Source organism: Fodinibius salsisoli (assembly GCF_026229185.1).
Classification (GTDB): Bacteria; Bacteroidota; Rhodothermia; order Balneolales; family Balneolaceae; genus Fodinibius; species Fodinibius salsisoli.
In genome coordinates, this window is record NZ_JAGGJA010000001.1 from 570,871 (window position 1) to 628,541 (window position 57,671).

At 43.2% G+C, this 57,671-nt stretch carries 53 protein-coding genes and 2 riboswitches (2 of these 55 only partly in view); of the genes, 22 read left to right on the forward strand and 31 right to left on the reverse strand.

The features are described from left to right. Positions 1-201, reverse strand: partial view of an AtuA-related protein gene (locus tag J6I44_RS02350; RefSeq protein WP_265764340.1) — the 5' portion only. The gene continues 150 nt to the left of window position 1, outside the view; 201 of the gene's 351 nt are visible here — the first part of the coding sequence; its start codon is at positions 199-201; its stop codon lies beyond the left edge, outside the window. 255 nt (positions 202-456) lie between these two features. On the opposite strand from J6I44_RS02350, the gene J6I44_RS02355 reads away from it, so the two are divergent. The 3 genes from J6I44_RS02355 to J6I44_RS02365 all read left to right on the forward strand — a co-directional run bounded on the left by J6I44_RS02355 (position 457) and on the right by J6I44_RS02365 (position 2,776). After that, positions 457-726, forward strand: a complete 270-nt coding sequence (locus tag J6I44_RS02355) for a SnoaL-like domain-containing protein (protein WP_265764341.1) — start codon at positions 457-459, stop codon at positions 724-726. A 266-nt stretch (positions 727-992) separates the two neighbouring features. Beyond that, entirely contained in the window at positions 993-2,243 is a 1,251-nt protein-coding gene (gene fabF / locus J6I44_RS02360; RefSeq protein ID WP_265764342.1) for a beta-ketoacyl-ACP synthase II, read from the forward strand. A 260-nt stretch (positions 2,244-2,503) separates the two neighbouring features. Next, positions 2,504-2,776 (forward strand): Rdx family protein, encoded by a 273-nt coding sequence (locus J6I44_RS02365; RefSeq protein WP_265764343.1) that lies wholly within the window; start codon positions 2,504-2,506, stop codon positions 2,774-2,776. An 18-nt stretch (positions 2,777-2,794) separates the two neighbouring features. Here the strand turns inward: J6I44_RS02365 and J6I44_RS02370 are convergent, their stop codons facing one another. From J6I44_RS02370 to J6I44_RS02380, 3 genes are all read right to left on the reverse strand, one after another. Continuing rightward, complete coding sequence (locus J6I44_RS02370) at positions 2,795-4,918, reverse strand: S41 family peptidase (RefSeq protein WP_265764344.1); 2,124 nt, start codon at positions 4,916-4,918, stop codon at positions 2,795-2,797. Positions 4,919-5,112: 194 nt separating this feature from the next. Beyond that, the gene (gene purM / locus J6I44_RS02375; RefSeq protein ID WP_265764345.1) at positions 5,113-6,117 is read right to left on the reverse strand and encodes a phosphoribosylformylglycinamidine cyclo-ligase; all 1,005 of its coding nucleotides are present in this window, start codon (positions 6,115-6,117) and stop codon (positions 5,113-5,115) included. After that, positions 6,117-6,641, reverse strand: coding sequence for a YfiT family bacillithiol transferase (locus J6I44_RS02380; RefSeq protein WP_265764346.1), 525 nt, complete (start codon positions 6,639-6,641; stop codon positions 6,117-6,119). The genes purM and J6I44_RS02380 overlap by 1 nt, the downstream gene beginning before the upstream one ends. 458 nt (positions 6,642-7,099) lie before the next feature. Here J6I44_RS02380 and dtd point away from each other — a divergent pair, with 458 nt between their 5' ends. Both dtd and J6I44_RS02390 read left to right on the forward strand, forming a co-directional pair. Then, entirely contained in the window at positions 7,100-7,540 is a 441-nt protein-coding gene (dtd, locus tag J6I44_RS02385) for a D-aminoacyl-tRNA deacylase (protein ID WP_265764347.1), read from the forward strand. A gap of 70 nt (positions 7,541-7,610) precedes the next feature. Next, positions 7,611-8,510, forward strand: a complete 900-nt coding sequence (locus J6I44_RS02390; protein WP_265764348.1) for an alkaline phosphatase family protein — start codon at positions 7,611-7,613, stop codon at positions 8,508-8,510. A 48-nt stretch (positions 8,511-8,558) separates the two neighbouring features. Here J6I44_RS02390 and J6I44_RS02395 read toward each other — a convergent pair whose 3' ends face one another. After that, entirely contained in the window at positions 8,559-9,116 is a 558-nt protein-coding gene (locus tag J6I44_RS02395) for an adenylate kinase (protein WP_265764349.1), read from the reverse strand. 174 nt (positions 9,117-9,290) lie between these two features. On the opposite strand from J6I44_RS02395, the gene J6I44_RS02400 reads away from it, so the two are divergent. Further along, complete coding sequence (locus J6I44_RS02400; protein WP_265764350.1) at positions 9,291-10,184, forward strand: mechanosensitive ion channel family protein; 894 nt, start codon at positions 9,291-9,293, stop codon at positions 10,182-10,184. 132 nt (positions 10,185-10,316) lie between these two features. Further along, complete coding sequence (locus tag J6I44_RS02405; protein WP_265764351.1) at positions 10,317-10,577, forward strand: hypothetical protein; 261 nt, start codon at positions 10,317-10,319, stop codon at positions 10,575-10,577. Between the two features lie 63 nt (positions 10,578-10,640). Here J6I44_RS02405 and J6I44_RS02410 read toward each other — a convergent pair whose 3' ends face one another. The 3 genes from J6I44_RS02410 to J6I44_RS02420 form a co-directional block, all read right to left on the reverse strand. Then, positions 10,641-13,862, reverse strand: a complete 3,222-nt coding sequence (locus J6I44_RS02410) for a VPS10 domain-containing protein (RefSeq protein WP_265764352.1) — start codon at positions 13,860-13,862, stop codon at positions 10,641-10,643. Positions 13,863-13,950: 88 nt separating this feature from the next. After that, entirely contained in the window at positions 13,951-15,348 is a 1,398-nt protein-coding gene (locus J6I44_RS02415) for a RagB/SusD family nutrient uptake outer membrane protein (RefSeq protein WP_265764353.1), read from the reverse strand. 17 nt (positions 15,349-15,365) lie between these two features. After that, positions 15,366-18,278, reverse strand: coding sequence for a SusC/RagA family TonB-linked outer membrane protein (locus tag J6I44_RS02420; protein ID WP_265764354.1), 2,913 nt, complete (start codon positions 18,276-18,278; stop codon positions 15,366-15,368). Positions 18,279-18,659: 381 nt separating this feature from the next. On the opposite strand from J6I44_RS02420, the gene J6I44_RS02425 reads away from it, so the two are divergent. Further along, positions 18,660-19,886: an ABC transporter permease gene (locus J6I44_RS02425; RefSeq protein ID WP_265764355.1), complete on the forward strand. Its 1,227-nt coding sequence runs from the start codon at positions 18,660-18,662 to the stop codon at positions 19,884-19,886. Positions 19,887-20,008: 122 nt separating this feature from the next. On the opposite strand, the gene J6I44_RS02430 is transcribed toward J6I44_RS02425, so the two are convergent. The 8 genes from J6I44_RS02430 to rpmB form a co-directional block, all read right to left on the reverse strand. Beyond that, positions 20,009-20,464 (reverse strand): MarR family winged helix-turn-helix transcriptional regulator, encoded by a 456-nt coding sequence (locus J6I44_RS02430; protein ID WP_350356658.1) that lies wholly within the window; start codon positions 20,462-20,464, stop codon positions 20,009-20,011. A 63-nt stretch (positions 20,465-20,527) separates the two neighbouring features. Next, positions 20,528-21,295, reverse strand: a complete 768-nt coding sequence (locus J6I44_RS02435; protein WP_265764357.1) for an exodeoxyribonuclease III — start codon at positions 21,293-21,295, stop codon at positions 20,528-20,530. Between the two features lie 80 nt (positions 21,296-21,375). After that, positions 21,376-22,590 carry a tyrosine--tRNA ligase gene (gene tyrS, locus J6I44_RS02440; protein ID WP_265764358.1) on the reverse strand — a complete coding sequence of 405 codons (1,215 nt, stop codon included), beginning with the start codon at positions 22,588-22,590 and terminating at the stop codon, positions 21,376-21,378. A gap of 12 nt (positions 22,591-22,602) precedes the next feature. Beyond that, on the reverse strand, positions 22,603-23,160 hold the full coding sequence (locus J6I44_RS02445; protein WP_265764359.1) for a CvpA family protein: 558 nt from the start codon (positions 23,158-23,160) through the stop codon (positions 22,603-22,605). A 12-nt stretch (positions 23,161-23,172) separates the two neighbouring features. After that, complete coding sequence (locus tag J6I44_RS02450; RefSeq protein WP_265764360.1) at positions 23,173-23,628, reverse strand: GatB/YqeY domain-containing protein; 456 nt, start codon at positions 23,626-23,628, stop codon at positions 23,173-23,175. Positions 23,629-23,738: 110 nt separating this feature from the next. Continuing rightward, on the reverse strand, positions 23,739-23,906 hold the full coding sequence (locus J6I44_RS02455; RefSeq protein WP_265764361.1) for a DUF4295 domain-containing protein: 168 nt from the start codon (positions 23,904-23,906) through the stop codon (positions 23,739-23,741). Positions 23,907-23,918: 12 nt separating this feature from the next. Next, positions 23,919-24,086: a 50S ribosomal protein L33 gene (gene rpmG, locus J6I44_RS02460; protein WP_265764362.1), complete on the reverse strand. Its 168-nt coding sequence runs from the start codon at positions 24,084-24,086 to the stop codon at positions 23,919-23,921. 4 nt (positions 24,087-24,090) lie between these two features. Further along, positions 24,091-24,336 (reverse strand): 50S ribosomal protein L28, encoded by a 246-nt coding sequence (gene rpmB, locus J6I44_RS02465; protein WP_265764363.1) that lies wholly within the window; start codon positions 24,334-24,336, stop codon positions 24,091-24,093. A gap of 287 nt (positions 24,337-24,623) precedes the next feature. Between rpmB and gyrB the strand changes: the two genes are divergently transcribed. Both gyrB and gyrA read left to right on the forward strand, forming a co-directional pair. Further along, complete coding sequence (gyrB, locus tag J6I44_RS02470) at positions 24,624-26,558, forward strand: DNA topoisomerase (ATP-hydrolyzing) subunit B (protein WP_265764364.1); 1,935 nt, start codon at positions 24,624-24,626, stop codon at positions 26,556-26,558. 60 nt (positions 26,559-26,618) lie between these two features. Beyond that, positions 26,619-29,075, forward strand: a complete 2,457-nt coding sequence (gene gyrA, locus J6I44_RS02475) for a DNA gyrase subunit A (protein WP_265764365.1) — start codon at positions 26,619-26,621, stop codon at positions 29,073-29,075. A gap of 104 nt (positions 29,076-29,179) precedes the next feature. Here the strand turns inward: gyrA and J6I44_RS02480 are convergent, their stop codons facing one another. From J6I44_RS02480 to J6I44_RS02505, 6 genes are all read right to left on the reverse strand, one after another. After that, on the reverse strand, positions 29,180-30,130 hold the full coding sequence (locus tag J6I44_RS02480) for an L-lactate dehydrogenase (protein WP_265764366.1): 951 nt from the start codon (positions 30,128-30,130) through the stop codon (positions 29,180-29,182). 2 nt (positions 30,131-30,132) lie between these two features. Next, positions 30,133-31,080: a helix-turn-helix transcriptional regulator gene (locus tag J6I44_RS02485; protein WP_265764367.1), complete on the reverse strand. Its 948-nt coding sequence runs from the start codon at positions 31,078-31,080 to the stop codon at positions 30,133-30,135. A gap of 210 nt (positions 31,081-31,290) precedes the next feature. Next, positions 31,291-31,926 carry an RsmG family class I SAM-dependent methyltransferase gene (locus tag J6I44_RS02490; RefSeq protein ID WP_265764368.1) on the reverse strand — a complete coding sequence of 212 codons (636 nt, stop codon included), beginning with the start codon at positions 31,924-31,926 and terminating at the stop codon, positions 31,291-31,293. Positions 31,927-31,938: 12 nt separating this feature from the next. Next, positions 31,939-33,828 carry a tRNA uridine-5-carboxymethylaminomethyl(34) synthesis enzyme MnmG gene (gene mnmG, locus J6I44_RS02495; RefSeq protein ID WP_265764369.1) on the reverse strand — a complete coding sequence of 630 codons (1,890 nt, stop codon included), beginning with the start codon at positions 33,826-33,828 and terminating at the stop codon, positions 31,939-31,941. 260 nt (positions 33,829-34,088) lie between these two features. After that, positions 34,089-34,403: a hypothetical protein gene (locus J6I44_RS02500; protein ID WP_265764370.1), complete on the reverse strand. Its 315-nt coding sequence runs from the start codon at positions 34,401-34,403 to the stop codon at positions 34,089-34,091. 446 nt (positions 34,404-34,849) lie between these two features. Beyond that, a complete protein-coding gene (locus tag J6I44_RS02505) occupies positions 34,850-35,494 on the reverse strand; it encodes a phosphoribosyltransferase (RefSeq protein WP_265764371.1) in 645 nt (214 codons plus the stop codon). A 210-nt stretch (positions 35,495-35,704) separates the two neighbouring features. Then, positions 35,705-35,800: riboswitch (TPP riboswitch) on the reverse strand. A 397-nt stretch (positions 35,801-36,197) separates the two neighbouring features. Between J6I44_RS02505 and J6I44_RS02510 the strand changes: the two genes are divergently transcribed. From J6I44_RS02510 to J6I44_RS02555, 10 genes are all read left to right on the forward strand, one after another. Further along, entirely contained in the window at positions 36,198-37,358 is a 1,161-nt protein-coding gene (locus J6I44_RS02510) for a c-type cytochrome (RefSeq protein ID WP_265764372.1), read from the forward strand. Positions 37,359-37,382: 24 nt separating this feature from the next. Further along, positions 37,383-39,038 (forward strand): hypothetical protein, encoded by a 1,656-nt coding sequence (locus tag J6I44_RS02515; protein ID WP_265764373.1) that lies wholly within the window; start codon positions 37,383-37,385, stop codon positions 39,036-39,038. A 146-nt stretch (positions 39,039-39,184) separates the two neighbouring features. Then, positions 39,185-39,982: a L,D-transpeptidase gene (locus J6I44_RS02520; RefSeq protein ID WP_265764374.1), complete on the forward strand. Its 798-nt coding sequence runs from the start codon at positions 39,185-39,187 to the stop codon at positions 39,980-39,982. 246 nt (positions 39,983-40,228) lie between these two features. After that, positions 40,229-40,699, forward strand: a complete 471-nt coding sequence (locus tag J6I44_RS02525) for a hypothetical protein (RefSeq protein WP_265764375.1) — start codon at positions 40,229-40,231, stop codon at positions 40,697-40,699. Positions 40,700-40,721: 22 nt separating this feature from the next. Then, positions 40,722-41,582, forward strand: coding sequence for a transporter (locus J6I44_RS02530; RefSeq protein WP_265764376.1), 861 nt, complete (start codon positions 40,722-40,724; stop codon positions 41,580-41,582). Positions 41,583-41,613: 31 nt separating this feature from the next. After that, on the forward strand, positions 41,614-42,081 hold the full coding sequence (locus J6I44_RS02535) for a MamS/MamX family magnetosome protein (RefSeq protein ID WP_265764377.1): 468 nt from the start codon (positions 41,614-41,616) through the stop codon (positions 42,079-42,081). 85 nt (positions 42,082-42,166) lie between these two features. Continuing rightward, complete coding sequence (locus tag J6I44_RS02540; RefSeq protein ID WP_265764378.1) at positions 42,167-42,658, forward strand: hypothetical protein; 492 nt, start codon at positions 42,167-42,169, stop codon at positions 42,656-42,658. 179 nt (positions 42,659-42,837) lie between these two features. Continuing rightward, positions 42,838-43,572, forward strand: coding sequence for an ABC transporter ATP-binding protein (locus J6I44_RS02545; protein ID WP_350356659.1), 735 nt, complete (start codon positions 42,838-42,840; stop codon positions 43,570-43,572). A gap of 4 nt (positions 43,573-43,576) precedes the next feature. After that, positions 43,577-45,940 carry an ABC transporter permease gene (locus J6I44_RS02550; protein ID WP_265764380.1) on the forward strand — a complete coding sequence of 788 codons (2,364 nt, stop codon included), beginning with the start codon at positions 43,577-43,579 and terminating at the stop codon, positions 45,938-45,940. Positions 45,941-45,944: 4 nt separating this feature from the next. Further along, positions 45,945-47,132, forward strand: coding sequence for an efflux RND transporter periplasmic adaptor subunit (locus J6I44_RS02555; protein WP_265764381.1), 1,188 nt, complete (start codon positions 45,945-45,947; stop codon positions 47,130-47,132). A gap of 88 nt (positions 47,133-47,220) precedes the next feature. On the opposite strand, the gene J6I44_RS02560 is transcribed toward J6I44_RS02555, so the two are convergent. From J6I44_RS02560 to J6I44_RS02575, 4 genes are all read right to left on the reverse strand, one after another. Beyond that, complete coding sequence (locus J6I44_RS02560; protein WP_265764382.1) at positions 47,221-47,538, reverse strand: hypothetical protein; 318 nt, start codon at positions 47,536-47,538, stop codon at positions 47,221-47,223. A 557-nt stretch (positions 47,539-48,095) separates the two neighbouring features. Beyond that, positions 48,096-48,329: a hypothetical protein gene (locus J6I44_RS02565; RefSeq protein ID WP_265764383.1), complete on the reverse strand. Its 234-nt coding sequence runs from the start codon at positions 48,327-48,329 to the stop codon at positions 48,096-48,098. Positions 48,330-48,333: 4 nt separating this feature from the next. Further along, positions 48,334-48,732 carry a TraR/DksA family transcriptional regulator gene (locus J6I44_RS02570; protein ID WP_265764384.1) on the reverse strand — a complete coding sequence of 133 codons (399 nt, stop codon included), beginning with the start codon at positions 48,730-48,732 and terminating at the stop codon, positions 48,334-48,336. A gap of 335 nt (positions 48,733-49,067) precedes the next feature. Further along, positions 49,068-49,161: riboswitch (TPP riboswitch) on the reverse strand. Positions 49,162-49,642: 481 nt separating this feature from the next. After that, positions 49,643-52,846 carry a chemotaxis protein CheB gene (locus J6I44_RS02575; protein ID WP_265764385.1) on the reverse strand — a complete coding sequence of 1,068 codons (3,204 nt, stop codon included), beginning with the start codon at positions 52,844-52,846 and terminating at the stop codon, positions 49,643-49,645. A gap of 278 nt (positions 52,847-53,124) precedes the next feature. Between J6I44_RS02575 and J6I44_RS02580 the strand changes: the two genes are divergently transcribed. Next, positions 53,125-53,472 carry a hypothetical protein gene (locus J6I44_RS02580; RefSeq protein WP_265764386.1) on the forward strand — a complete coding sequence of 116 codons (348 nt, stop codon included), beginning with the start codon at positions 53,125-53,127 and terminating at the stop codon, positions 53,470-53,472. Positions 53,473-53,785: 313 nt separating this feature from the next. Here the strand turns inward: J6I44_RS02580 and J6I44_RS02585 are convergent, their stop codons facing one another. Continuing rightward, positions 53,786-54,121 carry a TIM-barrel domain-containing protein gene (locus J6I44_RS02585; protein WP_265764422.1) on the reverse strand — a complete coding sequence of 112 codons (336 nt, stop codon included), beginning with the start codon at positions 54,119-54,121 and terminating at the stop codon, positions 53,786-53,788. After that, positions 54,034-54,504 carry a TIM-barrel domain-containing protein gene (locus tag J6I44_RS02590; RefSeq protein WP_265764387.1) on the reverse strand — a complete coding sequence of 157 codons (471 nt, stop codon included), beginning with the start codon at positions 54,502-54,504 and terminating at the stop codon, positions 54,034-54,036. Before J6I44_RS02590 ends, J6I44_RS02585 begins: the two co-directional genes overlap by 88 nt. Between J6I44_RS02590 and J6I44_RS02595 the strand changes: the two genes are divergently transcribed. Further along, entirely contained in the window at positions 54,503-54,967 is a 465-nt protein-coding gene (locus tag J6I44_RS02595; protein ID WP_265764388.1) for a c-type cytochrome, read from the forward strand. The two genes, J6I44_RS02590 and J6I44_RS02595, sit on opposite strands and share 2 nt — an antisense overlap. A gap of 444 nt (positions 54,968-55,411) precedes the next feature. Here J6I44_RS02595 and J6I44_RS02600 read toward each other — a convergent pair whose 3' ends face one another. The 3 genes from J6I44_RS02600 to J6I44_RS02610 form a co-directional block, all read right to left on the reverse strand. Then, on the reverse strand, positions 55,412-55,747 hold the full coding sequence (locus J6I44_RS02600) for a hypothetical protein (protein WP_265764389.1): 336 nt from the start codon (positions 55,745-55,747) through the stop codon (positions 55,412-55,414). A 548-nt stretch (positions 55,748-56,295) separates the two neighbouring features. Beyond that, the gene (locus J6I44_RS02605) at positions 56,296-57,360 is read right to left on the reverse strand and encodes a saccharopine dehydrogenase family protein (RefSeq protein WP_265764390.1); all 1,065 of its coding nucleotides are present in this window, start codon (positions 57,358-57,360) and stop codon (positions 56,296-56,298) included. A gap of 103 nt (positions 57,361-57,463) precedes the next feature. Beyond that, on the reverse strand, positions 57,464-57,671 hold the 3' portion of the coding sequence (locus J6I44_RS02610; RefSeq protein ID WP_265764391.1) for an FAD-dependent oxidoreductase. 944 nt of this gene lie beyond the right edge of the window; 208 of the gene's 1,152 nt are visible here — the last part of the coding sequence; its start codon lies off the right edge, out of view; the stop codon is at positions 57,464-57,466.

Here is a 57,671-nt window from a genome sequence, read left to right on the forward strand (position 1 = left end):
AGCTCCTAAATTAGGTAATTCATAGCGCTCTACTTTTCCGTCGCAGATATGCTTCATATGCTCTTTTACCACCTCAGCTGTCAACTTTTCTTGTAAGAAGGGATATACGTCCGGGTGACGCGCAATAATACCCACATTACTGTTGTTTCCCTTATCACCGCTACGTCCGTGGGCTATCTCTATGAGTCTTACCTTTGCCATATCAAAATTGTTTTGAGACAGAGCTATTTTATTTATTGCTAAGATAGAAGGAACCTTTTTCTACCGCAAACCCAAAAATATCTTCAATCCATAAACGATTTCTTATTGAGATTATTTTTATTTCATCATTGATTAATTTAATATAAAGCTAAACTAGTATATTATGAGTTATTTGGACAAAATTACGGACATTTATAATGATATTGCCCAGGGTGAAGTACTCGATGCTTTGAAAAGTACTATGCCAAAGACGTTGTGATAATTCTTGAAGATGGAACGGAATTGGAGGGCAAGGATACCAACAGAGACCGTGAAAATGAATTCTTTGATAGTGTTGAGGCTTTTAACGGTATGGAAATCACTTCCATAACTGCTAACGAAGATAATGCAACCATCGCTGTAGAATGTGTGATGGATGTAACCTTTGAAGGAGGAAACAGAATGGAACTGGAACAGGTTGCCGTACAGCACTGGCAAGGTGATCTCATTAAAAAAGAACGCTTCTATGCCACACAAAATGGCTAAGCGCTTCCCATTTATTATTTAAATAAAGCCCTTCTTTGCCAGAGGGGCTTTATTTTTAGCTCAACATATAATTGCATGCTTAGGTATATAATTCCTATTTTCAGCCTGCAGTAACTATACTTCGTACATCATAGTATTTCATTTTCTGTTTCCTAAGAAGTTTAGTTATTTGTAATCGGTCGAATTTTTCGACAAATAACGCAATATATCGTCCGTCGGGTGCAACAAGCATTTGTAGAATTTTACCTATTAACTAATTATTGAGCATGAATACGCCGAATAGAGTAGTTATCACTGGATTAGGAGCCCTTTCCCCCATCGGTAACAACGTAGATGACTTTTGGGATAACTTGACTAATGGAGTCAGTGGAGGGCGACGGATTTCGCATTTTGATCCCTCCGAGTTCCGTACTCATGTTGCCTGTGAGCTCAAAGATTATGATGCAAAAGATCATCTGGATCATAATACTATCCGACGCACCGACCCTTACAGTCAATATGCACTGGTCTCTACTCAGGAAGCGGTTGAAGATTCCGGATTAGATTTCGACGAAATGGATCCCTACGACACCGGCGTTATCTGGGGCAGTGGTCAGGGCGGTATGGAGACGTTCGAGCAGGAGGTAAGAAACTACGCAGAAAATGATTACTCTCCCCGCTTTAATCCATTTTTCGTGCCCAAGCTTATTATCAATATGGCACCGGGACTTATTTCCATGAAATATGGACTGATGGGCATCAACTATGCTACCGTTTCAGCCTGTGCTACATCCAATACGGCGATTATGGATGCCCTTAATTACATTCGCTGGGGCAAAGCCAAAGTAATGATTACCGGCGGTTCTGAAGCCGGAATTACGGAAGCTTCTTTTGGTGGATTTTCCTCCATGCGGGCGATGTCTCAACGCAATGACGATCCCGAGCATGCTTCTCGTCCGTTTGATAAAGAGCGAGATGGCTTTGTAATGGGCGAAGGAGCTGCAACCCTCATCCTGGAGGAATACGAACATGCCAAAGCCCGCGGAGCTCATATCTATGGAGAAGTTACCGGCGCGGCTATGACGGCTGATGCCTATCACATGACGGCCACCCATCCGGAAGGCAAAGGAGCTTCTGTTGCTATGACCCAGGCTTTGGATGATAGTGAGCTGAATACCGAAGACGTTGACTATATTAATACCCACGCCACTTCTACGCCGATGGGAGACATCAGTGAAACCAAAGCCATTGCCAGCGTGTTTGGCGATCATCTGGATACCCTTTCAGTCAGTGCCACCAAATCAATGACGGGTCACCTCTTGGGGGCGGCCGGCGCTATCGAAGCTATTGCCAGCATTAAGGCGATTAACAATAATGTTATTCCACCGACTATTAATACGGAAAATATTGATGAAGAAATTCCCGCCGAACTCGATATTGTGTTGAATGAGGCCCGCGAGCAGGAGGTAAATGTAGCAATGAGCGATACTTTTGGCTTCGGTGGTCATAACGCCATTGTGGTATTTAAAGGTGTTTAAAGTTTAGTTATTTGTTACCAGTCATTAGACATCTCTTATCATTATTCTAAACTTAAGCGGGAGCTTTAGTTTTTCTACCACAAGTCATAAAATATCTGTATTCAATTTTGTCATGACCCTCTTTTTTTCTCCCTACTTCGCAGGGAGAAAAACTTATTGATATAGAATAGGACACTTTATCTGATAAGGAGTTTCCCTCCCTAATTTTAGGGAGGAACCGAGGGTGGGTCATAAAAATATCATCCTAATAACCAATAACCATGAATAATCGACTCACCATTACCTACTGCACGCAGTGCCGGTGGCTGTTCCGTGCCAGCTGGATGGCCCAGGAGCTGCTCACCACTTTTCAGGAGGAGCTGGATGAGGTAGCGCTGCGTCCCGGCACGGGCGGTACTTTTGATGTGCATCTTAATGGAGAGCTGATCTTTTCCCGGGCCGAGCAGGGACGCTTTCCCGAGTCCAAGGAACTTAAACAGCTGGTCCGTGATACGGTAAATCCTGATCGCGATCTGGGCCACAGCGATCGGTAATGATTTATGCCTTGCCTTTTAATTGTTTATTATGTCGATTGCCTTATTAAGCAATTCATCTTTTCCTTTTCTAATACCTTCGATCGTTGGGTTGACCTTAATATTTGGCTCAATACCAATTCTTTGTGTTGGAGTATCGTCAGGATAATAGACTCCAACCCCAGAAATTACTGTTTTTAAACCACCTGGAAGCATAATTGTAGAAATATTTCCATCGGCTCCGGCCGTGGTATTTCCAATGATAGTGGTTCTTTTACCCACTTTAAACGCCATAGCAGTATATTCAGCCTGACTTTGAGTAAATTCATTGACAATGACTACAACTTTTCCATGGTATGCTTGTGAGGATGGGGAGAGGCTAATGTCTTTTGTAAAAGCAAATTCTCCAGGTGTTTGTACAGATCCGTATGTAAATTTAGCAAAGGGAGTAGAGGATGATACAAAAAAGGAGCCCAAGGAAAATGGTACAAAAGCAGAAGGATAATTACGGATGTCTATGATAATTCCTTTTGTATCCTTGAAAGTTTTCTTGATTGTTTTTACATCGCTTTGTTTTATCGATTCAAGGTTGATATAACCGATATTGTCATCTAACATTTTGTGGCTTTTTTGATCTCCTTTTCTATATCGGCTGTAATAGTTCAGGCTATCTTTTTTATATAATACCAACTCCTTCTTTCTGTTTTTATCCGACGATTTATATTGGATACTGATTTCATCTTTGTCAGATCGCAATAAATCTTGGGACATATTTCTCAATCTTGCCGCATTATTTGAGGCCGGATAATAGGGTTTAAGGCTGTCAACAATAGCTTCAACCGGCCGGTTATTGATTTGCGTAATGATATCGCCAATCTTAAGTCTAGCGACTTCTTTCAATTCGGGATTGTAGTAATCGGTCACTACCAGTTTCTCTTCAATAAATCGTACATGAAAAGGAGGGTAAAAATGACCTCTTAAATCATTAATTTTATCTGCGCCTCCCCATAAATTGGCGTGTGTATCCTGTACATCACCAATAATTTGAAGGGCAGCTAATTCGTATTTCAACTCACTTTTAGCATTAATGAATTTGGGTATATACTCTTTTAAAACCTGATCCCAGTTTTTATCCATTACATTTCTGTAGGGATAAAAATATTCGATCATATTCCAGTATCGATACAACGCCAACAATCTAAAGCCTTCATCTGGGTAAGGCATATCGGCGTAAGGGTTCTCATGCAGAAACTTCGGCTTACCAGCACTCTGGCCCATTTTTATGTAAAAATGTTTGCCTTGGTATCTATTATTGAAAATAAAAATTAGTTTTTTCTTTAATCTAGCCCCCATGTTGCTATTCTTAATCCATGATAAGTCTGGACTTAAGAACGCATCAGACTTCATTTCAGGACATTGCCTACACTTTTTAACAGTTCCTAATTTGTCTATCCAATTGATTAAAAGCTGATCTCTTTCCGTGACATTTTGAGTTTCCAGGTATTTGGGTAAAACCCTGAGAAGTTCATAGTCCCAATGATATTTTCCTTTTTGAATAGCTGGATGAGTATACTTTAAAAGACCCCAAATTTTCCCCAACAAATTTAAATCATTGACTAATTTTTTATCTATTACTGGGAAATCAACCTTCGAACCATTATCAAACTCATTATCTTTGTTTGCTGGATATACATTTTTTAGCTCTTCTATATTCTTCTCATCTATAATCAATTCAAAATCATCAAACCATGCCTTTCCTTTCCCTGTTAAAATTCCTCCGAGATATATAGTTTCAGCATTGGCCGGATACTTCAGTGTGATGCTGTACTCTGTCCAAGCCTTTGTGCCCTTGACCCCCTTGTTTTGCATATTATTAAAGGCTAACGAAGTACCTCCACCATCAATTCGTAATAGTAAACCAGCGAAGCCATCTTTAACGTCTTCGATCTTCATAAAACCTTTGAGCGTAATTGATTTGCCGTCAAGGTTCGCTGGAATATTATAGGCTACGCTACCAAAAGAATCACCCGATGAATGAGATATAATTTGGGCTGCGTATTTGCCGGAATGGCTAATGGAAGAATCTAACTCCGATGTATAATTCCCCCACTTCAACCATCCTTTCGCTAAATTTCCTTTTCTCCCTTCTTGCTCAAAACTCAAATTGTACTTTTGACCAGATTGGGCAGTACAATTAACACTTATAAAAGTTAAGAGTAGGACTAAGAATGTTAATACTCTCATTATTTTAAGTTCTATGTAAGAAGTAGATGGCCTTGGGCATTTATATCGAAAGAAATAAGAAAGCGTGTCAATGCATAATATTTCTACTCAACCCCTTTAGCCATAGATTTGTTTTATGCTATCTCCCCAATCTCAATGACCTCTTCCTCCATCTCTGCAGCGGCGTTTTTGATGTCATCTACGGCATCGGCAGCCACAACGGTAATGAGTCCAATGCCGAGGTTAAAAGTAGCGCGCATATCGTCTTCGGGCACATTTCCCAGATCCTGAATGAGCTGAAAGATGGGAGGGAGCTCCCACGCATCCCAATCTAACTGAATAGTTAGTCCGTCCGGAACGATTCGCTTGGTGTTTCCGATGATACCGCCTCCCGTAACATGGGAAAATCCGTGTACGCCGGTGTTGTCTCGCAATTTTTTGATGATGGGCAGGTATGATTTATGCACGGCCAGCATCGCTTCGCCGACGGTGCTTCCAAGCTCGTCTACATGATCGTCGACCTCATATTCCGAAAATAGGACTTTGCGTGCCAACGAATAGCCATTCGTATGCAGTCCGGTACTTTTGAAACCAAGCAATACATCGCCTTTCTCTATATTTTCGCCGTTTATGACGTTCTGCCGATCTACCATACCAACGATCGTGCCAGCCAGATCAAACTCGCCTTCGCTGTAGATATCGGGCATCTCGGCGGTTTCTCCACCAATAAGCGCTACACCATTTTCTTTACAGGCAGTGGCAAAGCCTTTTACTACCTGGGTACCGACGTGCTGCTCCAGCTTGCCGGTGGAAAAGTAATCCAAAAAGAAGAGGGGATCGGCTCCACAGACGGCAATATCATTGACGCAGTGGTTCACCAAGTCTTGGCCTACTGTATCGTATCGGCCGGACTTAAAAGCCACAATCAGCTTGGTACCGACGCCATCCACGCTGCTTACGAAAACCGGATCCTCATAGCCCTGCAAGTCGGGACGAAAGAATCCACCAAATCCACCGATGTTGCTTAGAACCGCATCGCTGTGGGTTTCTTTAACCATTCCTTTGATCGATTCAACCATTTCTTCTCCGGCTTCGATATCAACGCCGGCGTCTTTGTAGGTAAATTTCTTTTTAGACATCAGTTCCAGTCTTTTTTCTCTTTGAGATTAACAATTTGAGCCAAATGGTGCTTCCCATGCCAGGCATAATGGCCAATCATGCTTTTTAGAACCACGCGACCTGATTCCGGATGTATAAGCTCACGATTGAGCTGTTTGCCATCCAGCGATTTTAACAAACAACACCAGCGTTGATGCAGTGCTTCGATCAGTTGAAGCGAAACTTCTGCTGGCATAGAAGAATCTGGTAACTCAGCCCATTCATCCTGCAAGTAAGGTTTAATTGTGGGACGATCTTCCGTTAGGGTCAGCTTAAATCGGGTATAAGAGTTAATATGGCTGTCGGCTATGTGATGCACCAGCTGACGTAGAGTCCAACCGTTTTTACGATAAGGGGTATCCAGCTGCTCATCAGAAAGATCCGCAAGTTCTGATTGCAGTTTTGCTGGAAGCACCTGGATTTCATCAATCCACTTAGTAACATCCTGTGGCTTGATATCTTTTTTTTCCTGGTATGGACCGATAGGATATTTGTTGTTATCCATTTAGTTCTCTGCGAAGACTAAGCGTTTTCGATTTGACTGATATGAATATAGAAAGTTTGACCCTGCTTGTGAAGATTTTTTTCTCCACATTATCCACCGGAAAACATAAAGAGTATAAGATATTAAATATTTGTAGTACATAGTAGATGCTGTGGATAAGTGGATAACTTTTTAATACACACAAATTAAGTTGCCCTATTCTAATTGTGGATTACTTTGTGGATAATTAGACTAATAAAAACAAGGACTTACAGGAAGTTAATTTTAGTTATCCACAATCCACATAAAAGTGGGTGTCAAGAATTTTTTGTTATCATCATGAATTTTGAACTGTATAACCTGTGGAAAAGAAAATAATTTTGTTGATAGCTGTGGAGAAATTTTGTTGGTTTTGGGGAGATCATTTTGAGAAGAAGTTTTCCACATAGTAATCCACAATCTTATCAACAGACTTAAATATGAAAATAGTTCTACAGCGCGTCTCTGAAGCCTCGGTTTGGGTCGATAATGAGCAGATTGGTGCGATTAGTCACGGGCTTATGTTATTAGTAGGTATCCATGAAAATGATAGCCGGGAAGAATTAGAGTGGCTTTGTGATAAAGTGTTGCACCTCCGCATCTTTGATGACGAGCAAGGAAAGATGAACTTATCGGTGCAGGATGTGGAAGGGCAACTGCTGGTAGTACCACAGTTTACTTTGTATGGAGATTATGAGCAGGGAAACCGGCCCAGCTATATGTCGGCTGCGAAACCTCAAAAGGCCGAGCCGCTTTATGAGGAGGCTGTAGCGTATTTTAAAGAATACTCAGATTTAACCGTAGAAATGGGGCAGTTTGGAGCTTATATGGATGTACGGCTGCGCAATGACGGTCCGGTAACGCTGGTATTAGAACGGTAGATCAGAACTATATGTCTGGTATATCGGTTATTTGTGTCAAATGAATGTGAAATTTGAGGTTTTAAAACCTATGGCGGTTATTTTCTTATTTATAGATGGCGTTGGCTTAGGTGATCCAGCTGAAGAAAATCCTTTCCTTAAGGCCGATTATCATGGATTTAAGTCCATGGCCAATAGCCAGCCATTTACTAATGCGGTAAATGAAATTACAGAAAAAAATCACGTTTTTAAATCTATTGATGCAACACTGGGTGTGGAGGGACTGCCCCAAAGTGGGACCGGACAGGCCGCTTTATTTTCCGGTAAAAATGCTCCGGAAATAATAGGTAGGCACTTTGGTCCTTTTCCGCATTCCGGTACAAAGCATCTGCTCAGAGAGCAGAGTTTATTTATCAAGGCGCAGGAGCAGGGTAAAAGGTGTCAGTTTATGAATGCTTATCCGGATATCTTCTTTAGGAAAGCCCAAAAAAGAAATCGATGGAGTTGCACTACGTTGATGACTAAGAGTGCGGGAATAGCACTAAATACAACTGAGGAAGTAAAAAAGGAAAAAGCCCTAACTGCTGAGTTAACACAAGAAGCCTGGAGAAATAGGCTGGATATAGATGTGCCTCACATAACACCGGAGGTAGCGGCACAACGCCTGATTGACCAATCGGTTAGCTATGACTTGTTGCTTCATGAATATTATTTAACCGACAAAGCAGGTCACAGCCAGGATATGGGAAAAGCACATAGCTATCTTGCCACTTATGATCGTTTCCTTACACACCTAATAGAAAATAAGCCAGACAAATGCACCTTGGTGTTATCCAGCGATCATGGAAATGTAGAAGATTTATCTATAAAGACGCATACGTATAATAAGGTACCGTTTTATGCAAAAGGACCGGGAGCACATCACTTGTTGGATGCAGAAAGCATTATGGATGTAACACCCGGTATTTTAGAAATACTGGAAGATAACTAACTAGTTAATTGTAACTTAGTATCGATTTACGACACCAAGAGTTAAAAACTATGGGGATAAGGTATCCGTGATGCGGGTGAAGATCTCATTAATAGAGCCAACCCCGTCTATTTCTTGTACCGCTCCTTTCTTTCGGTAGTGTTCAAGGACCGGTTCTGTTTCTTCCTTATAGACGGACAGGCGCTTTTTGATACCTTCTTTGGTATCATCTGAACGGCCTTCGCCCCGGCTTAAAATGCGATTTACGAGCTCTTCTTCGGGCACTATAAGCTGCAGAAAGGCGGTCAGTGTCTGGCCATTCTTTTCAAGGATGCTATCAAAGGCCTCGGCCTGCGTTACCGTCCGTGGAAATCCGTCGAGGATATAGCCATCATCATATTTGGAATCTTGAAGCTCTTCTTCCACAAGTCCAACCACTTTTTCATCCGGAACCAGTTCACCGGCATCCAAAATAGCTTTTACTTCTTTACCCAACTTGGTTTCATTTTTAATGGCGGATCGAAAGATTTCCCCGGTAGAGAGAGGTATGATATCATACTCTTCGCTAATAAGCTTTGCTTGGGTTCCTTTTCCAGCTCCCGGAGGACCAAAAATGATGATGCGCATAAATACTTAAATAGAATGTTAAACGGATTTCAAATAAGGCAGAAAATAGCGTAATACGTTACTATATTCAATAATAAAATGGATGATGGAGGATTGCCAGAGTCATTGTATATTAAATTTCCTGAAGGTTTAGGGATATAGTGAAGCAAATAGCAGGGACCAAATACTACAATTATGACCATTCAAGAGTTATTTACGTATATCAAAGAGATATTAAATTTTCAGTTATTTAGAATTAATGAGATCCCGGTGACGGTATCATCGATTCTTCTCTTCCTGATGATGCTTACCTTTTTCATCATCCTGGGAGTTTTTGTACGTCGCCAACTTAGCAATAGGGTATTAAAGCGATTTAAAATTGATTCCGGTACCAGCTATACCCTCTCTCGCATCAGCCAATATTTGATTATTACAATTGGAGTACTGGTCTCTTTTAACTTTGTGGGTATCAACTTAAGCAGCCTCACGGTTATTTTTGGGCTACTCTCCGTGGGTATAGGTTTTGGACTACAGAATGTGACATCCAATTTTATCTCGGGACTCATTATTTTATTCGAGCGTCCCATCAGCGTAGGTGATCGGGTGATAGTCAATGAGATAGAAGGAGATGTCATGGAGATAAACATTCGCTCTACGATGGTTCGAACAGTTAACAATATTTCAATTATTGTACCCAATTCGGCTTTTGTCTCCGAAGACGTAGTCAATTATTCGCATGGAGACCCCACCTATCGGCTCGATATTAACGTAGGTGTTTCATACAATTCCGATTTGGATACTGTTCTTAAGGCGCTGAAAGAGGTAGCCGACCATAACGAAAGTGTTATGCGAAGACCGGAGGCCGAGGTCCATTTGGTTGAGTTTGGAGAGTCTTCCTGGAATATGCAACTGCGGGCATGGATAGCCGACGTAAAATTTTATCCCAAAGTTCGGAATGAGCTCAATCAGGCTATTGTGCGAACATTTCGCAAATACGATATTGAGATCCCCTTCCCCCAGCGTGATCTTCACATGCGTAGTTCTGTTTCATTACCTATTAGTTCTTCGGAGCCCAACAGCAAAGAATAGAGCCCTCTTTTAAGCGTTGAGAAGGGATTCTGAAATTAATTAAAATTATTTTGTAAGGATTTCCTTCCTAAACAGTCTTACCTATATATAGAGCTTCATTAACAGATAATTAATTTAAAAAAGAGGTTAATTATGGCACTTGAATATAAGTTAGTTTCAGACCCATCGGCCGAAAAGACGGATCAACATAAGGCTGTTGTTGTGAATAAAAAAGAAGTTACTTTAGGTGAGATTGTAGATATAATAATGGACCGTGGATGTGTTGGATTATCCCAAAAAGAAATGAAGGGCATTATTGGTAGTTATATGGCAACCCCCATGGATGGTGAAGAGGCCATGACTCCGTTGCAAAGTGTTATGGAGAATGGTGTTGAATCAGGTACGAAGGGATAGATTAATGGCATAGTCTATCCCCCGACCTGTTATTTAAACCAGCTCATCTCATGGAACAAGAATTTAGTAATCAATAGGAATATCCTCCTGATTTATCTCCTGAATGAGGTTAGTCAATTCGCCTTTTAAAATAGGTTCTATCCGTTTAAATTGTTGGTCAACCCGGGCTTCGAGATCTTCATAGACAGCATACTGTTGCTCCGTAGGTCGCCCATCACCCGTCGCCACGGTGCTGGCCAATGAAGCCAGCTTGTTATTCAGCTTAATGGGATAGTTTAAGACATCCTGAAATGATTCTGCCTTGGTCTGCATCAGTTCTCCCTCAACATCGGCAAGCAGTTCTAACAGGGCATCCGCTTTTTCCTGGCTTTCTTCATCGTCACTAAATTCCGACTTGATATCATTGAGTTCTTCGCGTATCTCGCGAATCCTGTTGATCGTTTTGTGGGTAGTATCAAGCTTGGCAATGATCGTCTGCTGCAGGTCAAATTGTGCTTCAAAGTCTTCTTGAGTAGTCTCGATACGGGGATCTTTGGTGATTTCGAACGTCTGACTCATCACCGTCTCATCCTCTACAATCAGCCGCACTTCGTATCGGCCCGGGACCGCTGTCGGACCGCTTGTAGATCCGGCCCATAAAATTTGGCGTCCTTCCAAATCGGCAGCCCCGGGATAGCGCATATCCCAGACGAAGGTGTTCTGTCCTTTTCTGGCGGTAAGCACATCATGAGCTGTTTCATCTTTTTTCTCATAAAATTCTTCCGACTCTTTTATCTCATTACCCTCGAGATCTTCTTTATTAGAGAAGGTTCGGATTACGTCACCGTCCGGTTCAGCAAACTGCAGCTCAATCTCTTGATCAGCCACTTCTTGGTTAATATTGTAGTGAACCACGACCCCCTCCCTGGGATTTTCGCCCATTGTTTGTCCGGGATCAATATCAGTATGATTGCCGAAAAGATAGGTCGTTTCCGGCTGATAAAGGTAATAGTCGGACTGAGAAACCTGATCGGTCAGCTGATGGAGAACCGAAAGGTCATCCAGGATCCAAAAAGAACGTCCCTGTGTGGCTACAACCAGATCCTTATCGCGTTCGTGAACAGCCAGGTCAGTAATGGGAACGTCAGGCAGATTAAGTTGTAGCGGCTCCCATTGCTCTCCATCGTTGAAAGAGACATAGACGCCCGTTTCGGTCCCGGCATAAAGTAATCCGCGACGGTTTGGATCTTCACGGATGACCCGGGTAAAATCTTTTTCAGGAATGCCATTGGTAATTTCAGTCCAGCTCCGGCCGAAGTTGGTGGTTTTGTAAAGCATGGGTGTAAAATCGTCGAATTTATAGCGCGTAGCAGCCAGGTAAGCCGTTCCCGCATCATGGGGCGATGGATCAATAATACTGGCCATCGCTTCCGGCATACCATCGGGGGTTACTTCGGTCCAGCTTTCTCCATTATCGCGGCTGACGTGAATAAGCCCGTCATCGGCACCCGTCCAAAGCACACCGGGCTCAACTGTTGACTCTGCAAAAGTAAAGATGGTGTTGTAGTATTCAATACTGGTATCGTCTTTGGTAATCGGCCCGCCGGATTGTCCCTGTTTCGACTTATCATTGCGGGTCAGATCATCACTGATAGTCTCCCAGCTCATGCCTTCGTCGGTGGAACGGTGTACATACTGGGAAGTAGCATATAGCATATCAGGGTCGTGAGGGGAGATATAAATGGGGAAGGTCCACTGAAAGCGGTATTTCAGATCTTTGGCTCCCGCGCCCATCGGGTTATCCGGCCATACATCAATGCGGTCGCTTTGGCTGGTAAAATGATTAAACTTATTGAAGTAACCGCCGTAACTGCCACCAAAAGTAACATCCGGGTCTTCCGGATCCGGAGCGATATACCCACTTTCGCCGCCGGCTACCGGATGCCAGTCTCGGTCAGTAATTCCATAACCGCCGGTTCGGCTTTTGATGCCCACAGTGCTATTGTCCTGCTGAGCACCATAGATCCAATAAGGGAACTGATCGTCAAGAATGACCTGATAAAACTGGGCGGTCGCATATTTATGATACGAAGACCAGCTTTTACCGCCGTTATAAGAAACCTGGCCACCCCCGTCATCGGCAACAACCATACGATTACCGTCGTCGGGAGAGATCCATAAATCGTGATGATCACCGTGCGGGGTGCCTATGCGTTCAAAAGAGCTACCACCATCGGTAGATTTATAAAAGCCAACGTTGAGGACATATACTTCGTTTTCGCTTTCCGTTCCGGCAACAATATGAGTGTAATACCAGGCTCGCTGACGCAGTTCCCGGCCGCTGTTTATGCGGCTCCACGTTTGTCCGCTGTCGTCGGATCGGAATACTCCGCCATTTTCATTTTCAATGATGGCCCAAACACGGTCCGGGTTGACAGGGGAGACGGCCATACCAATCTTACCAAGCACTCCTTTAGGCATTCCGGGCCGTTGAGATATGTTTTCCCAGGTTTCGCCCCCATCCGTACTTTTATACAGCCCGCTGCCTTCTCCACCGCTCGACATCTCCCAGGGATTTCTATACGCTTCCCAGAGCGAGGCATACAAAATTTTAGGATTGGTGGGATCAACCTCTATATCCACAGCCCCTGTATGCCGGTTATGGTACAATACTTTTTCCCAGGTCTCGCCTCCATCCGTAGTTTTAAATACACCGCGTTCCTCATTGCCTTCGTTGCCGAAAGCATGTCCCAGAACGGCTACCCATGCGATATCTTCATTTTTGGGATGAACCGCAATTTCACCGATAAAGTGTGATTCACCTAAGCCGATATGTTGCCAGGTATCTCCGCCGTCGGTGGATTTATACATACCGTCGCCGGCTGACATATTACCACGGATACAGGTTTCTCCCATACCGGCATATATGACATTGGCATTAGAAGAAGCTACGGTGAGGGCACCAACCGATCCTGTTTTAAAATAACCATCGGAGACGTTACCCCAGTTTTGGCCACCATCAACCGTTTTATACACCCCACCGCCCGTAAAACCGGCAAAGTATGTATGCGGCTGATCAGGATGACCGGATACTGCTACCGATCTTCCCCCGCGAAAGGGACCGATATTGCGATATTTCAGCTCTTGTACATATTCACTTCCATAAGAACGGTCTGTGGTTGAGTCAGCCCCGTGACCAAAAATTTGGGCTTCGGCCGGCAATGAAAAAAAGGTGAATAGTAAAGTTGAAATTATGGTAACGAAACCGGCGTATTTTGGAGATGAGGTCGGGTTATTTCGAAGCATAAAGTACAGAATTTTTTATAGTTTAAAGCAATGTGTTAAAGCAAATCTGTGCCATGAGGTTATAAGTATAGAGAAAACATAGAGATCATTATTTATAGGCTTCATTTTGATCCAAATTCTCATTGGCGTCGATATCGCGCGAAGGAATGGGAAAAACCATTCGTCCGGCGTTGGTAAGGGAAACGGGGTCACCATTTGTACGATCTATGTCAGTGAAAACCGCCATGGCACGGCCTGTTCTGACCATATTGAACCAGCGATGCCCCTCTTCCATAAACTCGATGGCCCGTTCATGCTCGATAGCCATAAGCACTTCATCAGGGGTATCCACCCCGGTTCCGGTGGTATCGGAGAGTCCGGCGCGAGAGCGTATTCTATTGAGGTCGGAGAGTGCCCCGGTAAGATCGGGAGCTGATTTTCGGGCTCGTGCTTCAGCCCGATTCAGATACATCTCAGCCAGGCGGAGTACCTGGATATTGTCGTCTTCCCCGGGCTTTTGATATTTTGTTGGATAATAAACGCCAACATTTTCATCGAAGCCGATTAATCCGGCGCGTTCATCTGCAGAACGACTCATGACCATTTCGGCATAATCATCGTGAAGGGCAATATCACCCCGCCCGCCCCCGCTGGAAGGAAAGTGCCAGAAGCGGATATCATTACCATCGGTTGTATTAAAGGCGAGCTCAAAGATGGCTTCGGGCGAATTTTCACTCACAAAAATATCGGCAAAGTCATCGACGAGGGTAAAGCTGTAATTATCAATGACTTCTGTAGCGTACTGTTCGGCCTGATCAAAATCCTGCAGGTAGAGATAAAGACGCGAAAGCAGCGCTTTGGCAGCTGCTTCAGAGGCATAGTTGGCCGTTGTAAAACCGGATAACCGGGCCTCCGCTTCCTGCAGATCTGATTCCACCTGCGCGTAAGAGGCTTCGATACTGGCGCGACTGGGGTAGCTATCCTCATTGATCTCCCGGGAAGGCTCCGTTACAAGCGGAACCCCCATACTGCCGGCAACGCCGGGAATACCCCCATAGGTTCTGGTCAGATCAAAATAGGCCAGTGCACGAATGAAATAGGCTTCGCCAAGAATCTTGTCTTTGACTTCCTGGGAGGGCCCCTCCAGATTGGGTACATCCGCAATGAGGTTGTTAGCATGGTTGACGGTAGTGTAGGCCTGTGACCACAGGTTTCGGTTTTCAAGGTTACCCGCGGATGTTACGTAGGTATCCATTTCCCGGTAGAAATCCCAAGTGCCGACACTTTGGGATATATCGGATGTCACCTCACTTATAATTTGCAGGTTACTTCCGTAATAGTCGCCGGACTGCAGCTGGCTGTACAGTCCATTGAGTGCAGCTTCAGCACTTTTTTGATCCCGAATAGCGATATCTTCTGATATAGCTGTTTGGGGATCTTGGTTCAGCACATCACAACCAACGGTTATAATCAGTAAAATAAAGAGACAATATTTGAAATAATTCATCAGAAAAAGCTTTTCGGTTAAAAGGTAATATCAAATCCGCCGAGAATGGATCGCGCCTGCGGCATGGTATAAAATTCAATACCACGGGTAAGTGAAGTGGTTGCGGTAGCTGTTACTTCCGGATCCAGGCCGGTGTAGTTGGTGAATGTCAACAGGTTATGCCCCGTAACATAGAAGCGGGCCCGTGACAGGTTGATACCAATACTGTCAAAAAAATCGGATGGAATGGTATAACCGAGAGTAGCCGTTTTCAGCCGCATGTAGGAGCCGTCTTCTACAAACCGGGAGGGACGCAGGTTTCCGGCATAGTTGGCGCTGGTCATTCGGGAAACCATGGTATCGTCTCCCGGTTGTTGCCAGCGGTCAAGCTGGGAGCTCAGGAAATTGGTGTTGCGCGCTCCACCATGTTCCTGGAAAAAACGGTTCCAGTTTAGTTGGTCGTTGCCATAGCTGTACTGCAAAAAGACCGACAGGTCAAAACCGATAAAGTTTAGTGTGTTGGTGATACCGCCGAAGAAATCCGGGTTAGCATCCCCCACAATTTTACGGTCGGTATTGGGGTTGAATGTTCCGTCCCCATCTACATCGGTAAATATGGGATCTCCTGTTTGGGGATCGACGCCAAGTTGCTCGTGGAAGTAAAACGAATACATAGGGTAGCCTTCCTGGTAGCGGTAAATATCCCGGTTATATACGTTAAACGGGGCAGCCAGTTTGGTAACCTCATTACGATTGCCGGCAATATTGAATTGCAGGTTCCAATTCAGATCTTCCTGTTGGATAATATCAGCTGTTATGCCGAGCTCCATGCCTTTATTTTCGAGCTCTCCAAAGTTCTGCACCAGTTCTTCAAAGCCGGTGGACATTGGAACGGGTACGGCCAGCAGCAGATCTTCAGTCTGTTTATGGTAATAGTCATAGACGAGCGTAATGCGGTCGTCCATAAATCCAATATCGAAACCGATATCAAGCTGGTTGGTTGTTTCCCACTGCAGGTTTGGATTTGAGAGCTGTTCCGGGCTTGTGCCGGGGGCATTGGTATAGCTCTCTCCGCCCCAAAGCCCCTGGGCCTGGAAGTTATCAATACCGCCCTGGTTGCCGGTAATGCCGTAGCTGCCGCGAATCTTGAGATTGCTGATCCAATCGATATCAAAGAAGGATTCTTCGGAAGGTACCCATCCCAACGCAAGGGAGGGGAAAGTTCCCCAGCGGTTGTTTTCGCCGAAGCGTGAAGAACCATCGCGACGGATGGTAAGGGTTGCCAAATATTTGCGATCGTAATCGTATTTAACACGCCCGAAGAAAGAGGCAATACCCCAGCTGGTGCCGGACGAAGAGGAGGTTTGAACCGCTGCATCTTCAATCCGCTGGAAATCATTACTTGGAAATTGTTGCCCTTCAGCGGTGGTACGCTTGAATTCAGACTCCTGTATACTTGTACCCAAGAGCGTGCTGAAGTTATGGTTTCCAATATTAAACAGGTAGCTTAAGGTATTTTCACCCGTCCAGTTTTTGCTGTTAGCTACCGTGGAAAGCCCGCTGCCATTTACGGCTGCCCCTTCGTTGGTAAAGGTATTATTATATCGATCTTCGTTAATCTCGTTGTAATCATAGCTCCAGCTCGTGCGGAAGGTCAATCCCGGGAAAAATTCATAGTCAGCAAACACATTTCCTATAAACCGGTTCACATCCATATTGAAGTCGATCTCCGTTGCGGCTGCAACAGGATTCTCGAAAATGCTGAACTTGGTGTAGGAACCATCCTCCCGATAAACGGGCTGATTAGAGGGAATGAAGTAGACGCCACCCAGAACACCGGTGATGTTATCATTATTACGCGCCCGGTTTCTGTTTGAGAACGAATAGGTTAGGCTGGTTCCCAATGAGAGCTTATCGGTGGCATTCAGGTCCAGATTAATCCTGGTACTGCTACGGTCGTATGTTGCCGGCTTTACCACCCCGTCTTGCTTATAATTGGATCCTGAAATTGCGTACTTTATCGTTTCATTACCACCACTGATGGAAAGATCGTAATTACGCACCGTTCCTGTTCGGAATACGGTATTGGCCCAGTCGGTGTCGATAGCACTTTGGGGGTTTTCATAAGGCTCCGGTTCTCCGTTATTGCGAGCCGATTCGTTGATGAGCATTTCAAACTCGGGACCACTGACAAGGGCGGGTGTATTTACGGGCTCTTCGAAACCATAATAACTCCTGACTCTGATGGATGGAGCAGCATCACCACCACGTTTTGTTGTTATGAGGACCACGCCGTTGGCTGCCCGTGCTCCATAAATAGCTGTGGCTGAAGCATCTTTTAGCACCTCGATAGATTCGATATCAGAAGGATTAATATCGGCGAGTGCACTTGTGGTCTCACCGCCCAAACCCAATCCGAAGTTGCCGGTTTCAATGGGAACACCATCTACAACATAGAGGGGATCACTGCCGCCTGAAATGGAGGTGGTACCTCGTATTTTAACAAAAATACCTCCCCCGGGAGTACCGGAATTAGTGCTCACCTGAACACCTGCCGCTCTTCCCTGCATCAACTGGTCTGTTCCGGCAACCGGCGTGTTTTGAATATCTTCAGCGCTGACCGAAGAAACTGAACTGGTTAGTGTCTTGCGATCCTGTTCGCCATAGCCAATTACCACTACATCTTCTAACATCTCTACATCTTCTTGCAGAGGTACATTTATAGTACGCTGATTATTTACGTCAACTTCTTGAGGCAGAAAACCGATATAAGTGAATATAAGCGTAGCATTAGCTCCCTGTACTTCCAGAGAATAATTACCATCACGATCGGTGCTGGTACCATTTGTTGTCCCTTGCTCCAAAATATTTACGCCTGGAAGAGGACTTCCATCAGTTGCAGAAGTAACCGAACCGTTTATTGTCAGCTGGCCATATACCGATGTCGACAAAAGCAAACTGCCGACAAAAATAAAAAGAGGTATACAAAAAGCGCGGAGACGTTTTGATTCATAGATACACCTTATCCATCCTATAGTTAATTTTATCATAATTTAACCATCCCGTGGTTTAATTATTATTGTAATGTTATCCCATCCTATTATTTACGTATTTTTTTAAATTGGTATTATTAATCAATAAGTCAAGACCATTATACTTTATAAAAGTAAAATATTGTAATAGGGTTTTTTGCATTATTATACTTAGACAAAATAAAATATTTGGGAACCTAGGATAAAGGACAAAATAATATTCCAACCCGTAGAATTATTTCAGAAAAATCCTTTAGATCCATAGGTGTAATCTTTCTGTATTATCCTTAGTTTCCATCTATGAAAACGAATGGATTCATTGCCCGACGGTATCTTTTTTCAAAAAAGCATATTTCGCTGATATCTACCCTCACGGCTATCAGTATTACGGGCGTAACGGTTGGTACGGCCTTACTTATTGTTGTTTTATCAGTCTTTAACGGCTTTTTTGATGTAATAAAGGGTTTTCTGCTCCAAAATGATCCTGATATCCGCATCGAGTCGGTGGAAGAAAAATCCTTCTTTTATTCTCCGGAAATGCAAGATCAACTATCAGGAATTCCCGAAATAACGGCGGCAGCGCCATATGTCACAGGGAAAGCGTTGATGGTTCGTGGTAAGCAAAGGGATAAAGTAGTATCGGTGATGGGCGTCGACTTGCAGGAATATAACCAAATTAATACTCTGGACAGGTTTATTAGCACCGGAACAGCGGATTTGGCTATTCGTGACAGAAAGTTGGGAATGCTGGCTAATGATAAGCTGATGAATACGCTCCAACTTACCACGGAGGATAATGTAGCACTGCTTAGTGCTGATGGAATGCGTAAATCGCTGACACAATTTTCGCTGCCTCGTAATTACCAGTTTGAGGTACGTGGCACCTATTCTCAAATACAGATTGTAGATGGTCCGGCTGTATATGTTGATAAAGAAGCTGCACAGCGACTGTTTGAACTCCGAAATAACATATCCGGGGTAGATATACGGTTGACCAATTCAGCTGAAGCAGAGCGGGTGAAGGAAAGCTTGAATACATTACTTGGAGGAAAGTATAAAATATCGACGTGGTACGATCTGCAGAAGCCTTTATACGATGTGATGTACCTCGAAAAATGGGCTTCTTATGTTATACTTATGATTATTGTGGTTGTGGCCGTATTAAATATTATTGGTTCCTTAACCATGATTGTTATTCAAAAGAAGAGAGACATTGGGGTGCTCCAGGCCATGGGTTTTACGCCTGCCGATATCAAAAGTATTTTTGTACGGCAGGGGCTGTATATCGGGTTGATTGGCTGCATTATTGGCGGGGGATTGGGACTATTGCTTAGTTGGCTGCAAAAGGAATACGGGCTTATTAAACTGTCATCCGCATTTATTATTGACGCCTACCCGGTAAGTATAGAGTGGCTGGATGTGAGCATTGTCCTGGGCGGAAGCCTGCTCTTTTGTTTACTGGCCAGTTGGTACCCTGCCCAGCGGGCATCGATGGTAGAACCTGCTGATGCGATACGCTATGACTAAGGAGGTCCGCGGCCCGCAAAAAGGGGATGGACAAATGAATTGTCCACCCCCGGAGGATTTTATGAAGCTACTCATTTGAGATATAGGGTCTCAATCCTTACTTCTATAACTTAAAGCGGGGGTCAGTTATTGTCTTTTTGAACACCAATTTTTTTACATATAGATGCCAGCTGCTCTAACTCCTTATCCGAGAGGGAAGAAAATTCTCCCATTATTTTTTGTAGGTGCTTTGGGAAATATGATTTGATGAGTTTTTCTCCCTCATCAGTCAGATGTATGAGTACCGAACGGCGATCTTCAGGATTGGGATGCCGTTCCACCCAGCCGCTTTTTTCCAGGTTATCGATAACGAGGGTAATATTGCCACCACTTTTGAGTAGCTTTTCAGCCAGCGACTTTTGGTTGAGAGGTCCCAAATGGAGCAGAGCCTCTAACACCCCAAACTGACTAACGGTTAGATCCTGTTCTGCGAGATGGCGATTTAAGCGATTATTAATCGATTCGGATGCACGCATTAACTTTATAAATGCGTTTAAAGTGCGGACCTCAGAATTACTACCTTTATAATGCGTCCCCATTATGTGCTAATTTTTTTCGTGGATTTTATAAAGGCTTAATATACAATTTTGTACGCAAAGCCATTAAATGTTATATGTAATAGAAACAGGGGCGTGATCAGAGAGATCCCACTCCATTTCTATAACAGCCTCTTGGGCGGCTTGCAGCAGGCCGGGGCCCGTCATATGGTAGTCAATGCGCCATCCTTTGTTCCGGTCTTTAGAAGCCGCGCGGTAACTCCACCAGCTGTAAAGTTCCGGTTCGCCTTGGTGCAGGTGACGATAAACGTCCTCAAAGCCAGCATCCAATAAATCAGTAACCCAGGCACGCTCTTCAGGTAAAAACCCGGAAGTGTTTTTGTTTCGCTTGGGGTTATGGATATCAATCGCTTTGTGACAAATGTTGAAATCGCCACAGAAGGCTATCGGTTTTTCATCCTCAAGGTATTGCTGGGCAAAGGGTAGAAAGTGATCCAGAAATTTCATTTTTAAATTCTGCCGTTCATCTCCGGTAGTGCCACTCGGCGCGTAAATTGAGAACACAACCAGCTCTTCATACTCGGCCATGATAATGCGTCCTTCGTTGTCTATCCAATCTACACCGATGCCCTTTTCCACCTTTATCGGTTCTTTTTTTGATAGAATGCCAACGCCCGAGTATCCCTTCTTTTCGGCGGTATGGTAGGTACTGTGGTAATCCAAATTCTGGATGGGATTTGGCACTTGGTGTTCCATGGCCCGAAGCTCTTGCAGGCAGATAATATCAGGATCGCTTTGATCAATCCAGTCGGTAAAACCTCTGCGATGAGCCGCACGAATACCATTACAGTTTAACGATGAAATCTTGAGCATGGGATGATGTTTTGAGTGGTGAGCTGCGAGTCTTGAGTCTTTCTATTCTTCTGAACTCAAGACTCACTGCTCATAACTATTTATTTGCCCTTCACAATAGCAAAGTTACGTTTACCGACTTTAAGGGTAAATTCCGTGCTGGTTTCGAAGGTCACGCTATAGCCTTTATCGGAAATTTTTTCATCATCAATAGAGATACCGCCTTGCTTAATCAGGCGCTTGGTTTCCCCATTGCTGGAGGTGAATTCCGCATCAGAAACAATATCCAGTAATCGGACCTCCGTGCCCGCTTCATACTCAAGTGTTGGAGCATCATCCGGAATAGCATTGCCAACGACCGTTTTTTCGAAATGATCACGAGCGGCCTTAGCTTTTTCTTCTCCGTGGTACATACGAGTTATGACCAGCGCCAGTTCGTGCTTGGTATTGCGTGGATCTTCTTGCGCTTTCTTCTTGAGGCTGGGTAACTCGTCTACATCTACATCCGAAAGAAGTTCAAACCAGGAATAGATCAGATCATCCGGAATAGACAGAACCTTGCCATACATATCATTAGCTTCTTCCGTAATGCCGATATAGTTGTCATAGGATTTTGACATTTTCTGGGTGCCGTCGGTGCCAACCAGCAATGGCATCATTAAGGCTATTTGAGGTTCCTGTCCATCATCTTTCTGTAGTTGACGCCCCACCAGCAGGTTAAACTTCTGGTCAGTCCCTCCAAGCTCAACATCCGACTCTAAATGGACGGAATCTTGTCCCTGTGCCAGGGGATAGAGAAACTCGTGCAGCGAAATGGGCTCATTGTTTTCAAATCGCTTGGAGAAGTCGTCACGTTCAATCATCTGGGCAACCGTCAGCTTTGAAGAAAGTTTAATGACATCCTCAAAATCCATCGTACCGAGCCATTCGGAATTGTAGACAATTGTGGTCTGCGATTCATCCAGAATCTGGGTAGCCTGATCTAAATAGGTGGAAGCATTTTCCTGGATCTCTTCGCGGCTAAGGGCAGGACGTGTTTTATTACGTCCCGTGGGATCGCCGATGAGGGCCGTAAAGTCTCCAATAATGAGGATAGCTTCATGGCCCAAATCCTGAAATTGCCGGAGTTTACGAAGAATAACAGAGTGTCCTAAGTGCAGGTCGGGCCGGGTGGGATCGCAGCCCAGTTTTATTTTCAGGGGACGATCTTCTTCTTTGGATTTTTTTAGTTTTTCTACAAGCTCATCTTCCGGTACAATTTCGACTGTACCTCTTTTAATGATTTCAAGTTGCTCATCAACAGGTAAAAATGACATAGAGAATAAATATTATGGTTCTAAAAAAGGGAAATTGGGAATAGGGTTATGGTTCTCAAAGCTTTTTTGAATGGTTTTAACAAAGTCTTCTGCACCGGGATAGATCGTGGCTACCGTATCATAGGCCCAGGGCGCAAGATAGATAACATGAGGATAAGAGATCGACTCATTCCGGCTTTGCTCTGAGGGAATATTAAAGCCAGCCACAACTAAAAGCAGCGCGCTAATGATGATACCACATTTTAGTGCTCCAAAGGCCATGCCCGCAATACGATTAATAATGTTAAGATGAATCGTTTCCAGAACTTTCTGGGCAAGATGGGCTATTACATTCACAATAATGAGCGTACCAATAAAGATAAGCAGAGCTGCTACAAAAGGAACATAGCTTGCATTGGCCTCGAAAAAGGGTTGGATATAATCACTGGCCACATCCATGTAGTGGAATGTCAGGAAGACGGCCAATATAATACCAATGATGCTGAGTACTTCACGAATGAGACCATTTCTGAATCCCCGATAGCCGAAAAAGGCAATAGGTAGTAATATCAGAAAATCCAGAATATTCATGCTACATTATGGTCAGGAGAGTTCCTCTTTTACTACCTTGCTGACGACCGAGCCTTCCGCTTTGCCTTTAAGCTCTTGCATCATGGCACCCATTACCTTACCCATATCGGCCATATTTTCGGCTCCCAGCTGATCTATTTTTTCACGGGCGATATCGCGCACCTCTTCTTCCGAAAGCATTTCCGGGAGGTAGGAGTTGATAATCTCAAGCTCGTCTTTTTCTGATTGTGCCAGGTCATCACGACCGCCTTTTTCAAACTGCTCTATCGACTCTTTGCGTTGTTTGGCTGCTTTCATCAATACTTCAATGACCTGCTCATCCGAAAGGGTTGCTTCCCCTTCTTTGCGTTCGCTGATTTCCCGTTCCAGCAGACTGGATTTAAGTGACCGTAATACACGCAGGCGATCTTGGTCTTTATTCTTCATAGCCTGCTTCAGATCAGCCATTATTTGATCTTTAAGTGCCATAATATCAGAGTGATAAAGTTGAAAATAGTAGGAAACCTGCTTCATCAGGCATAAAAAAAGGTTCCATCCGCTTTAACGAATGCAACCTCCTTAGCAAATAAGAATAGTCGTTATTCTTTATTTGCTTTGATAAAATCTTGCACTTCGTCTTGCTCAATGATTGCTTCCTTATAGCCATACTTATTGTTGGCTGTCTTTTTAGCAACAATCACCTTAGCCATGCGTCGGTCCGCACTTTTTTCAGAACCTCCGGTACCAAATGTTTGTTTCTTTGCCATAATGCTAAATGATTACGATTTAATTTCTTTGTGAACAGTATGCTTACGAAGAACCGGATTGTATTTTTTCAACTCGATACGATCTGGATTGTTGCGACGATTTTTCGTCGTAACATAGCGAGAAGAACCCGGCTTCTCTGTGCATTCTAAAATTACTTGTACTCTGTTTCCTTTTGCCATAATGCTATACGTCTTTTAAAAGAGTTCCTTTTTTTCTGGCTTCTTTTAAAACGGCACTAATACCTTTCTTGTTAATAGTGCGAAGCGTTTTTGCAGAAACCTTTAATGTTACCCATTTATCTTCTTCGGGCACGTAGAACCGCTTCTTCTGCAGATTTTGCTGAAACTTATGCTTCGTTTTGTTATTTGACTTTGAAGAGCGATAACCATTCTGCGCCCCTTTGCCAGTTATATCATCTTTGCGTGCCATGTCCTAAATAAACTCATTGTTTACATTTCGTAGATAGACAAGGAAGATAGGCTTATATGAAAAAAATATCAATGTTTCTTTTAAAGTTAAAAAATTAACATATTTGTGGCTTTAAAATTCAAGTAAAAGACGCAAAAAACAGAACCCGCAACTATAGCTTAAATTAGATTTGCGGGCAGATCTCCACATATGGCAATAACGGGCATTGCTCGCTTTGATTTTGCCTATTTATACACTATTTTCAGGCGTCTTCATCATTATTTTAAACCCCAGTCACATCTAGATTTATGGCAGAAAATAAGAGTTCAGATTATAAAGCGGAAAATATTCAGGTTCTGGAGGGGCTTGAAGCTGTACGTAAACGACCAGCCATGTACATCGGGGACGTTGGTCAGCGCGGGCTTCACCACTTGATTAATGAGGTTGTTGACAATTCTATTGATGAGGCCTTGGCCGGGTATTGCGACCGCATGGAGGTGATCATCAATAAAGATGGGTCCATGACTATTAAGGATAATGGTCGGGGAATTCCGGTAGATGAACATCCCAAAATTAAGCTCCCCGCCGTAGAAGTTGTGCTAACCAAGTTACATGCCGGTGGTAAGTTTGATAAGAATACCTACAAGGTTTCCGGTGGACTGCACGGGGTAGGAGTAAGTTGTGTAAACGCATTGTCGTCACACTTTTATGCTGAAGTACACCGTGATGGAGAAATACACGTAATGGAATTTGAGCACGGAAAAACCGTTCAGCCTCTAAAGGTAAAGGGCAAGACCGATAAAACGGGAACTATTATTACCTTCACCCCGGATGCGGAAATCTTCAAGCAGACCACCGAATTCAAGTTTGATATCATTGCCGACCGTATGCGTGAGTTGGCATTCTTGAACCCTGAGATTACGATTGTACTACGCGATGAGCGTGAAGATGATGACGATATATTGGAGAAAGAATTCCATTTTGAAGGTGGAGTGAAAGATTTTGTTCAATATTTGGATGAGAACCGCGATCCGATGATGGATGAGCCGATTCTTATCCAGGGCGAAGTGGATATGGTGCCGGTAGAGCTGGCGATCCAGTACAACAGCACTTATTCTAAAAATGTCCACTCCTACGTTAATAATATTAATACGCGCGAGGGTGGAACCCATATTTCAGGTTTTCGTCGGGCATTAACACGATCGTTGAAAAAGTACGCCAAAGACAACAATCTGATAAAAAGCAATATAAAGGTATCCGGAGATGACTTCCGGGAAGGTATGACGGCCGTACTCAGTGTGAAGGTTCCGGAACCACAGTTCGAGGGACAGACCAAAACGAAGCTGGGGAACTCGGAAGTACAGAGTGCAGTAGAGGTCATCGTTTATGAAAAGATGAATGAATACCTTGAGCAGAATCCTAAGATTGCTAAAAAGATTTTAGAAAAAGTAATTCTGGCAGCAGAAGCCCGCGAAGCAGCCCGCAAGGCACGAAAACTCATCCAGCGTAAAAGTGCAATGAGTGGTGGTGGACTGCCCGGAAAGCTGGCCGACTGCTCCATTAAGGATCCGGAACACAGCGAAGTTTACCTGGTAGAGGGTGACTCGGCCGGTGGATCTGCAAAGATGGGACGGAATCGAAGTTTTCAGGCTATTCTGCCGTTGCGCGGTAAGATCTTGAATGTTGAGAAGGCTAAGATCAATCGTATTCTGGAGAATAATGAAATTCAGGCGATGATTACGGCGCTTGGCGCCGGAGTTGGTCATGCCGAAGAGGATTTTGAGCTTGAAGATCTGCGCTATCACAAAATTATTGTGATGACGGATGCTGATGTGGATGGCTCGCATATCCGAACGCTCCTGCTCACTTTCTTTTATCGTTATATGTATCCCCTTATTGAGCATGGGCATATTTACATTGCTACACCTCCTTTATATCGTATCTCTTACACCGGCGGGAATATTGAATACGCCTGGGATGATGAGACGCGCGATAAGAAGATCAAAGAGCTGAAAAATTCGCGAACCAAGTTTGACGTATCTCGTTACAAGGGACTTGGAGAAATGAATCCTGAACAGCTTTGGGAAACCACTATGGATCCGGAGACCAGAACGCTGCAGCGCGTTACGATAGAAAATGCAGCCTCCGCTGATAAACTCTTTTCAACGCTGATGGGCGGCGATGTAAAACCACGTCGTGAGTTTATCGAACGTAATGCTAAATATGCCACATTGGATATTTAAGCATTATTGGCAACCTGATCTCATAAATTTTACTTACAACTGATTTAGAAGAACGTTTACATGGCTCGAGAAAAAATTGTACCTGTTTCTATTGAAGATGAGATGCAATCGGCCTATATCGACTACTCGATGTCGGTTATTGTATCTCGTGCCCTGCCCGATGTACGGGATGGCTTAAAGCCTGTTCACCGGCGTATTCTTTACGGAATGAGTGAACTGGGTATGACCCATAACAGAAATTATAAGAAGAGTGCCCGTATTGTTGGTGAAGTGCTGGGTAAGTACCACCCGCATGGCGACTCGGCCGTCTATGATTCCATCGTCCGGATGGTTCAGGACTTTTCTCTCCGTTATCCATTGGTTGATGGACAGGGGAACTTCGGTTCTATTGACGGTGATAGCGCGGCGGCTATGCGTTATACGGAAGTCCGCATGGAGCGCATTGCCGAAGAGATGCTCACCGACCTTAACAAGGATACGGTTGATCATCAGTATAACTTTGATGATACGCTCCAGGAGCCTACGGTGCTGCCAGGCATGCTGCCGAATATGCTACTTAACGGTGCTTCCGGTATTGCGGTAGGGATGGCCACTAATATGGCGCCTCATAATATTACGGAAACCATTGACGGTATTGTCGCTTATATCGATAATCCGGATATTGAATGCAAGGAACTGATGGAGCATATTTCAGCTCCTGACTTCCCCACCGGCGGTATTATTTATGGCTATGGCGGCGTTAAGGAAGCGTACGAAACAGGCCGTGGCAAGATTACCTTGCGTGCCCGATGCACAACGGAAGAGTTGCGCCGTGGACGGGAACAGATTGTCATTACCGAAATTCCCTACCAGGTCAACAAAACGACGCTGGTTAAGAAAATTGCTCGTCACGTTGAAAACGAGAAAATTGAGGATATCTCTGAAATCCGGGATGAATCCGACCGTGAGGGTATGCGTATCGTAGTGGTGCTGAAGCGAAGTGCTAATACAGGTATTGTGCTTAATCAGCTGTATAAGTATACGCAGATGCAGACTACCTTCGGCGTTATTAGCCTTGCATTGGTGAAGGGTCGTCCTAAGGTAATGCCGCTCAAGGAGTTAATATATCACTATGTTGAGCATCGCATCGAAATTATTATCCGCCGAACGTTGTATGATCTTGACCAGGCGGAAGCACGAGCTCATATTTTAGAGGGGCTTAAAATTGCTCTTGATGATCTGGATGAGGTCATTAGAACCATTCGAGCTTCGGACAGCCCGAAGGAAGCAAACAAAGCGTTACGCCGCAAATTTGCACTCACGGATATCCAGGCGAAAGCTATTTTGGATATGCGTCTGCAGAAGCTTACAGGACTCGAACGTGATAAAGTTGAGCTGGAATATGCAGAAATTGCCGATCAAATTGCCGATTTCCGGGATATTTTGTCTAATCGAGATAGACAGACGTCTATCATTAAGGAAGAACTGCTGGATATTCAGGACCGATATGGAGACCAGCGACGTACCGAAATCATCCACTCTGCTGAGGACTTCAGCGTAGAAGATATGATTGCGGATGAAGATGTTGTTGTTACGATAAACAACAAAGGATTTATTAAACGTATGCCGCTCAGTGGGTATCGCCGACAGAAGCGCGGTGGAAAAGGAATGAAAGGCACCACCACAAAAGATGACGAATACGTAGAACATCTCTTTGTAGCGACGAACCATAATTACATTCTGTTCTTTACCGAAAAAGGGCAGTGTTACTGGTTAAAAGTGTATGAAATTCCAGAAGGGTCCCGACTTGCACGTGGCCGGGCAATTGTCAACCTGATCAATATCGACAAAGATGATGCGATAAAAACCTTCGTTCCAGTAGAAACACTGGATGACGAAGAGTATATCAATAATCATTACATCATGATGTCTACACGTGAAGGAAAGGTTAAGAAGACAACGTTAGAAGCATACAGCCGTCCGCGAAGTAATGGTATTATTGGTATTAACATAAATGATGATGATGCCTTATTAGAAGCATCACTGACAGATGGTGATAGTACAGTTGTTCTGGCTAATCGTAAAGGACGTGCTATCCGCTTCCATGAAGACGAAGTACGAGACATGGGGCGTAATACTTCTGGAGTGAAGGGCATGAGTCTGGGTAAGGATAATGAACTGGTTGATATGGTTGTGATTAAAAACACCCATGAAGCTACCGTTCTGGCCATTTCTGAAAACGGATATGGTAAACGATCCTTGGTTGAAGATTACCGAGAACAAAGCCGTGGTGGAAAAGGAGTTATTACGCTAAAGGTGACGGGTAAAACCGGGGAGCTTATCGCTCTTAAAGAAGTTTCGGATAAGGATGATCTGATGCTTATCACCGAAAGTGGTAAAGTAATCCGCATGAATTGTGGAGATATCCGGACGATGGGACGTAACACACAGGGTGTGCGTATTATGCGTCTCGATTCGGACGGTAAAATTGCGGCCATCACTCGTGTGGTAAACGAAGAGGATGATGCAACTGTCTAATTGATAAAGGACTACAAAAACCAATAAATGCCCGGTGGACTAATTTCCATCGGGTATTTGTGTTTTGTCTAAGTTCAGTATTTTCAATGAGATAGAGGGTGTTTTTAATCCTGGATATCCATTCCTTTAAGTCTTTGTTGTAAAATAGCAGCCGATTTTTTAAGCCCCTTTATTTCCTTCGTATTCAGATCTGGTGACATAATGTGTTTAATTCCTTCTATTCCCAGGCTGGCGGGGAGACTCATGCATACATCTTCAATATCATACTGTCCATCGCAATAGACCGTAATGGGGATAACTGACTTTTCATCTTTCAATATTCCTTCAACAATGCGAGCGATAACGACACCAATGGCTGAATTGGTAAACCCTTTGCGTTTTATAATCTCATATGCGGCATTTTTAGATTCTTCAAAAATACGGTTGAGGGCATCTTTATCATATGGTTTTCCTAAGAGGGTATTTTTGAGGATGGGTTTACCACCAATATTTGCCTGGCTCCAGATGGGAACTTCCGAATCCCCATGTTCTCCAAGGATATAGGCATGTACTGATCGGGGATCCACATCATAATAACGTCCAAGTAATGAACGAAAGCGGGCCGTATCTAAGAGGGTACCAGTACCAATGATACGTTTGGGGGCTCTGCTACTAATTTTTTGTGATACATAGGTTAGGATATCTACAGGATTGGTCGCAATGATGAGAATAGCCTGTGGAGCATATTTGTCTAAGTCGGAAATAATACTATCAAAAACTTCGGCATTTCTATTTAATAATTCCAGGCGAGACTCATCTGGACTTTTTTGACCAACACCCGCTGTAACCACAACAACCTGTGTTTCTTTAAGATCTTCGTATCCACCTGCCCTTACTTTTACATTTCCCACGAGTAGTTGGCCATGCATTAAATCCATGGCCTCTCCCTCAGCTCGTTCTTTATTCAGGTCAACTAATATAATTTCACTGGCAATACGTTGGTTAAACAGGGCATAGGCTGCAGCGACACCAACGTTTCCGGTACCTACAATAGCAACAGATCTTTTTTGAATCATAATTAATTATTTCTTTCCAGCATTTTTTCTAAAATATTATTTCTTTTTTCTACTAACAGTTCCGGACTAATGATTTTTGTGTTATCTGCAAACTGCAGAAGCCACTCATTGATAAAGTCCAGATTATTAAACTTGAAAGTGATCCTTACAAAATTAGGATTTTTGTCTTTTTCCTTAATTATTTTCGTCGGCAGATTCGCCCTGAACCGGCTTAAAGTATTTTTGTGTACATCTACCGTTATTTCGCGTGAAGATTCGTTAGATCGAAAAATAAGCCCTTCTATGTCGATTTTGCCATGTGGTACAAATTCTTTGTTTGAAATTGCCACATTTGACATCCGGTCGAGCACAAAGTTTCGGATATCATCTCTTTTATGAGAATAACCAATAACATTCCAATGATCTTTATAGAAAACAATAATATAGGGGTCAATTTTTCGAGAGGAGGGGGACTCTTTGGACTTTGGTTGGTAGTCAAAAGTAATGGTTTTATTTTCAGCAATAGCATTACTTATCAAAAACCAGTTGCCGCCTTCTTTTTTTTCGGCTCCGAAATTCATATATGGATCAACAACTGTTCGTTTGTCTAATGATTCCATAAAGTCCAAAAGGTCATCCGGAACGACTTCCTTTATTTTAAGCTCTACCCCTTTTGCATCATTGATGAGCGTCTTGTCTACTTGTGATTTCACAAAATTAAGCCCGACAAGGATAGTTGCTAATTCTTTTGAAGTAAACATTAGGGGTGGAATTTTATATCCTCTCATAATGCCATACCCCTTATACTCATCCCAGGTTACAGGCACATTCATTTCAGACAGAGCATTAAAATCTCTAAATACGGTCCGTCTGCTTATATCGAACTTTTCTGCTATGTCATTGACACTCAATCGATTAGTAGCTTGTTGAAGCATAAGAATGAGCTTCATTCGCCGCTCAGAACTGTTCATAGAAACTCGGGTTATGATTGGAAAGACTTTCGACTTAATATAAGCGAATTGAGGTTCTAATACAGCTTAAATAGAAGTGTTTTACTCTTATATTCAACGAGACTTTGACTTCAATATGCAGGTATAGATGCAGCGGGCCGGCTAAATTGAAGGTGTATAAAGAATGCTTTTTCTCTGAGGAAGGGGAGGGGATAGGATTACTATAGCCCTTTATTTACGTTGAATTTCTATCAGGGCTTTACCTTTGTAGAACTTTCCTCCTTCAGAAAGGTTATGGCACTCGATTGATAGGGAGGGGGTAATGCCATCGAGTTCCTTTTTAAAATCCGTTCCTTTGTAAAGAATAATGGATTTCCAGGGGAGGTGGGAAGTCATATTATAAAGGTCATTGATCTTGAAAGCATGTTTGGAAATGAGTAAAAAAGGATGGGTTTCCTGTATGTTTTCAATGGAAGAATCAGCTACCTGGACGTTTGCAACGTTAAGTTTCCTAACTATTTGCTTAATAGCTAAGCATTTTTTGGAAACAATATCATTGAGAACAAAACCCTTTGTTGGGTTGGTTAGAGCTAAAGGAAGGCCGGGAAGTCCGCCTCCGGTACCAGCATCGACGATGTTTTCGGCAGATTTAAAACCCTCAAGATGTTCTAAAAGCAAGGAATGCCGCAAGTGGTTTTCAATTGTTTCACGTGGAACATTCCGACTAACCAAGTTAACGCGCTTATTCCACCATAAAAGTTGATCAAGATAACTATTTAAAGCTTCTTGGTGCTCTGTAAAGGTGCTGTTAATCTGCTCAAACGTTTCACGTGAAACGTTTGAGGTCGAAATATTATGGTGTTTCACGTGGAACATTGTTTAGTTCTTGAGATAAACCATCAGGACAGAGATATCGCTGGGGGAGACACCGCTAATTCTGCTGGCTTGTCCTAGGGTTTCCGGCCGAATACGATCCATTTTTTGTTTTCCTTCTGCAGAAAGGCTGTTGATTTGGTCGTAATTAAGGGTGTCAGGAATCAGGGTGTCTTCCTGTTTTTTCATCTCTTCAACCATTTCAAACTCTTTTTCAATGTACCCTGCATACTTAATCTGTATTTCAACCTGGTCCAACACATCTTTATCATCCGTTATGGCAGAGGTCTTAGCTGATAACTCTTCATCTGCATTCAGCAAATTATAAATAGAGAGTTGGGGTCTTGGGATAAGTGTCTTGGCCTTAACCGGTTGCGAGAGTTTGCTTGTCCCTTGCTCTTCAAGCATGGGGTCCATTTTCTGGGGGTAGACCGTATAGTCTGCAATCAGGTCATGCAGCTTGTCAATCGCTGCTTTTTTAGTTTTGTAACGTTCGAATCGCTCTGTTGAAGCTAATCCGATATTATGACCAAGTTCGGTTAATCGGAGGTCGGCATTGTCTTGACGGAGTAAGATGCGATGCTCTGCACGGGAGGTAAACATTCGGTAAGGTTCTTCGGTACCTTTTGTGATGAGGTCATCAATGAGAACTCCGATATATGCTTCTGACCGCTTAAGGATAAATTCTTCTTCTCCTTTGACCTTCCGGGCAGCATTGATGCCGGCCATAAGTCCTTGACAGGCAGCTTCTTCATAGCCGGTTGTGCCATTAATTTGCCCGGCAAAGAAAAGGCCCTCCGTGATTTTAGTCTCCATGCTTCGCCTTATCTGATATGGAGGAAAGTAGTCATATTCAATAGCATAACCGGGGCGGAGCATTACAGCATCTTCAAAGCCGGGAATAGTGCGCAAGGCATTGTATTGCACATCTTCCGGAAGGGAGGTAGAAAATCCATTAAGATACATCTCATAAGTGTCCCACCCTTCAGGTTCGAGAAAGAGTTGATGGCTGTTTTTATCAGAAAAGCGATTTATCTTGTCTTCAATGCTGGGGCAGTAGCGAGGGCCGGTGGATTCTATAGTCCCATTGAACATAGGGCTTCGACTAAAACCTGTCTTAAGCGTCTCATGCACTTCTTCATTAGTAAAACCGATCCAGCAGGTGAGTTGCTCTTCTTTAGAAGGGAGCTCTTCAGTCATAAAAGAAAAAGGACTAGGATCACTATCCCCATACTGGATTTCGAGTTTGCTGTAATCAATGGATCGACCATCCAGGCGGGGTGGGGTTCCGGTTTTGAGCCGTCCAACTTCAAATCCAAGTTTTTCAAGAGCTGCGGAGATGCCAATTGAGGCCCTTTCTCCTGAACGTCCGCCCCCAAAGTTAGTCTCCCCAATGTGCATTAGGCCATTTCCAAAAGTACCCGTGGTAAGTATAATTGATTGCGCCTCAAAGGTTTGTCCGGTTGAGGTTTTAACACCTGTGGCTTTCTTTCCATCATTGGTGGTGAGAACATCCACAACATTATCCTGGCGAAAATGCAGGTTTTCCTTCTTTTCTAACTCTTCGCGCATCATGTTGCTGTACAATGCGCGATCACTTTGGCAGCGGGGACTCCACATAGCGGGACCCTTACTGGTATTCAGCATCCGGAATTGTACCGCTGATTTGTCGGCTACAACACCGGTCAAACCGCCCAGGGCGTCAATTTCTCTTACCAGCTGTCCTTTGGCGACACCACCAATGGCGGGATTGCAAGACATCTTGGCAATAGCATCCAGGTTCATCGTAATAAGAAGGGTTTTTGCCCCCATTTCTGCGGCTGCACCGGCTGCTTCGCTTCCAGCATGGCCTGCACCGACTACAATAACATCATATTTTGGAAAAAGAGAACTCATATATGGTTAAGTGTATGTTTTTATTACACTTAGGTTAATCAATTGGCGGGAAGTATGACTTTGCTGCAATATTAAGAAGTACGTTCAACTCATTGAGCAGCATTTCCCATTTAATCCCTTAAAATAAGGATTTTTAAAGGAAATTTTAACTTCTATAGAATTAAATACGTTGGCGGAAAAATTATAGAGAGTAGTCGATTGGGAATGAATATTTCTACTCTCTTATACGGAGCCTAAAAGGAGAGGAGTAGCTATCTAATCTATTGTGCATCCAAAAATTCTACAATGGTATGCCAGATAGCTAAAAGTTTGGTGTCTGCTTCCTGATGAAAGGTTTCACCGGATTCGGTTTCAATGGTACAAGCTTTTCCCTCAATTGTAACGGGCACGTTGAATTCTTCTTCTACCTTAATAACAACGGGCATTAGCCATTTCCATGAAAGATGAAACTTCATGTCTTCGACGGTCAAGAAGGCCAATGGGATGTCTTTGACATCATCCTGGTCAATTTTGATGGTGCTTCCCATTAGCTCTTTAATAAGTCGACTTCCTTTATTAATCTCTTCAGAGGTCATTAAACTATGTATTGGTTAATTTTTTTAGGCATCTAGCAATAGAGATGGTATAAACGCGACCAAAATCTATAACAAATAGATAAATAATCAAAATAGGGGTTTCCGGGGAAGACAGCTATAAAAAACTCGATACAAAGATGATGCTTGAGAGTATGGGAGCTGTAAGAGGATGAGAATAGGTACGACTTAAGAGCCATACTTATTTTTGAATCAGTGTTTACAATATATGAAAAATAGCCTATATAGAACAAATAATTATAGTATTATTGCCTTAATCTATAACTAATATGCAATTAATATATAGATATATAATAATCTTTATATAACTAAGAAGTGATAGATTTTGAAAGTTATATAAATAAGGTGCTACTCTCTTATACCTTATTCTGTGCATTTATTAAGCAGCAAATTCCATTAACGAGGATTCTGTTCAATTTTTAATTGAATTAGGAACGATCTTTATTCAATTTATACCATTTTTTTAAATAGGGGATAACATCTTCGTCGCTCAGATTGGAAAAGTCACGGTAGCCTTGAGATACTGCCGTTAATTGTTTTGACTTAAAAAGGATGATCACCTCATCTGCTTCGCCTTCAAGCTTAGAGATTCTTTTTATAGCTGATACCGGTGCTGCTACCACAATCTTTTCAGCATTTTTCTTTGTGCACATCCGAATGGCTGCCATCATTGTTGCCCCGGTGGCTATACCATCATCAACCAGTATAACTACTCGACCTTCGAGGGTGGGCAAGACCCTGTCATCACGATATGTCTGGATTCGCCGTTGAACTTCTTTGGCTTCTCGTGCTTGAACCTTAGTAATTATATCTTTTGAGATATACCGATTTGACCAAGGGTCAAGGTATAGGCTTCCATCTTCTGCAATAGCACCAAAGCCGGCTTCAGGTTGTTCAGGGTAGCCGAGTTTTCGAGTGATAATTACATCAAAGTCACATTCCAAGGCAAGTGCTACATAATATCCGACGACCACGCCACCACGGGGAATAGCTAAGACTATAGGTTTGACTTTTTCATATTTCTGTAATGCTTTTCCCAGTGCTACTCCTGCCTGTTTCCGATCCGCAAACATTCCTTCTACTGCTTTTAAATTAATCTATAAGTGCATTTTAGGAGTTCTGAAAATTAAATTTAGGTTTAAGCAGGTGTAGAAATATAGGCTATTATCCTAAATTAATGAGAGGGATACCCCTATGTGCTGGTCCCTGCACAGTATGAGGCTATGTAGACAGTCTACAGGTGGGATGGGCTGACGTTGTATCTACTACTCTATGGGATCAAAATAAAAAGTCAACGGTTTCCTTTCGCCGGTATCACCCGGGTCAAGTTCAAGAGGTGTAATCTCAGTCCCAATTAAAGGACACCCTCAACCATTGACTTTCCATTCAGGTATCGACAAAGATAGACCGTTGCACACATCCCGTTATTTCCTTTAAGAGAATCCCGGGAAGCAACCCACGGTCGTTATTTTTGGACTAACCGTTTGAAACACCGTAGCGCATCTTACAGCTGTGCATATTCATTTTTTCAAAGACTCTTTCTAAATGCTATCTGAAATATATTAGCCTAAGATAAACTCAGGTGTAATGTTTTCTTGGAAGTGTCTGTAAAATTTTCTCCTACAAAATGTTTAAAGCTGAATATTGCTTGGGTTGGATAATGCAGGACAACGAAGATTGGTTTTTGAGGGAAAACCCTACAAAAGAGATAGCAATATTTTAGTAAGCTCCAGGTAACAAGAAAATACGTCCCAGAGAGTTAAGAGGAATATAAATATGGAGAGTGAGAAGCTAATTTTATATCCACTCGTGTTAACACTGGTATTGTTTCTATTAGTCGGCGCAGGATATCATAGCCCGCAGCCGGGGGTTGAAGCAGGTGAGGTAAGTTGTTTAGGGCCAGATACTCTTTCCCAAAAGCCAGGAATGGAGCTTTATCTGTATGCCTGTGTGGCCTGTCATGGGGTAACAGGTCGTGGGGTGCCGCAGGGGCAACTGGGAATAAATACGCCTGTGCCGGACTTTACAGATTGTGACTTTGCCAGCCGAGAGCCAGATTCCGATTGGATTGCTGTTACACACCAAGGCGGTCCAGTGCGGGGTTTTGCCAAAGAAATGCCCGCATTTGGAAAAGCATTAAGCGAGGAGGAGCTTCAAAAGGTTATGACCCATATTCGCACGTTTTGTGGGGATGATAATTGGCCAAGGGGCGAATTGAATCTGCCTCGTCCACTGGTTACGGAAAAAGCATATCCGGAGGATGAAGCCGTTATAAGTACCTCCATAGACATGGAGAATGAAGGGTTGGTTATGAACGAAGTGGTGTATGAGCACCGATTGGGAGCGCGAAACCAGTTGGAAGTCGTGGTTCCCTTTGGTTTCCGCCAATCAACAGCCGGTAAATGGGGCGGGGGGCAGCTTGGAGATATGGCTGTAGGTATCAAACGTGCGCTGTATCATAATATTAACAGCGGCTCTATTTTCAGCGTCACGGGAGAAGTAATTATTCCTACGGGAGATCGATTGACCGGTTTTGGCAAAGGGACTACAATTTTTGAGCCGTTTTTCTCATTTGGGCAGATATTACCGGCTGGGAGCTTTCTTCAAATCCAAAGTGGGATGGAGCTGCCGATGCTAAGAGAGAAAGCCAAAGAAGAAGCTTTTTGGAGGGGAGTGGTTGGAACAAGTCTTACGCAGAGGCAATGGGGGCGGACGTGGTCTCCGATGGTCGAGATACTTGGGGCAAGAGAACTGGAGGTCGGTGCGGTCAATCACTGGGATATCATACCCCAGGTCCAGGTAACGTTAAACAAACGCCAACATATCATGATGAATGTAGGGGTTAGGATTCCTGTCGATGATGCCGGAAGAGATACCCAGCTGATGGTATATATTCTGTGGGATTGGTTCGACGGCGGCATATTTGAAGGATGGTGACTATTCTGAAGTAGAGCAAAAAGTATGAATAAGCGAATAATTGTTTTGATATCATTGCCAACAATGGCCCTCTTAACGGGAGCTGTATACAGTTTCATACATGTGGAGTCTAAAGAGCCAAAGGTGAGGGTAGAGGATCCCTACCATCAATTCTTTGAAACTGCCGAAGCATGCATGAGTTGTCACAATGGTATTCTAACACCAGCAGGTGAGGATATTTCTTTTGGCACCGATTGGCGGGCAACTATGATGGCTAATTCTGCGCGGGATCCCTACTGGCATGCTGCTGTACGACGTGAGGTAATGGATCATCCAGAATCGCAGTCTGTCATCGAAAGTGAGTGTTCGACTTGCCACATGCCGATGGCACATTATGAGGCCTTATATAACGGAAATAAAGCACAAGTGTTTGCCAATTTGCCGGTGAATGAAGCTGTAAGCCGAGAAAACATATTGGCAGCTGACGGGGTCTCTTGCACCTCCTGCCACCAAATTACCGAAGAGAAATTGGGGACCTACGAAAGCTTTGTGGGGAGATTTGTCATAGATACGCTGAAGCCGATTGGACAGCGCGAGGTCTATGGTCCCTACCCGGTAGATGCCGGCCGGGTCCATATTATGCATTCTTCGTCAGGCTTTCTCCAGGCGCAATCCAAACATATTCAACTTTCTGAAGTCTGCGCCACCTGCCATACGCTGATAACAGAATCTTTGGGGCCTAATGGAGAAGTAGTCGGCGAACTACCCGAGCAGGTTCCCTACCAAGAGTGGAAACACAGTAGTTTTGTGGATAAAAAGAGCTGTCAGTCGTGTCACATGCCGGTGGTAAAGCAAAAGGTTCCAATATCTTCGGTCATGGGGGTTCCAAGGAAGGATGTGTCGAGGCATACCTTTCAGGGAGGTAACTTTTTTATGCTCAAGATGCTCAATCGTTATCGTGATGAGTTGGGTGTTCAAGCACTGCCCAAGGAAATGGAAAATGCGGTAACCCGAACTATAGACCACCTGCAAGGCAAGGCAGCACACCTGGAATTTGCCGACCTCGAGATGTCTAAAGGTGAAATACGGGCAAAAATCCAAGTAAAAAACCTTGCAGGACATAAATTGCCTACGGCTTACCCCTCTCGGCGCATATGGGTTCATTTTACGGTAGAGGATCAAAATGGGAACCTGATTTTTGAATCGGGTGCTCTTCACCCAGATGGATCCATCGTTGGTAATGACAATGATCGGGATGCCTCGACTTATGAATCTCACTATACAGAGATTACCCAGTCCGACCAAGTGCAAGTCTATGAAACCATCATGGTAGGGCCGGATGACAAAGTGACGACTGGTCTGCTGACAGCTGTGCGATTCATTAAAGACAATCGAATTCTGCCGGACGGTTTCGATAAGATCACTGCGGAAGATGAAATTAGTGTTCAAGGGCCAGCGATGGGAGATCTGGATTTTATAGGAGGCAGTGATCAAGTTACCTACCGGGTTGATATAGAAGGGATAAAAGGTATGCTACAGGTAAAAGCCGAGCTCTGGTACCAGCCCATTGGGTTCCGCTGGGCACAAAACCTGACGCCCTATGATAGTCCCGAAACCAATCGGTTTGTTGATTATTATGATTCCATGTCTGGAGAATCTGCTGTTAAACTGGCTGGTGCCAATAGAATCTTGGAGCTGTAGTGAAAAAAAGAGCAACCTCAATCAATATCATTACATATCGAAACGTTTTATTCATCGTAGTGACGGTTATGCTTCTTTTGGTTCCCTATGACAAAGAAGGCCCCTTAGCCTTTTGGGATAGTACTTGTGCAAAGTCACCTAAGCAAATGCCAGAAACCACCCATGTTTTTGAGGATACAGTAAAGGTCAGGGATTATTTTAAGGTTATGGACAGCATCATATCTCGGTATGACTCTTTACTGAATTATCCGGTCACAGAGCATATGATCGTTCGCTATAATCCATGGGTGATCGATTCATTAGCTGCTACCGACTATTATCGATTAAAGGAACATGGAATTACTAATCTCCATCCCAAAGAGCTGCCAATCTTTGAGCCGGATCAGCATTTGATTATTCCCGATTCTACAGCCGCAGATAGTTTGAGCCGGCTCTTTGAACAGGCCTATCTGGATGTAAACATACCTGAATTTAAGCTTAGAATTTGGCAAAAAGACAGCGTGATCTATGAATTCCCGGTGCGCGTGGGACGCAATGAGCGTAAGTACCTGGCTATGGCGGGCAGAGTTGTAAATCTGCAAACGCATACCGGGAAAGGCGCTATCGTTCGGCATATAAAAGAACCAGTTTTCATCAATCCCAGCAATAACCACGTGTATCATGTCACCCGGCGGGATGATGGCATTGTGACCGGATTGCCCAATATTCCCTGGCTGGAAACCGAGATCAATGGGGTGCGTTATGGCCAGCTTATCCATCCTACCACTAATATCGAAACATTGGGAAGAGCTTATTCAAACGGCTGTATCGGTACTTCGGAGGCGGCCGCTTGGTACATTTATTATTACGCTCCAATAGGTACCCGGATCGTCATTCGGTATGATTTGGAGGTTCTCGATAAAAATGGGAATACCACACGGCTTAGAAATATATATGATGGTTAATATAGCTTTTAGAAAGCTATATTAACCATACAAAAAGCTAAGAGGGCATCTGAAACCCAAAATTACTGGAGTTAGGTAACGGATTAGATGGGGATAGCGATATGATACTCACAGGCTGTAATATTTTTCTCTACATATTAGAGCATATTTAAACCACAGCTTTTATCAAGGAAGCCACCACTTTGCCAGACCTAAAAGTTGGGGAAGTTTAAGCCGTAAAAATAATCACAACAAAACTCAAGAGCTATGGAACGCTTAATGGTATTATTACTTCTATTGGTGCTGGGCAGCTATACAACCATTTTTGCACAACAAACCGGGCAGCAACACCAGCAGATGCAGCATCAAATGCAGCAGATGGACCAAATGATGCAACAGATGAATCAACTTATGGAGCGAACCCACATGATGAACCGGGACATGAATCAACGTATGCAGCAGGTTCAGGATGAGCAGATGAAAAAACAGTATCAGATGATGCATCGATTTAATGAGCAAATGCAGATGACGTTAGGCAACATGAAGAATGCCGCGGAACGGTGCAATCAAATGATGCAGGATCGTCAGATGACGCGTGATCAGAACATGAAACAGGATATGGATCGACTTCGTGAACATTTGCACAATATGACAGGAGAGGCAGAAGAAACGGTTCAAACTATGGAGCGGATAACGAAAAGCTTACATCAGCAGGAATCAATGGGTGGTGGGAACTAAGTACTACTGAAAGATTCATGAAATGAAATATTATATCCATTCATTATTGGTAGGGGAGGTGTTGCTTTGGGCCTTGGGAGCAGGCCCGGTCAAGGGGCAGGCTATTAATTATTCGGGATCTGTACAATATGCCACCGGGTCTTACTATTTTACCGAACAAACCGGGAGTTTCTATTTAAATAATGGATTTGGCGTTGCCGGAGATGCGGTTAGCATATATTTGAATGTACCATTCATAGCTCAGAATACTCCGTGGGTTTCTTATACAAATACGGGGGTTGGCCCACTGCCTACCGGTGGTCCACATAACCGGTTGGTTGGAGGCAGAAATGGAGAGGGAAACCGCCGGGGGAGAAGAATTGATCCGGGGGTAACAGATACCCTGAATTTTACTGAAACCCATTTTGGAGATCCCTCACTTTCGGGGAGCATAAAGCTTTATAGCTCAGAGGTTGGCCGGTCGTCTGTCAATGGAAATATCGGCATCAAAATACCTTTTACCGATGCTAGTGACGGTTTCGGTACCGGGGCTTGGGATGTCGGTGCGGGGGTGTCTTGGTCACAACGTGTGGCAGATACGGTTTTGCTGGTATTAAGTGGAATGTATTGGCAGCTTGGTGATATGGATGATCTCAATTTTAACAACATCCTGAGTTACAGTACTGCAATCGGGCAAACTTTTCAGAATGGTAAGTTGAGAGTAGTGGCTAATTTCTTTGGATCGACTCAAATAATTGATGATATCGACCCTCCGCTCAGTACTGGCGTGGGGTTCGGTTTCCAAACTTCAACGAATGTTTCCCTCAATACTAATCTGCTAATTGGATTAACGGAGTCAGCTTCGGACTTCAACATAGGTGCTGGGTGGAGCATAAAACTTTAATATTAACCCAAAACTGAATGAGGAATTGAAGATGAAAAAAATAAAGATATGCATAGTAGTGTTAACAGCCTTGGTTACGACTGTGGCAATGGTTACGACAACGGCTTGGGCTCAACAGCGGTCTGGTCGGGAGATGAAGCAAATGTATAGCCGGAATTATGATGTGAACACAGTTGAAACGATTCAGGGAGAAGTCATGGAAGTCTCTTACAATCCGAGCAAAAATAATAGGGTTATGATGGGGGTTCATGTGACCCTTAAAACCCAAAATGAGACTGTCCCGGTGCACTTGGGGCCGGTGTGGTATATGAGTGAGCAAGATTCGTTAAAAGCGGGAGACAAGATTGAAGTAACGGGCTCCCGTATCACATTCAATGGGGCGCCGGCTATTGTTGCGGCCACAGTAAAGCGAGGTGGAATGACACTGAGGCTAAGAGATGAAAATGGATTCCCAGTGTGGAGAGGCTGGAGAATGCGAACAATGATGAAGAATCAATAAGTTTTTTAAACCGCTAATAGACTAAAAAACTAATTTTATGGAGATGGAGTTATGCTTTATCTCCAGATAGAAAAGGGAGGCAAACATGGATATCAATGCTGCACATCTTCATTTAATGGTCAATCATGTTCCCATTTTGGCAACATTCTTTTCCATGGCTATTCTGGCCTGGGGAATGGTTGTCCATCAACAGGCTATAAAAAAGGTAGCACTCGTCGGTTTTATCCTGGCCGGGTTGACGGCCGTTATCGCGGTGCAAAGCGGGGAGAGGGCTGAAGATATTGTTGAGTCGGTGCCCGGTGTATCCGAGGAAGTTATTCATGATCATGAAGAGGCAGCGGAAACGGCCCAGTGGCTGACCATCATTTTGGGAGTTTCAGCGATCGTGGGTCTCTTTATGATGAGCAAACAGACCAGGTATTCGAAGCATATCATATGGTTTTTGCTCATCTACAGCTTGGCAGTAGGATCAATGCTTGCTTATACGGCCTATCTGGGTGGGAAAATTATGCATCCTGAGTTGACCAACGATGGTCTGCCTTCCCAGGGAGTGGAAGGCGAAAATAATGAAGACTAATATTTACTTAAGGGGGCTCAAATAGTTACTGTCGTCATATGCAATGATGGACGGGACTATACAACTATTCGGGATGCGGAGTGTAGGAAAATCACCTACAAAGAAGGTTTCATTCTCAGACAATGAGTTAAGGGATTTCTTTACAACAACATCCCAGGATGAATTGTAACATGTAATTTATGAATGCAAATGTGGCAAATACCATAGCTCATGAAACAATATTTTCTACCCGGAACCTGACCAAAACCTATAAGATGGGAGTGGTAGAGGTTCAGGCTTTGCGCGGCATTGATATGGAGATATATGCGAGTGAGATTGTAGTATTGCTCGGTGCATCGGGAAGCGGAAAATCTACGCTGGTTAATATTTTGGGTGGTTTGGATACGGCTACAGCAGGCCAGGTCCATTATCGCAAAGTTAACCTCACGGAAGCATCTGAGAGTGAGTTGACCAGCTATCGACGCCTGAGTGTGGGATTTGTGTTCCAGTTTTATAACCTTATCCCCAGTCTGACCGCCCGCGAAAATGTAGCTATCGTTACCGAAATCGCTGAGCATCCTATGAAACCGGAGGAGGCGCTTGCACTGGTCGATTTGGAGGAGCGGATGGACCATTTTCCGGCTCAGCTCTCGGGGGGCGAGCAGCAGCGTGTGGCTATTGCCCGGGCCGTGGCTAAGAATCCGGATGTGCTGCTCTGTGATGAGCCCACCGGTGCGCTCGATTCCAAAACCGGTATTATTGTGCTTAAAGCGCTACAAAAAGTTAATCAAAGCCTGGGAACAGCCACCGTGCTCATTACGCATAATGTCGTCATCGGTGGCATGGCTGATCGCATCATCAGCCTGCATGATGGGAAAATTGCAGGGATCAGGGAAAACAAGGTAAAGCGATTGCCGGAAGAAATGGAGTGGTAACGCCATGAGAGCAATAAATCGGAAGCTTTTTCGGGACATCTCCAATATGTGGGGCATGGTCTTTGTCATCGCTCTGATGATTATTTGTGGTTCGGCCACCTATATCACCTTTTTAAGTACACTCGACTCCCTTAGGCAATCGCAGGAATCCTATTACCAAGAGTACTATTTTTCAAATGTGTTTGCCTCACTGAAACGGGCTCCCAATGCTTTGGCCAGTCGCGTACGAGAGATTGAGGGCGTAAATCGTATAGAACTACGGATTCAATCGGGCGTAAATCTGGAGGTCCCTGGTTTTGATGAAGCAGTGACAGGCATGGTCACATCACTGCCTGATGAGCGAGAGCCGCTGTTGAATAGATTGTATCTGCGCGAAGGACGTATGCCCAACCCTTATGTTGAGAACGAAATTGTGCTGGGCGATGGATTCGCGGAAGGGCATGGTTTAAGTACCGGGGACAAGCTGATGGCTGTCATTAACGGTCGGAAGAAAGAACTGACGATTGTAGGTATCGGCTTGTCTCCCGAGTTTATATTTCAGGGACAGCCGGGTAACACCTCGGGGGATTTATTGCGGTTTGGCATCATGTGGATGCGGCGGTCGCCGCTGGAGGCGGCCTTTGATATGGATGGAGCCTTTAACAATGTGGTACTCTCAGTAACACGGGGAACTAATGAAAAGGATGTAATCGTACAGTTGGATCAAATCCTGAAATCACATGGCGGGCTTGGAGCCATAAGCCGGGAAGATCAAAATTCACACTTTTTTATTACCGAGGAGTTCAAACAATTAAAGCAGACTGCTACTATTATTCCTACCATTTTTATCTTGGTGGCTGCCTTCCTGCTGAATGTGGTAATTAGCCGACTGGTACGTACACAACGAGAGCAGGTGGGCATTTTAAAAGCCTTTGGCTACACGAATTACGAGATCGGGATTCACTATTCGCTAATGGTATCTGTCATTGTACTCATAGGACTCGCGGGGGGGATACTGTTGGGCCATGATCTTGGACAACGGCTATCAGCACTGTATGCCAGTTACTATCGGTTCCCTTTCCTGCACTTTGAAATAAATCTATGGGATCTTATCGCAGCCTCGTTCATTTGTATGGCAGCTGCATATAGCGGAGTGTTTTTTTCAATTAGGGAGGCCGTTACCCTGCCACCTGCCGAGGCGATGCGTCCGGAACAGCCCAAGATATACCATAAAAGTATATTGGAGAAGATGGGGGCATCTGATTTGTTGGATCAGCCTACTAAAATGATTTTACGCCAAATGGGACGGCAACGGATGAAGATTGTCTTTGGAGTTTTGGGCGTCGCTTTTGCAATTGCATTGGTGATGCTGGGCCGGATGAGTAACGATTCCGTAAAATATGCCGTAGAGGTGGAATTCCGCCAGGCGAATCTATTTGATCTTGGTGTATCCTTCCGAGAGGGGATTTCCAAACATGCCATTATGGAGATCCAGCGAACCCCCGGTGTGTATTACAGTGAGGGCTACCGTTCGGTTCCCGTACGGATGATAGCTGGACATCGCAGGTACCTTACAGCCCTCGAAGGGCACTATACCAATATGAAACTGAGACAAATACTGGACACCGAACAACAACCTGTTGAAATCCCTGTTGAGGGTTTGCTGATGAATAAAACCCTTGGAGAGATATTAAAAGTTGAATCAGGAGATACCATTACCGTTGAGTTTATGGACGGGAGCGGGCGTATGGCACAAATCCCGACTGTTGGCTTTATCCACCAGTATTTTGGGCTGGGCTGCTATATGAATATTGAAAAACTAAATAGCCTGTTGCCGGAAAAAAGTCTAGTATCCGGCAGTTACCTTGCTATTGATCGGGCTTATGAGGATGAAATAACCGCCTTTCTCAAAGAAAGTCCATTTGTAGGAGAAATAATATCCAAACATCGAATGATCGAACGTTTTTATGAGTCAACCGCCCAAACCTGGCTGATTATCGCCCTGTTTATATCACTGTTTGCCGGCGCTACGGCCTTCAGTGTCGTCTATAACAATGCGCGTATTTCATTATCCGAACGAAACCGAGAGCTGGCGAGCCTTCGGGTGTTGGGGTTAACGCGGGGAGAGATCTCCTATATTCTGCTGGGGGAATTGGCCATTGTTGTACTGGTTGCCATCCCAATAGGCTTCTTTATAGGATGGGGCATAACATACTTTACCCTATGGTCTATGCAAACCGAGCTTTACCGGATACCGATGAATATAACAGCTGCTACCTATGCGCTGGCTGCCCTGGTGGTAATAGTATCGGCTGTATTTTCGGGCTGGCTGGTACGCAGAAAATTAAACCGTTTGGATTTAATAGGTGTTTTAAAAACAAGGGAATAGAGCCATGAAAATCACAAAAAAACAGTTGTTTATATCAGCCTTTTCCATATTGGTGGTGCTCTTGGTAGTTTGGGGATTTCTTCCTTCGCCCGTACCTGTAACGGTGGATCAGGCCCGGGTTGCCCCCCTTGAAGTAACCATAGAGGAAGAGGGTAAAACACAGGTAGCCGATCGTTACACCATTTCGGCACCGGTGACCGGTTATGTATTAAGAATTCAGCACGAAGTGGGAGATACGGTAGCTGCCAACCAAGAGCTCTTTCAGATCCAGCCCGTCCCCGATTTGATTAGTGCACGCCAGCGTGAAATAGCCCAGTCGCAGTTTGAGGCCGCTAAATATAGACGGCAGCAGGCCATGGAGCATCTTAATCTTTCCGGTGAGGAAAAGCGTTTGGCTGATTTAGAACTGCAACGCATTCAAAACCTTTTTGATGAAGGGATAGGGAGTGAGCAGGGGCTGGATAATGCCAAATTAGCCGCCAGACGCGCTGCCGCTCAGAAAGCATCGGCGGAATTTTCATTAAATATTGCCGAACATGAAATACAGGCCGCCAAATCGGCACTGCGATCATTCCAGGCATCAGGGGGAGGGGAACAGATCTCTATACGCGCTCCAGTCGGAGGGCACCTGCTGAAGATTCACCAGAAGAGTGAGGGAACCGTGCAGGCGGGGACCCCCATCTTAGAAATCGGTGATCCGTTATCTCTCGAAATAAAGGCAGACCTGCTTTCCGCTGATGCCGTGCAGGTGCGCAGGGGAACCGCGGTGCGGATTAAGCGGTGGGGTTCCGATACAATTTTAGATGGTGTTGTTCGGGTTGTAGAGCCATCCGGATATACCCGAATATCGGCGCTGGGGGTCGAAGAGCAGCGTGTACCGGTGGTGGTGGATATACTGTCGTCCCGTCAACAGTGGCAGGCGCTGGGGGATGGCTACCGGGTGGTGGCAGAGTTTATTATCTGGCAGGGCGATAACGTATTGCAGGTTCCCTCTTCTTCACTGTTTAGAATGGATGAAGAATGGGGTCTTTTTTTGGTGGACGGTGGATCGGCCCGATTGCGTCGCGTTGAAGCGGGGCGCCAAAACGGATTGCATACGCAAATTGTTAACGGCTTGGCCAAGGGAGAGACGGTCCTCACCCATCCTGATGAGCGTATTGAAGATGGTGTGAGGGTTGAAATTCGGAATTGATTGCCACTGCACAACGAAAACCTGGTATTATAGCTGTGCTAGCTAATTAAGATTAATTTGGAGGGTCCGGTATAGAGAAGGTATGGCACTATCTGTAAGCATTTTTTATATGAGATAATTGGGAGGGATTCATATGATGCAACATTTGATCGATCAGTGTGGTTTGTTGCTGCGCCAGGTTATTTACATCGTCAGGATCGCCATTCATGAGCATATAAACGCAGGCTAACCCTGATAGCTTCCAGTCTTTGTAAATATAATGGGGCTTACTACGGAAAATTAAATAGAAATGTTCTTCCAGTGGTATATTGAGTGTTCGAAAGACTTTCATGGTATGGTTTACAGATTGTTCAATATCAATTAAGCCATCTTCATCTGAATGAAGAAAATCACTTGCGTAATACATACATCTTCTTCTTATAATATTGTCCATGAAATGCCTAATGCCGTAAGAGTGGTATTCATCATATGATATATGCGGAAGCTGTTCCATATTGCTTAACCTTTTGTAAGCTTAACTGCTTCTATAAAAATAATGGCAGTTCGTATTATTGGTGTAAGTTATTGTTGGCTTGTAATGTGGAAAAATAACCTACATGAATCCCTCTGTAACCGGTTGATACGGTCGCTTGTGGTTGCCTATTCTCTTTTTAATGTTATCCATATCCAGTTTTCATAGATTATTCATCTGCAACAACCAGAAACCCTTTCATACCTGTGGCATAATTCACTTTCAGGTCGCCATACTTTTTCTCAACTTGTGTTCAAGTTCATTAAATCAGCGGTAAGCTTTTCGATGTATTTATCACGTTCTTGTTTTGCCTTTTCCATAACAATTCCGCTAAGATTAAAGATGTTGTATTAAGGAATAATTATTACAGCCTTCTTAGTTAATGGATAATCTTGTCTATCCATTAAAAATTATTGCCTCCTAACGAGACTGTTATTAGCGGGTCTGCCTCTCTATAAGTCTAAATGCAAGTCGATGTAATCAATAAGGTTCTGGAGTGCTTCCTCTTCGGTACTTCCGGTAGCCGAGATTGATTTTCCCCCCTTCGAAGAGGCCATAATTTTAATACCATCCCAATGTTGGGCCCGTTCCTTTATCGAAAACCCCCGATATCCTTTAGTGGATAGAAGGTGAGGGCGTTCGTGAAAGACAGATTCTTGTCCGCGGTTGTCATAGCGATTATTCATAACGTTATTGGTCTTTAACTAATCCTTTTTGTTTAGCCTCAATACTGTAACGTGTATGAGGTACAGCTTCCAGCCGTTCCTTTGAAATAGGTTTACCGGTAGCCTGGCAGATACCATACGTCTTATTTTCTATACGCTCCAGGGCATGGTTGATATGTATGATGTATTCTCTGACTCTTTCAATCTGGAGATAATTCATCTCTGATTCCTGCTCTTCTGAACCAACATCGGCCATGTGATGGGCAAGGGAAGAGTAATCCGCATCATCTGCTTCACCCAAATTAGTTTGGGCATTACGAACCTCTTCGAGCCTTTCTGCAGCATCGTTACGCTTTTCAAGCAACACCTTTTTAAAGTGCTTGAGCTCCTCTTCCGTAAAAGGATATCTTGATGTATGGGACATGGTAAAGCATTTTTTAAGTGATTATCTCTATTTTATTTACGGTAGCAAAGGCAGAAAATCTGTGGGAAGAGCACTGAAGTTACTGTAGCGGGAAAACGTACAGATAAGAACCTGTTCGGCTCCAGTAGATTTTGTAAAATAGTGTGGCTTTCTTCAATCTCTTTAATTGTATAGTTAGACGGATCATTTGTACTCTCCCTTTAAATGTCACCTTAGCAAGTATATACATTCATAGTATCCAGAAGCTGTTCTGGGGTTACCAGAGGGCCCCGCATCCTATAATGCATAACAGTTTCATATGGGAGTTATGAGTACTACCCGGCGGATACGCCCACCAATAAAGCCAACGGTTTCCTTTCGCCGGCATTACCCGGAGCAAGTTCTTTAGGTATATTCTCAGCCCCCTCAAGGGCACCCTCAACCACTGGCTTTCAATGTCAACACTATTCAGGTGTCAACAAAGAATAGCCGTTGCGCACTTTCCATTTTTCCTATTATGAAATCCTGGAAAGAAGCCCCCGGCTTTAAATTCAGGGCTTATCGTCGGTAGCATTTTATGCCACTCATGACTGCGCATATCCATTATTTCAAGACTCTCTCTTGTATCTTGAATCTGATAGTAATATAGAAGTCGGCACTAAATTCATTTGTAGTGTTTCTTTGCCGGACAATGTAAAAGATTCTCCTACATTACCGGCCAAAAGGATATGAATTGCTATCGGGACTAAGATTTAATAGAAGGCACGGAAGAGTTAAATTGAGAGCTGATATTAAAGAACAGCATTGCGATGAATTGAACCCATTTATTTAAGTTCATTCTTAGTTTGTAGTAACTGGTAGCTAAGACGGTCGTCAGTTTAGGATAAGGTAAATTCCTTTCTTGGCTGCAAAAAGTGTTATCCCAAACGGACTATTTAGCAGTATTTTCTTCTATTGGCAGTACACACTTGACGATAGTACCACCTTCTTCGGAGACTCTTTTAATTTCTGATTTTCCTCCCAATAACTCAGTACGGTAATGCATTATATTGATACCTTGGCCATTTGTATCTTTTTCCCGATTGTAGCCAATGCCATTATCTTCAATGGTTAGGTTCAACATATTGTTATCCAAGGAAAGGGTGATATCAATTTTCTGTGCATTCCCATGTTTGATGGCGTTTGTGATCGCTTCTTGGGCAATATAGTATAGGGAAGAAGTAATAGAATCGTCGGTTATCCGCCCGGAGATATCATCGGTAGTCAACATACACTCTACGTCATATACATTTTTTGTTTGCTTGACTAACAAAGTAAGCGCATCAGAGGCAGAACTGACACTACCAGCCAGAGGCAGTACAAAATGAGAGAGCCCCCGTATGTTTTGTAAGGATTCAACGATCAGTTGTTTGATATCATTGATTTCATTCCGGCTGTCTTCATCCAGTTTTTTTATTTGTGGACTCGAGTCCAGCATCAACTTGATAGCCAGCAGGTTTTGACTTATCTCATCATGCAAGAATTGGCCGATACTCCAGCGCTCTTTCTTCTCTACGCGTAACACATCTTGTTGGAGCTGTTTTTGAATTTCAATCTTTTCTTCAAGTTCTGTTTTAACCTTTTCTAATTCGGTTATGTCCACGAATGTGAGCACGGCCCCTTCAACCTTATAATCCGTTGTATTATACGGCTTGATATGCATCATATATGATTTGCCCTCGCTGCTGCGAATCTGTTTTTGTATTGGATCCAGCTTTTTATCACCCAGCATCGATTCGATTTGTTTAATAAGATCTTCTTCTTGAATATGATGTGTGATGTGAGAGAGGGGGCGGCCTAAATCTGAAGCAATTAAATTAAATAGCTTGTTTGTACTCTGAGTAAAACGCTTGATTCGCATTTTAGAATCAACAAATAAAATCCCAATTTCAGTTGCTTCCATCAGGTTCTTCAGGTCGTTATTGGCTTTCTGGAGCTCCTCGATCTTTGTCTCGAGCTCTTCATTAACAAATTTCAGTTCCTCATTAACCGATTGTAACTCTTCTTTGCTGGTCTCCAGTTCCTCTGTAGTGGTCTGCAGTTCTTCATTCATTGACTGCAGTTCTTCATTGGATGCCATCAATTCCTCATTAGAGGTACCATACTCCTCTAAGACTTGCTGGAGCTGCTCCCTGGTCTGTTCCAGTTCTTTCTCTAATTGTAATACTACCTCAGACTCTTCAAACTCCCGATTATCCGTCGGAATTTTCTGGTCTTCATCTTTACCAGATTCTTCCATTTCCTCAAACACGATTTGACGATATCCCTGGGGAATTTTTGAGCCCTGAATAGGCCTGATCTTAAGATTAAGATGTAGCAACTGATTTTGTAATTGTACGGCCACATTTTTAGTAATGGTTGGAGCGTCATCGTGTTGGTTGAATTCAAAAATGATATTTTGTAATGGCCGACGAATTTGGGGAGATACCATTTTCAGCAGATCATGGCTGGGTTCTCCGCCTGCATAATGCAGATACCGGTTAATCCCTTTTGAGGAGTGCATTACCTTATTGTCTTCATTTACTATAATACTCGGTGGGGCGTACTGATCGGCCAGTAGTGAATGATGGATTTCATCAAAGTTCAATTTTCCGGTATCCAGGTTTTTCTTTCGCCAACCAAGGTTAATTTGCTTCATATTAGGCAAAAGTGATAAAGGGGGAACATCTCGAATAGAAGAGGGTACCCGTCGTGATATATAGATACCCTTTGATTTATTAACTGGTGCAAAATAGTCTGAAGCAGCAATGGTAGAATCAGATAAGCCCAAAAATAAATACCCTCCCGACCGCAAGGCGTGGTGTGCTATTTTTAATGTTTCACTCTGCAAGTCTTTTTTGAAATAAATCAACAGGTTGCGAAAGGAAATTAAATCCTGGTTTACAAATGGAGGATCTGCAAGAATATTGTGTTTGGAAATTAATACCATGTTGCGAATTTCTTCGCTGATCTGGTATCCTCTATCTTCTTTGTGGAAGTAACGCAATAACCGTTCTTCTGAAATTTCTGAGGCTATTGTTTCCGGATATATCCCTTTGCGAGCAACCCTGAGGGCATCATCACTAATATCGGTACCGAATATTTTAATATGTGGCTTATAGTCCAGTGTTGAGGCATACTCATCAAGCAAAATAGCCAGGGAGTATACTTCCTCCCCAGTGGCACAGCCGACCACCCAGATGCGAATGGGTTTATCGACTTCCTTGTCTTTAAACAGCTTGGGGATGATCTCTTCCGCAAGCTGTTCGAAAGCTTCGGGATCGCGGAAAAAGTTGGTAACGCTGATCAGCAGATCATCGAAAAGCCAATCAATTTCATCGGGATTTTTGTCTAAATATTCCCGGTACTCCGTAATGGTTTTGCAGTTTGATATATACAACCGGCGCTGAAGGCGTCTTAGAACAGAAGATCTTTTATACTGGCTGAAGTCGTGATTCTTTTTTGAATCCAATAACTTAAAAATTTCACCCAGAGCCAGCTTTTCTCGTTTATCGAGCTGCTCTTCCTGCAGCGGCATCTCTATTTTGCCTAAATTATTTTTGTAGTCTAATACCTTTTGGGCCAATTCCTTCACGGGTAATTCAAAATCCACGAGGTTAGTCTCTATGGCACTAAGGGGCATGCCGTTATAGGCAGCTTCTTTGGGGTCCTGTACCATCATAATACCGCCATGTTCTTTTATGGCTTTCAGTCCCAGGGAACCATCACTGCCGCTGCCGGAAAGGATAATACCTATCGCTTTTTTTTCGCATTCTTCGGCCAGTGAACGAAAAAAGACGTCAATGACGGCTTGTGAATCTTTTTCTTTCTCTTCAACCAGCAATTGATCGCCTTGAAGGCGCAATTGTTTACTGGGAGGAATGATATAAATGTGGTTAGGTTCAACTTTGGTTGTACCGGAAACCTGCTGCACATCCATGGGAGTGTGTGAGGAAAGCAATTTCCCCATTGCACTTGATTTTTGTGGTGCCAAGTGTACAATAATTACAAATGCCATCCCCGAGTCATCCGGCAAGTGGTCAAAAAACTTTTGCAATGCCTTCAATCCGCCGGCGGATGCTCCGATACCAACAACTGGGAAATCAATTTCATTCATATTTATATGATATGTATTTATATAATGAACCCTTGCCCTTAGTATACGTGATTTACTGAGTAATTTTACTACTATAATAATTGTAAGGAAAAATACTATGCATAGCGAAGAATTGGAAAAGATAAGCCCTATCCAAAATAAAGGTAAAGCAGTGGCAGGAAATATCCCACATTGAACTTATCCACTCTCTTACAATGTTGTTAGTACGCACTTCATATAATAAACAGCCCCAAAGATAATGTTACCATGCCAAGCTTAAGCCGCGGGGGATTTATTTTATGGGTAATGAAGAAGTTACAAAAGATAAAAAATCAGATAGCCGTCTTAGCATCGAAGGAACGCATATTTTGGATAGAGAACTTGCTACCCTTCAATTTTCCGTTTGGGATATAGCCAGGCAAAAAGGCCATACAAAATTCGTTGGATCTGTTCCTGAGACTGCGGAATTTCTTGAGCGCCAAGATTTAGATAACCTTGAAGTGTCTGCCCTGGACTTGGAATATATGCACTCCCTGCAACCTGTTTCTGCTGAGCAATGGATTAGCTGGTATTACCAGACGGCTTTATCAAAGTTAGAAGACAATAACTTTGACAATGGGGTACTGGTTCCTTATCCGGCTAAATAGCCAATCTTACAAGATGGATAACTTGTGTCCTCTATGATACTGATATCTATGTAATCCCAATCATGCTAAAGAAATAGAAAAGGACCAAATATAAATAAGGTTACTTTGGGATAAAAAGGCATATAAGGATGATTCTCGCTCCAACATATTTTGCAGAGAAAGACTTGTCAGGATTAACCTCCCGAGGTACTTACCTACCCATAGGAAACAGCTTAGGTAAGTCAGGAGGTTTTACATTTTGACCGATGTGATGCCATTAATCTGATAAAAAGAAAGAGCAGGTCAGGGGCTGATATAAGTGTTGGCTTTTAGTTTAAAATCCTATCGTTAGTTCTGAGCCATCAGTGGGAGAAGGCCTGGATTCAGCTATCTCTAGTGATTTTTTATAGATTTCCTTTAAGTCTGGAAGTTGCTTTTCTGCCCCATTTCTGGCAAACAGTGGTGTCTGTACCTCAATAGTGGTCGGTCCTTCGATAGTATTGGAGTGGTCCCAAACATCAACCCATGAGCCTTCAGGAAGGTATACCTTTCGGCTATCTTTTTCCCCAATGACGGGGCTCACTAAAATATCTTTACCATACATGTATTGATCCCAGATACCCCATGTTTTTTCATCTTCCGGAAATTTAAAAAATAATGGGCTTGCAATAGGAGTTCCATCTTGTGTGCTTTTGTAGCTAATTCATAAGTGTAGTCGAGCATGTGCATTTTTAATTTGGAATACAAACGGTAAATAGCAATTAATTCCGTGTCATAATGCGGCTCACCCAGCATATCCCAGGGGGCCCGGTCAGAAATAGGGCCAACCTCCATCATTGGTGTAAAAGCACTGAATCCGAGCCATCTAGCCAGTACATGCCGGTCGGTGGGATCTTGGTATCCACCTGTGTCAGATCCCCAGAAAGGGAATCCCATGATAGCGGATCGCTGCATTCCAATAACAGCATTTCTGAAACCTAACCACGTACGGTAATGGTCTCCTCCCCAAGGAGTAGCATATTGTCGTGTTTTGGTGTATCCGGCTCGAGGCATGACAAGACCTTTCTCAATTGAAGAGTGGCAGTCAGCACTTTCTGAAGAGGGTAACCCTCAGCGTGGAAGGAATGTGTTTTACTCAGTTCATTCTACCTGCTCAACCTGTCACGCAGTAAAAGAGAGAGGCGGTGACTTGGGACCAGCATTAACCAATGTTGCAACATCCAAGACCCGGGAGCAATTAATACATTCCATATTGAGGCCTTCAGAGGAGATCAGTCCCCAGTGGCAGGGATGGTACATTGAGCTGAAAGACGGTACCAGAGACCAAGGGCGACAGATAAACGTGGGATATGATGATATAGAAATTTATACACAGGCCGGTGAAGTAATTAGTTTCGACAAGAATGAGGTGGTTGATTACGGTGTGGTTGAAAGCTCACTGATGCCACCCGGATTGCAAGCACGATTGACCGTTAATGATATGAAGGATTTAATATCATTTTTAGAAGTACAATGAAGCTAAGAGAAAAAGAAACAGGATGACAAGAAAGCTATTTTGAAGGAGGAATACTTTTTAGTTGAAGAGAGAAATCACCCATGGGGATAATGTTGTTTTAATTGGGCTTGTCTGCCGGTGCTATATTGTTGATGGATAGGGAGTTATCACCTATTTTTATTCCGATGAGCAGTGGGTGGGCTCCGAGAGTTTTATCGGGGTAAAGCAGAATCAGGAAGAGAATTTTACAGTCAACAAAAAAGGGAATAAGAATACTGTATTTAGCGATTATCTGGATACATGCAGAGCAGATGACATGATGTAGAACATTACCTTTATATCCATCGCCCCCCGATGCTATCCTCGGGGGGGCGATAGAATTGTTATTCCAAATTTTCTGTAGATATTCTAAATACCGGAAGTTTAGTTTCTGACCTTTAAATCAGCATTTAACAGTTGAATTCATCAATTCTGGTTTGAAACTGGTTTATCATAATCAGTACTTTGATCAGATGAAATATTATATACATGGAAAATAACTTCTTCATCTGCCAAATATTTTTGATCTCCCAGAGATTCGTAGAGATCCAAGGAAAGTGTATCCGTTATGGCCTTGTCTAAATCGGGACAATCCTCTGTATCCAATTTCACAAGAAACCCTATGTGGTATGGATATGATTCGGCTACCCGGCCATCCCAAACAATTTCAAATTGATCATCACATGATTTTTTATGCGTTACTTCAACATGTAAATACTTTATGTCATTTTCTGTCGGAGTGCCATACATCAGTAATTTCAAAAGGGGCCCCCACTTCTTCCTTCCCCTCTTGACCTATTTTATGGAGATCATTATACATATCCTGGCTCTTATAAAAGGTAAAGTTTTCTCCCTTTACTGATGCTGGTTCACCTGTGGTATTGGTATCAGTACTATTCGACTGACACCCTGACAAGAGGCCTATTGTTATAGACAGAAGAATTGATAATGATTTATACATAATAGATGTTATACCTTGTGGTTTGATAGATGAATGTTTTTGATGTAACTACCTGTTATTTATACACATATATAAACAGCTATAACTATTTATTTTAATATGATATGAGTCTTCCTTTAATAATGATTATTCAAATGGCAGACTTGGTTATTATCTATCATCCGATATAGCTATAAGTGAACAAAATATGGTTACTGTGCACTTTGAAAGTATGAACATGCATATTAAAGAACTTTTTGAAGACATTTTATCTTATTGAAAGGACAAATTAGGAAAGAATTCCTTAATTCATATTGATGTACAAGTCTTTGTCAATATTTAATAGTAGATATAGATTGGTAATGTATGTTTACAATATGGCCTTGAGAGATTCCTCTGTTTCTAATAATGCTATTATAGCCTCTTGTGGTTCAAATAATTGTTCCAAATGATAAACACCTGTTGGGTGAGAACTGCTGATTAATCTTTTTGCTACTTCAGCAGCAACTAACCCGGTTACATATCCTTCGCCATGACCACTTAAAGAACATTTATAAGTGGAACCATCATATCCCCTACCTATGACCTTGGCCATAAAAATGTCACTCCCCAATGAAATAGAATTAATTAATTTTATTACAATATCTTGGATTAGTTCTTTTTTCAATATTGCTGATAATCCAGTCATTTCGGCAAAGGCTATTAGATTTGTCATAATTAAAGAATCAAAACAAACGCGGGTAAAGACTTGAACTCCATCCATATTATCTGCAAGTACATGCTGATCTGATAAGTTAAACAGGAATGTTTTTCTCTTACCTATTTCTGAATTAAAATAAACTTTCTTTGGCTCGCTAAAACTTTTTACTACATGGGCTTCTCCTATTCCCTTCACCGAATATTCAGTATTCAAATTATTCAACATCCATTGATAGGCAGCTGTACCATGTTTTTCACCACTTCCCAATAAAACATGAATATCCAGCTGCATTGCTTCCTCCAATTGGTTCTTACAATGTTTGGCCAAGAGGTTGGTAATACCAGGAGCCAATCCTACACTTAGTACCCCAATAGCATTGTTCTCAACAGCTATACCATTAAGCTTTTCAACTTCAGATAAGAATTCATAGCCAGCTGTTATATCGATATAATTTATCTCTTCCAAAAAGCAGTGTTCTACAAAGTCCGTGTTCTCTTGATCTATACACATAATAACCAGCGCAACATCTTTCAACAGTTCGCTATATTTTCCGGTATCAGCTATATCACAGCGTAAGGGAACTGCTCGATGATTCAATTCTTTACTCAATTGTTCTGCTTTATTATAGTTTCTACCGGCTACAATTACTCTACCTGGATAGATTTCAGACAAGTGCCGGGTTATGACGCTCCCAACACTACCATACCCCCCAATAATTAGAATGTTTTTTTCCATAAATAATAGCTTTGAGTTATAATGTTTTATTAGGGGTAAATTATATTAATCTTACAACCCATAAATATTTGTTAAATAGTAGTCAGAAATTAGCAAATAAGAGTCAGCTTCTACCTTCCATTACGTTGCTCAAGTCAGAAAGGATTTGTTGCAGGCTATAAAACGGCAGCAGCCTATTACGAATTTTGGAAAGAACGGGTGATTTCATAAATATCATTTTTGCCAGCTTGCGAGAATCTGCCTGTGCAGTTTCCACGCGCTGTTTCTGTCGTTGAGTATAGAGATTTAATGCATAGGGTAGATGCTGTTTA

Bases quoted from the DNA above. Each gene is read 5' to 3' on its own strand.
- fabF (WP_265764342.1), top strand. From the start codon at position 993: ATGAATACGCCGAATAGAGTAGTTATCACTGGATTAGGAGCCCTTTCC.
- J6I44_RS02365 (WP_265764343.1), top strand. From the start codon at position 2,504: ATGAATAATCGACTCACCATTACCTACTGCACGCAGTGCCGGTGGCTG.
- purM (WP_265764345.1), bottom strand. From the start codon at position 6,117: ATGTCTAAAAAGAAATTTACCTACAAAGACGCCGGCGTTGATATCGAA.
- J6I44_RS02380 (WP_265764346.1), bottom strand. From the start codon at position 6,641: ATGGATAACAACAAATATCCTATCGGTCCATACCAGGAAAAAAAAGAT.
- dtd (WP_265764347.1), top strand. From the start codon at position 7,100: ATGAAAATAGTTCTACAGCGCGTCTCTGAAGCCTCGGTTTGGGTCGAT.
- J6I44_RS02390 (WP_265764348.1), top strand. From the start codon at position 7,611: ATGGCGGTTATTTTCTTATTTATAGATGGCGTTGGCTTAGGTGATCCA.
- J6I44_RS02395 (WP_265764349.1), bottom strand. From the start codon at position 9,116: ATGCGCATCATCATTTTTGGTCCTCCGGGAGCTGGAAAAGGAACCCAA.
- J6I44_RS02400 (WP_265764350.1), top strand. From the start codon at position 9,291: ATGACCATTCAAGAGTTATTTACGTATATCAAAGAGATATTAAATTTT.
- J6I44_RS02405 (WP_265764351.1), top strand. From the start codon at position 10,317: ATGGCACTTGAATATAAGTTAGTTTCAGACCCATCGGCCGAAAAGACG.
- J6I44_RS02410 (WP_265764352.1), bottom strand. From the start codon at position 13,862: ATGCTTCGAAATAACCCGACCTCATCTCCAAAATACGCCGGTTTCGTT.
- J6I44_RS02415 (WP_265764353.1), bottom strand. From the start codon at position 15,348: ATGAATTATTTCAAATATTGTCTCTTTATTTTACTGATTATAACCGTT.
- J6I44_RS02425 (WP_265764355.1), top strand. From the start codon at position 18,660: ATGAAAACGAATGGATTCATTGCCCGACGGTATCTTTTTTCAAAAAAG.
- J6I44_RS02430 (WP_350356658.1), bottom strand. From the start codon at position 20,464: ATGGGGACGCATTATAAAGGTAGTAATTCTGAGGTCCGCACTTTAAAC.
- J6I44_RS02435 (WP_265764357.1), bottom strand. From the start codon at position 21,295: ATGCTCAAGATTTCATCGTTAAACTGTAATGGTATTCGTGCGGCTCAT.
- tyrS (WP_265764358.1), bottom strand. From the start codon at position 22,590: ATGTCATTTTTACCTGTTGATGAGCAACTTGAAATCATTAAAAGAGGT.
- J6I44_RS02445 (WP_265764359.1), bottom strand. From the start codon at position 23,160: ATGAATATTCTGGATTTTCTGATATTACTACCTATTGCCTTTTTCGGC.
- J6I44_RS02450 (WP_265764360.1), bottom strand. From the start codon at position 23,628: ATGGCACTTAAAGATCAAATAATGGCTGATCTGAAGCAGGCTATGAAG.
- J6I44_RS02455 (WP_265764361.1), bottom strand. From the start codon at position 23,906: ATGGCAAAGAAACAAACATTTGGTACCGGAGGTTCTGAAAAAAGTGCG.
- rpmG (WP_265764362.1), bottom strand. From the start codon at position 24,086: ATGGCAAAAGGAAACAGAGTACAAGTAATTTTAGAATGCACAGAGAAG.
- rpmB (WP_265764363.1), bottom strand. From the start codon at position 24,336: ATGGCACGCAAAGATGATATAACTGGCAAAGGGGCGCAGAATGGTTAT.
- gyrB (WP_265764364.1), top strand. From the start codon at position 24,624: ATGGCAGAAAATAAGAGTTCAGATTATAAAGCGGAAAATATTCAGGTT.
- gyrA (WP_265764365.1), top strand. From the start codon at position 26,619: ATGGCTCGAGAAAAAATTGTACCTGTTTCTATTGAAGATGAGATGCAA.
- J6I44_RS02480 (WP_265764366.1), bottom strand. From the start codon at position 30,130: ATGATTCAAAAAAGATCTGTTGCTATTGTAGGTACCGGAAACGTTGGT.
- J6I44_RS02485 (WP_265764367.1), bottom strand. From the start codon at position 31,080: ATGAACAGTTCTGAGCGGCGAATGAAGCTCATTCTTATGCTTCAACAA.
- mnmG (WP_265764369.1), bottom strand. From the start codon at position 33,828: ATGAGTTCTCTTTTTCCAAAATATGATGTTATTGTAGTCGGTGCAGGC.
- J6I44_RS02500 (WP_265764370.1), bottom strand. From the start codon at position 34,403: ATGACCTCTGAAGAGATTAATAAAGGAAGTCGACTTATTAAAGAGCTA.
- J6I44_RS02505 (WP_265764371.1), bottom strand. From the start codon at position 35,494: ATGTTTGCGGATCGGAAACAGGCAGGAGTAGCACTGGGAAAAGCATTA.
- J6I44_RS02510 (WP_265764372.1), top strand. From the start codon at position 36,198: ATGGAGAGTGAGAAGCTAATTTTATATCCACTCGTGTTAACACTGGTA.
- J6I44_RS02515 (WP_265764373.1), top strand. From the start codon at position 37,383: ATGAATAAGCGAATAATTGTTTTGATATCATTGCCAACAATGGCCCTC.
- J6I44_RS02520 (WP_265764374.1), top strand. From the start codon at position 39,185: ATGCCAGAAACCACCCATGTTTTTGAGGATACAGTAAAGGTCAGGGAT.
- J6I44_RS02525 (WP_265764375.1), top strand. From the start codon at position 40,229: ATGGAACGCTTAATGGTATTATTACTTCTATTGGTGCTGGGCAGCTAT.
- J6I44_RS02530 (WP_265764376.1), top strand. From the start codon at position 40,722: ATGAAATATTATATCCATTCATTATTGGTAGGGGAGGTGTTGCTTTGG.
- J6I44_RS02535 (WP_265764377.1), top strand. From the start codon at position 41,614: ATGAAAAAAATAAAGATATGCATAGTAGTGTTAACAGCCTTGGTTACG.
- J6I44_RS02540 (WP_265764378.1), top strand. From the start codon at position 42,167: ATGGATATCAATGCTGCACATCTTCATTTAATGGTCAATCATGTTCCC.
- J6I44_RS02545 (WP_350356659.1), top strand. From the start codon at position 42,838: ATGAATGCAAATGTGGCAAATACCATAGCTCATGAAACAATATTTTCT.
- J6I44_RS02550 (WP_265764380.1), top strand. From the start codon at position 43,577: ATGAGAGCAATAAATCGGAAGCTTTTTCGGGACATCTCCAATATGTGG.
- J6I44_RS02555 (WP_265764381.1), top strand. From the start codon at position 45,945: ATGAAAATCACAAAAAAACAGTTGTTTATATCAGCCTTTTCCATATTG.
- J6I44_RS02560 (WP_265764382.1), bottom strand. From the start codon at position 47,538: ATGTATTACGCAAGTGATTTTCTTCATTCAGATGAAGATGGCTTAATT.
- J6I44_RS02565 (WP_265764383.1), bottom strand. From the start codon at position 48,329: ATGAATAATCGCTATGACAACCGCGGACAAGAATCTGTCTTTCACGAA.
- J6I44_RS02570 (WP_265764384.1), bottom strand. From the start codon at position 48,732: ATGTCCCATACATCAAGATATCCTTTTACGGAAGAGGAGCTCAAGCAC.
- J6I44_RS02575 (WP_265764385.1), bottom strand. From the start codon at position 52,846: ATGAATGAAATTGATTTCCCAGTTGTTGGTATCGGAGCATCCGCCGGC.
- J6I44_RS02580 (WP_265764386.1), top strand. From the start codon at position 53,125: ATGGGTAATGAAGAAGTTACAAAAGATAAAAAATCAGATAGCCGTCTT.
- J6I44_RS02595 (WP_265764388.1), top strand. From the start codon at position 54,503: ATGACAAGACCTTTCTCAATTGAAGAGTGGCAGTCAGCACTTTCTGAA.
- J6I44_RS02590 (WP_265764387.1), bottom strand. From the start codon at position 54,504: ATGCCTCGAGCCGGATACACCAAAACACGACAATATGCTACTCCTTGG.
- J6I44_RS02605 (WP_265764390.1), bottom strand. From the start codon at position 57,360: ATGGAAAAAAACATTCTAATTATTGGGGGGTATGGTAGTGTTGGGAGC.